The organism is Paracidobacterium acidisoli, from assembly GCF_003428625.2.
In the GTDB taxonomy this organism is placed as follows: domain Bacteria; phylum Acidobacteriota; class Terriglobia; order Terriglobales; family Acidobacteriaceae; genus Paracidobacterium; species Paracidobacterium acidisoli.
Genome location: NZ_QVQT02000003.1, coordinates 1 through 54907, shown reverse-complemented (window position 1 = coordinate 54907; position 54907 = coordinate 1). Strand labels below are relative to the sequence as shown.

The 54907-nt window shown below is 59.7% G+C and carries 63 protein-coding genes; 15 read left to right on the top strand and 48 right to left on the bottom strand.

Translation table 11 applies throughout. From position 1 onward, the window contains the following. Both D0Y96_RS07705 and gyrB read right to left on the bottom strand, forming a co-directional pair. Window positions 1-3654 (bottom strand): TonB-dependent receptor, encoded by a 3654-nt coding sequence (locus D0Y96_RS07705; RefSeq protein ID WP_117298811.1) that lies wholly within the window; start codon window positions 3652-3654, stop codon window positions 1-3. Window positions 3655-4036: 382 nt separating this feature from the next. Then, entirely contained in the window at window positions 4037-6646 is a 2610-nt protein-coding gene (gene gyrB, locus D0Y96_RS07700; RefSeq protein WP_117298810.1) for a DNA topoisomerase (ATP-hydrolyzing) subunit B, read from the bottom strand. A 523-nt stretch (window positions 6647-7169) separates the two neighbouring features. Here gyrB and D0Y96_RS07695 point away from each other — a divergent pair. Next, window positions 7170-8027, top strand: coding sequence for a hypothetical protein (locus D0Y96_RS07695; RefSeq protein ID WP_117298808.1), 858 nt, complete (start codon window positions 7170-7172; stop codon window positions 8025-8027). Between the two features lie 179 nt (window positions 8028-8206). Here the strand turns inward: D0Y96_RS07695 and rpmA are convergent, their stop codons facing one another. The 3 genes from rpmA to D0Y96_RS07680 all read right to left on the bottom strand — a co-directional run bounded on the left by rpmA (window position 8207) and on the right by D0Y96_RS07680 (window position 10721). Next, on the bottom strand, window positions 8207-8470 hold the full coding sequence (gene rpmA, locus D0Y96_RS07690) for a 50S ribosomal protein L27 (RefSeq protein ID WP_117298807.1): 264 nt from the start codon (window positions 8468-8470) through the stop codon (window positions 8207-8209). A 70-nt stretch (window positions 8471-8540) separates the two neighbouring features. Continuing rightward, the gene (rplU, locus tag D0Y96_RS07685) at window positions 8541-8867 is read right to left on the bottom strand and encodes a 50S ribosomal protein L21 (RefSeq protein ID WP_117298806.1); all 327 of its coding nucleotides are present in this window, start codon (window positions 8865-8867) and stop codon (window positions 8541-8543) included. A 201-nt stretch (window positions 8868-9068) separates the two neighbouring features. After that, window positions 9069-10721, bottom strand: coding sequence for a 30S ribosomal protein S1 (locus tag D0Y96_RS07680; RefSeq protein WP_350449004.1), 1653 nt, complete (start codon window positions 10719-10721; stop codon window positions 9069-9071). 281 nt (window positions 10722-11002) lie between these two features. Between D0Y96_RS07680 and D0Y96_RS07675 the strand changes: the two genes are divergently transcribed. From D0Y96_RS07675 to D0Y96_RS07665, 3 genes are read left to right on the top strand one after another with little or no spacing between them, the layout of a single operon-like run. Beyond that, entirely contained in the window at window positions 11003-11557 is a 555-nt protein-coding gene (locus D0Y96_RS07675) for an RNA polymerase sigma factor (RefSeq protein ID WP_252263604.1), read from the top strand. Continuing rightward, window positions 11554-12012, top strand: coding sequence for a hypothetical protein (locus D0Y96_RS07670; RefSeq protein ID WP_158562303.1), 459 nt, complete (start codon window positions 11554-11556; stop codon window positions 12010-12012). The genes D0Y96_RS07675 and D0Y96_RS07670 overlap by 4 nt, the downstream gene beginning before the upstream one ends. Then, on the top strand, window positions 11996-12601 hold the full coding sequence (locus D0Y96_RS07665; protein WP_158562301.1) for a Spy/CpxP family protein refolding chaperone: 606 nt from the start codon (window positions 11996-11998) through the stop codon (window positions 12599-12601). The genes D0Y96_RS07670 and D0Y96_RS07665 overlap by 17 nt, the downstream gene beginning before the upstream one ends. Window positions 12602-12699: 98 nt before the next feature. Here the strand turns inward: D0Y96_RS07665 and D0Y96_RS07660 are convergent, their stop codons facing one another. Further along, window positions 12700-13035: a hypothetical protein gene (locus D0Y96_RS07660; protein ID WP_117298802.1), complete on the bottom strand. Its 336-nt coding sequence runs from the start codon at window positions 13033-13035 to the stop codon at window positions 12700-12702. Window positions 13036-13557: 522 nt separating this feature from the next. On the opposite strand from D0Y96_RS07660, the gene D0Y96_RS07655 reads away from it, so the two are divergent. From D0Y96_RS07655 to D0Y96_RS07640, 4 genes are all read left to right on the top strand, one after another. Beyond that, a complete protein-coding gene (locus tag D0Y96_RS07655; protein ID WP_117299660.1) occupies window positions 13558-13803 on the top strand; it encodes an acyl carrier protein in 246 nt (81 codons plus the stop codon). Window positions 13804-13805: 2 nt separating this feature from the next. Next, window positions 13806-15050 (top strand): beta-ketoacyl-ACP synthase II, encoded by a 1245-nt coding sequence (gene fabF / locus D0Y96_RS07650; protein ID WP_117298801.1) that lies wholly within the window; start codon window positions 13806-13808, stop codon window positions 15048-15050. Window positions 15051-15289: 239 nt separating this feature from the next. Continuing rightward, the gene (locus tag D0Y96_RS07645) at window positions 15290-16900 is read left to right on the top strand and encodes a DHA2 family efflux MFS transporter permease subunit (RefSeq protein ID WP_117298800.1); all 1611 of its coding nucleotides are present in this window, start codon (window positions 15290-15292) and stop codon (window positions 16898-16900) included. Between the two features lie 142 nt (window positions 16901-17042). Further along, the gene (locus tag D0Y96_RS07640) at window positions 17043-19082 is read left to right on the top strand and encodes an EAL domain-containing protein (protein ID WP_117298799.1); all 2040 of its coding nucleotides are present in this window, start codon (window positions 17043-17045) and stop codon (window positions 19080-19082) included. 72 nt (window positions 19083-19154) lie between these two features. Here the strand turns inward: D0Y96_RS07640 and D0Y96_RS07635 are convergent, their stop codons facing one another. Next, on the bottom strand, window positions 19155-20294 hold the full coding sequence (locus D0Y96_RS07635) for a mechanosensitive ion channel family protein (protein ID WP_117298798.1): 1140 nt from the start codon (window positions 20292-20294) through the stop codon (window positions 19155-19157). 431 nt (window positions 20295-20725) lie between these two features. On the opposite strand from D0Y96_RS07635, the gene D0Y96_RS07630 reads away from it, so the two are divergent. The 3 genes from D0Y96_RS07630 to D0Y96_RS07620 all read left to right on the top strand — a co-directional run bounded on the left by D0Y96_RS07630 (window position 20726) and on the right by D0Y96_RS07620 (window position 23705). Continuing rightward, complete coding sequence (locus tag D0Y96_RS07630; protein WP_158562299.1) at window positions 20726-21679, top strand: protoglobin domain-containing protein; 954 nt, start codon at window positions 20726-20728, stop codon at window positions 21677-21679. After that, entirely contained in the window at window positions 21666-22139 is a 474-nt protein-coding gene (locus tag D0Y96_RS07625) for a GGDEF domain-containing protein (RefSeq protein ID WP_350449003.1), read from the top strand. The genes D0Y96_RS07630 and D0Y96_RS07625 overlap by 14 nt, the downstream gene beginning before the upstream one ends. 72 nt (window positions 22140-22211) lie before the next feature. Then, on the top strand, window positions 22212-23705 hold the full coding sequence (locus tag D0Y96_RS07620) for a DNA recombination protein RmuC (RefSeq protein WP_117298795.1): 1494 nt from the start codon (window positions 22212-22214) through the stop codon (window positions 23703-23705). A 15-nt stretch (window positions 23706-23720) separates the two neighbouring features. Here the strand turns inward: D0Y96_RS07620 and D0Y96_RS07615 are convergent, their stop codons facing one another. From D0Y96_RS07615 to rimP, 5 genes are all read right to left on the bottom strand, one after another. Beyond that, entirely contained in the window at window positions 23721-23924 is a 204-nt protein-coding gene (locus tag D0Y96_RS07615) for a hypothetical protein (RefSeq protein WP_117298794.1), read from the bottom strand. A 225-nt stretch (window positions 23925-24149) separates the two neighbouring features. Next, the gene (locus D0Y96_RS07610; RefSeq protein WP_117298793.1) at window positions 24150-24719 is read right to left on the bottom strand and encodes an HIT family protein; all 570 of its coding nucleotides are present in this window, start codon (window positions 24717-24719) and stop codon (window positions 24150-24152) included. Between the two features lie 75 nt (window positions 24720-24794). Beyond that, window positions 24795-28190 carry a translation initiation factor IF-2 gene (infB, locus tag D0Y96_RS07605; RefSeq protein ID WP_117298792.1) on the bottom strand — a complete coding sequence of 1132 codons (3396 nt, stop codon included), beginning with the start codon at window positions 28188-28190 and terminating at the stop codon, window positions 24795-24797. A gap of 145 nt (window positions 28191-28335) precedes the next feature. Then, window positions 28336-30000 carry a transcription termination factor NusA gene (nusA, locus tag D0Y96_RS07600; protein ID WP_117298791.1) on the bottom strand — a complete coding sequence of 555 codons (1665 nt, stop codon included), beginning with the start codon at window positions 29998-30000 and terminating at the stop codon, window positions 28336-28338. A gap of 96 nt (window positions 30001-30096) precedes the next feature. Continuing rightward, window positions 30097-30732 (bottom strand): ribosome maturation factor RimP, encoded by a 636-nt coding sequence (gene rimP, locus D0Y96_RS07595; RefSeq protein WP_117298790.1) that lies wholly within the window; start codon window positions 30730-30732, stop codon window positions 30097-30099. A gap of 200 nt (window positions 30733-30932) precedes the next feature. Here rimP and D0Y96_RS07590 point away from each other — a divergent pair, with 200 nt between their 5' ends. Then, window positions 30933-31424, top strand: coding sequence for a DinB family protein (locus D0Y96_RS07590; RefSeq protein ID WP_117298789.1), 492 nt, complete (start codon window positions 30933-30935; stop codon window positions 31422-31424). Between the two features lie 43 nt (window positions 31425-31467). Here D0Y96_RS07590 and D0Y96_RS07585 read toward each other — a convergent pair whose 3' ends face one another. Both D0Y96_RS07585 and guaB read right to left on the bottom strand, forming a co-directional pair. Beyond that, window positions 31468-32193, bottom strand: a complete 726-nt coding sequence (locus D0Y96_RS07585) for a GNAT family N-acetyltransferase (protein WP_117298788.1) — start codon at window positions 32191-32193, stop codon at window positions 31468-31470. 219 nt (window positions 32194-32412) lie between these two features. Further along, window positions 32413-33936 carry an IMP dehydrogenase gene (gene guaB / locus D0Y96_RS07580; protein ID WP_117298787.1) on the bottom strand — a complete coding sequence of 508 codons (1524 nt, stop codon included), beginning with the start codon at window positions 33934-33936 and terminating at the stop codon, window positions 32413-32415. Window positions 33937-34465: 529 nt separating this feature from the next. Between guaB and D0Y96_RS07575 the strand changes: the two genes are divergently transcribed. Further along, complete coding sequence (locus D0Y96_RS07575) at window positions 34466-34930, top strand: hypothetical protein (RefSeq protein ID WP_117298786.1); 465 nt, start codon at window positions 34466-34468, stop codon at window positions 34928-34930. A gap of 4 nt (window positions 34931-34934) precedes the next feature. On the opposite strand, the gene D0Y96_RS07570 is transcribed toward D0Y96_RS07575, so the two are convergent. Both D0Y96_RS07570 and D0Y96_RS07565 read right to left on the bottom strand, forming a co-directional pair. Beyond that, the gene (locus D0Y96_RS07570; RefSeq protein ID WP_117299658.1) at window positions 34935-35126 is read right to left on the bottom strand and encodes a hypothetical protein; all 192 of its coding nucleotides are present in this window, start codon (window positions 35124-35126) and stop codon (window positions 34935-34937) included. Window positions 35127-35216: 90 nt separating this feature from the next. Beyond that, window positions 35217-35387, bottom strand: a complete 171-nt coding sequence (locus tag D0Y96_RS07565; RefSeq protein ID WP_158562297.1) for a hypothetical protein — start codon at window positions 35385-35387, stop codon at window positions 35217-35219. A 185-nt stretch (window positions 35388-35572) separates the two neighbouring features. Here D0Y96_RS07565 and D0Y96_RS07560 point away from each other — a divergent pair, with 185 nt between their 5' ends. Both D0Y96_RS07560 and D0Y96_RS07555 read left to right on the top strand, forming a co-directional pair. Further along, window positions 35573-36454, top strand: a complete 882-nt coding sequence (locus D0Y96_RS07560; RefSeq protein WP_117298784.1) for a helix-turn-helix domain-containing protein — start codon at window positions 35573-35575, stop codon at window positions 36452-36454. A gap of 253 nt (window positions 36455-36707) precedes the next feature. Further along, window positions 36708-36869 (top strand): hypothetical protein, encoded by a 162-nt coding sequence (locus D0Y96_RS07555; protein WP_158562295.1) that lies wholly within the window; start codon window positions 36708-36710, stop codon window positions 36867-36869. A 114-nt stretch (window positions 36870-36983) separates the two neighbouring features. Here D0Y96_RS07555 and rplQ read toward each other — a convergent pair whose 3' ends face one another. The 32 genes from rplQ to D0Y96_RS07395 form a co-directional block, all read right to left on the bottom strand. Continuing rightward, a complete protein-coding gene (rplQ, locus tag D0Y96_RS07550) occupies window positions 36984-37460 on the bottom strand; it encodes a 50S ribosomal protein L17 (RefSeq protein ID WP_117298783.1) in 477 nt (158 codons plus the stop codon). Window positions 37461-37570: 110 nt separating this feature from the next. After that, window positions 37571-38665 (bottom strand): DNA-directed RNA polymerase subunit alpha, encoded by a 1095-nt coding sequence (locus D0Y96_RS07545; protein WP_117299656.1) that lies wholly within the window; start codon window positions 38663-38665, stop codon window positions 37571-37573. 198 nt (window positions 38666-38863) lie between these two features. Next, window positions 38864-39493 (bottom strand): 30S ribosomal protein S4, encoded by a 630-nt coding sequence (rpsD, locus tag D0Y96_RS07540; RefSeq protein WP_117298782.1) that lies wholly within the window; start codon window positions 39491-39493, stop codon window positions 38864-38866. Between the two features lie 167 nt (window positions 39494-39660). Then, window positions 39661-40089, bottom strand: a complete 429-nt coding sequence (rpsK, locus tag D0Y96_RS07535) for a 30S ribosomal protein S11 (RefSeq protein ID WP_117298781.1) — start codon at window positions 40087-40089, stop codon at window positions 39661-39663. Continuing rightward, window positions 40089-40475: a 30S ribosomal protein S13 gene (rpsM, locus tag D0Y96_RS07530; protein ID WP_117298780.1), complete on the bottom strand. Its 387-nt coding sequence runs from the start codon at window positions 40473-40475 to the stop codon at window positions 40089-40091. Before rpsM ends, rpsK begins: the two co-directional genes overlap by 1 nt. Before the next feature lie 165 nt (window positions 40476-40640). Continuing rightward, window positions 40641-40754 carry a 50S ribosomal protein L36 gene (gene rpmJ / locus D0Y96_RS07525; protein WP_015896560.1) on the bottom strand — a complete coding sequence of 38 codons (114 nt, stop codon included), beginning with the start codon at window positions 40752-40754 and terminating at the stop codon, window positions 40641-40643. Window positions 40755-40792: 38 nt separating this feature from the next. Beyond that, a complete protein-coding gene (gene infA / locus D0Y96_RS07520; RefSeq protein ID WP_026442745.1) occupies window positions 40793-41011 on the bottom strand; it encodes a translation initiation factor IF-1 in 219 nt (72 codons plus the stop codon). 45 nt (window positions 41012-41056) lie between these two features. Further along, a complete protein-coding gene (map, locus tag D0Y96_RS07515) occupies window positions 41057-41806 on the bottom strand; it encodes a type I methionyl aminopeptidase (protein WP_117298779.1) in 750 nt (249 codons plus the stop codon). 22 nt (window positions 41807-41828) lie between these two features. Continuing rightward, window positions 41829-42512, bottom strand: coding sequence for an adenylate kinase (locus D0Y96_RS07510; protein ID WP_117298778.1), 684 nt, complete (start codon window positions 42510-42512; stop codon window positions 41829-41831). Between the two features lie 83 nt (window positions 42513-42595). Next, window positions 42596-43990 (bottom strand): preprotein translocase subunit SecY, encoded by a 1395-nt coding sequence (gene secY, locus D0Y96_RS07505; RefSeq protein WP_117298777.1) that lies wholly within the window; start codon window positions 43988-43990, stop codon window positions 42596-42598. Window positions 43991-44039: 49 nt separating this feature from the next. Further along, a complete protein-coding gene (gene rplO / locus D0Y96_RS07500) occupies window positions 44040-44480 on the bottom strand; it encodes a 50S ribosomal protein L15 (protein WP_117298776.1) in 441 nt (146 codons plus the stop codon). Between the two features lie 111 nt (window positions 44481-44591). Then, window positions 44592-44780, bottom strand: coding sequence for a 50S ribosomal protein L30 (rpmD, locus tag D0Y96_RS07495; RefSeq protein ID WP_117298775.1), 189 nt, complete (start codon window positions 44778-44780; stop codon window positions 44592-44594). A gap of 2 nt (window positions 44781-44782) precedes the next feature. Next, window positions 44783-45292 (bottom strand): 30S ribosomal protein S5, encoded by a 510-nt coding sequence (gene rpsE, locus D0Y96_RS07490; RefSeq protein ID WP_117298774.1) that lies wholly within the window; start codon window positions 45290-45292, stop codon window positions 44783-44785. Window positions 45293-45379: 87 nt separating this feature from the next. After that, a complete protein-coding gene (gene rplR / locus D0Y96_RS07485) occupies window positions 45380-45736 on the bottom strand; it encodes a 50S ribosomal protein L18 (RefSeq protein ID WP_117298773.1) in 357 nt (118 codons plus the stop codon). Window positions 45737-45837: 101 nt separating this feature from the next. After that, window positions 45838-46377, bottom strand: a complete 540-nt coding sequence (rplF, locus tag D0Y96_RS07480) for a 50S ribosomal protein L6 (protein ID WP_117298772.1) — start codon at window positions 46375-46377, stop codon at window positions 45838-45840. Window positions 46378-46557: 180 nt separating this feature from the next. Continuing rightward, complete coding sequence (gene rpsH, locus D0Y96_RS07475; protein WP_117298771.1) at window positions 46558-46956, bottom strand: 30S ribosomal protein S8; 399 nt, start codon at window positions 46954-46956, stop codon at window positions 46558-46560. 135 nt (window positions 46957-47091) lie between these two features. Further along, window positions 47092-47277, bottom strand: a complete 186-nt coding sequence (locus tag D0Y96_RS07470) for a type Z 30S ribosomal protein S14 (RefSeq protein ID WP_117298770.1) — start codon at window positions 47275-47277, stop codon at window positions 47092-47094. A gap of 41 nt (window positions 47278-47318) precedes the next feature. Beyond that, window positions 47319-47867 carry a 50S ribosomal protein L5 gene (gene rplE, locus D0Y96_RS07465; RefSeq protein WP_117299654.1) on the bottom strand — a complete coding sequence of 183 codons (549 nt, stop codon included), beginning with the start codon at window positions 47865-47867 and terminating at the stop codon, window positions 47319-47321. A 137-nt stretch (window positions 47868-48004) separates the two neighbouring features. Continuing rightward, entirely contained in the window at window positions 48005-48331 is a 327-nt protein-coding gene (gene rplX, locus D0Y96_RS07460) for a 50S ribosomal protein L24 (protein WP_117298769.1), read from the bottom strand. A gap of 26 nt (window positions 48332-48357) precedes the next feature. Then, window positions 48358-48729, bottom strand: coding sequence for a 50S ribosomal protein L14 (gene rplN, locus D0Y96_RS07455; protein WP_117298768.1), 372 nt, complete (start codon window positions 48727-48729; stop codon window positions 48358-48360). 105 nt (window positions 48730-48834) lie between these two features. Next, on the bottom strand, window positions 48835-49149 hold the full coding sequence (gene rpsQ, locus D0Y96_RS07450; RefSeq protein ID WP_117298767.1) for a 30S ribosomal protein S17: 315 nt from the start codon (window positions 49147-49149) through the stop codon (window positions 48835-48837). A 3-nt stretch (window positions 49150-49152) separates the two neighbouring features. Continuing rightward, window positions 49153-49473: a 50S ribosomal protein L29 gene (gene rpmC, locus D0Y96_RS20845; protein WP_117298766.1), complete on the bottom strand. Its 321-nt coding sequence runs from the start codon at window positions 49471-49473 to the stop codon at window positions 49153-49155. Window positions 49474-49549: 76 nt separating this feature from the next. Then, complete coding sequence (rplP, locus tag D0Y96_RS07440; RefSeq protein ID WP_117298765.1) at window positions 49550-49984, bottom strand: 50S ribosomal protein L16; 435 nt, start codon at window positions 49982-49984, stop codon at window positions 49550-49552. A 96-nt stretch (window positions 49985-50080) separates the two neighbouring features. Next, on the bottom strand, window positions 50081-50752 hold the full coding sequence (rpsC, locus tag D0Y96_RS07435) for a 30S ribosomal protein S3 (protein ID WP_117298764.1): 672 nt from the start codon (window positions 50750-50752) through the stop codon (window positions 50081-50083). Between the two features lie 24 nt (window positions 50753-50776). Next, complete coding sequence (rplV, locus tag D0Y96_RS07430; RefSeq protein WP_117298763.1) at window positions 50777-51301, bottom strand: 50S ribosomal protein L22; 525 nt, start codon at window positions 51299-51301, stop codon at window positions 50777-50779. 54 nt (window positions 51302-51355) lie between these two features. After that, window positions 51356-51640, bottom strand: a complete 285-nt coding sequence (gene rpsS, locus D0Y96_RS07425; RefSeq protein WP_117298762.1) for a 30S ribosomal protein S19 — start codon at window positions 51638-51640, stop codon at window positions 51356-51358. Window positions 51641-51667: 27 nt separating this feature from the next. Next, window positions 51668-52492: a 50S ribosomal protein L2 gene (rplB, locus tag D0Y96_RS07420; RefSeq protein ID WP_117298761.1), complete on the bottom strand. Its 825-nt coding sequence runs from the start codon at window positions 52490-52492 to the stop codon at window positions 51668-51670. Between the two features lie 43 nt (window positions 52493-52535). Next, a complete protein-coding gene (locus tag D0Y96_RS07415) occupies window positions 52536-52829 on the bottom strand; it encodes a 50S ribosomal protein L23 (protein WP_117298760.1) in 294 nt (97 codons plus the stop codon). Then, window positions 52829-53491 carry a 50S ribosomal protein L4 gene (rplD, locus tag D0Y96_RS07410; protein ID WP_117298759.1) on the bottom strand — a complete coding sequence of 221 codons (663 nt, stop codon included), beginning with the start codon at window positions 53489-53491 and terminating at the stop codon, window positions 52829-52831. The genes D0Y96_RS07415 and rplD overlap by 1 nt, the downstream gene beginning before the upstream one ends. A gap of 96 nt (window positions 53492-53587) precedes the next feature. Further along, the gene (rplC, locus tag D0Y96_RS07405; protein ID WP_117298758.1) at window positions 53588-54343 is read right to left on the bottom strand and encodes a 50S ribosomal protein L3; all 756 of its coding nucleotides are present in this window, start codon (window positions 54341-54343) and stop codon (window positions 53588-53590) included. An 86-nt stretch (window positions 54344-54429) separates the two neighbouring features. After that, window positions 54430-54747 (bottom strand): 30S ribosomal protein S10, encoded by a 318-nt coding sequence (rpsJ, locus tag D0Y96_RS07400; protein WP_050059838.1) that lies wholly within the window; start codon window positions 54745-54747, stop codon window positions 54430-54432. Window positions 54748-54828: 81 nt separating this feature from the next. Then, window positions 54829-54907 (bottom strand): EF-Tu C-terminal domain-related protein (locus tag D0Y96_RS07395; RefSeq protein WP_147325027.1); only part of this gene is annotated, 79 nt, incomplete at its 5' end.

The window sequence follows — 54907 nt, the reverse complement described above, 5'->3', positions numbered from 1 at the left end:
TCAGAAGTTGAATTTCAACTGGAACTCCGCACTGCGCGGTCCGCCTTCATTGAAGGTACCCGAGCCGCGCGACGTCCGCAGCTGCTGCAGATTCAAGAAGCTGTTCGGGCTGTTCGGATAGAGTCCGGCTGCTCCCACATCGGAGGTGTTCAGCAGCGTCGCGCTTCCACCCGAGTTGAGCGGACCATAATTGCCGAAGTTTGCGACGTTATAGAAGGCCACTGTCGGCTCAATACTTGCACCCTCCGAAATGAACCGCAGCTTGATCGGATACGCAAAGCTCGCATCCATCTCCTTGAAGTCTCCATTCGGAACCGCACTGTTCGACGCTGGCGCCATCGGCTGCATCACGCCACCCAGCTGCTGCATCTGCTGTGCCGTAATCAGACCGCTGTTAACAACCGTCTGACCTGCCGGCGTCAGCTGATTCGCATACCTCGCATTGAACTGGTTGATGACTTTGTTCAGGCTGCCCGGCTTCGTGGCTCGCATATATGTACCAGGATCGGTCTCAGGAACAATGTCGCCGGTCTGCCCATCACCCGTCCAGTCGGTCTGGAAGATCTGTGCGCTGTCGCCTGACGTTGCATCCAGTACCAGGCTCGACGGCGGCGCAGAGTAGAAGTGCGCAATGATGCCGATCGTCGGTCCCGTGCTGAACTTCCGCATGAAGGACGGCTGCACCGGTGTAATAAAGCCGCCGAACGAAATCTGCTGCGGGCGGTCGAGCGATCCGCGTCCGATATAGCGTGTCGGATTGTTGTAATCCCACACGCCCGGCGTGAAGTACTGATCCGACGTAGGTGCATTTACGTTCGCTCCCGCTGCCCCCACGTTGGTTACAAACCGCGAGTAGTTATAGGAGACTTCCAGGTTGCCGAGCGTAAAGCCAGGGAAGGGATTGGTCTTCTGCCCGCGGAACTGAATCTGCAGAGCGTCGTAAGCCGACTTACCGCTCGGGAACTGGAACTGTCCCTGCCCGACATTCGGATTTTTACCTGGAAACGCAATGTTTCCTGCGTTCGGATATCCACCCGTCAGTGCGACTCCCGAATCCATTGCTGGTCCGGAATAGCCGTTAGGATACAGATTTCCGGGGTTTGCGAAGTCGAAGATGGTCGCATGACCGGACGCATCCGCCGGGCAGGAATCGATCGCCTGCTGCACGTTCGAGGCATTGCACGCGCTCAGTACCGCATTAATCGCGCCCTGCGCCGCCGTCGGATCGAAGTACTGTGCGGCTCCCACGCGGTTTACGTCCACAGCCTCTTCAAACTTCCAGTCCACCTGGTGCAGGAAGTCCACCGTCAGCACGCCACCGTTGAACAGCTTCTGCTGAATGCCGAAGTTTACGTGAAGCGAACGCGGCGTGGTGAACTGATGCGGCGCGTATGCGTCGTAATCCGCTCCCGCCGGAATCGCCAGAGTCGTTCCTACAAAATTTGGATTCGCCTGAGCTCCGGCAGTGACTGCTGACTTCTGATATTCCGCCTGCAACCCGGCAAAAGCATCAGCCGCCTGTCCGACAGGCTCCGAGCAAAGCTGAGAGATCGGTACACCGTTATAGCTGTCTACCGTTTCACCCGTTGGCATGGTGAACGAGTTCGTCCCGCCGCAGATCAGTTCCTGCGCCGAGAACAAACCCTGCTGCAGCTTGAAGGGCCTGTCAAACAACACATTGTTGAAGACAAAATTCTCATAGTACATGCCAATGCCCGCGCGGAAGACCGTATTGCCATTCAAGGCTGACGGAGCATAGGCAAGGCCGAGCTGTGGACCAAAGTCACCATTCGGCTGATTGATCCGGTCTCCAAGGCCAGCACCGAACTGATCGAGAATCGACTGATTACCCGAGCACGGAGCAGGCGAAACCGTAATCTCAGAGCATGGCAGGGGGGCTAGATCTGAATCCGAGCGGCCCGTGTCACGCTGATACAGCACGCCGTAATTCAGCGTAAAGGTCGGCGTCACCTTCCATGAGTCGGCGATATACATATCCAGACGCCAGTCACCCTGGCCGCCCGCCGGTGCCCCAAACTCCGGTGTTTCGGTGTAGTAACCCTGGCCATTGCCCAGCGTAACCTGCGCCGCCGAATAATCCAGAGGATTGCTCGGGTCGCCGCCAGCAATCGGGGAAGTACCCGTCACCACCTCTGGCGCAATGCCGAAGAAGGATGCAAATCCTCCGCCCAGAATGCGGTTAAAGCCGGCTCCATAACGGAGAATATGCGCGCCCTTCGTCCAGCTTCCGTCATACCGGAACTGCTTCTCCGATTGGTAGGTCTGCTGCGGTGCCAGAAGATTTGGACCCGTATACAAGCCCGAGGAGGGAATATGCAGTTCGATGTTCGGGAAGGGATTGTAAAGTCCGGAATCTGCACCCGTCAGGTCGCTGATGAGGTTATGGAACTTCTCATAACCGCCGCGGAAGCTGTGGGTAAAGTGGCCGGTGACAAAATCAGCACCGTAAGCAATACCTGGCGTGTTGTCACGGTTCGCATAAAGCGAATATCCATATCCGAAGGTAGACGCCACGCTGTTCACTTCATAGTTGCCGCGTGCGAAGTAGTGCACGCCCCAGGGACCGTTGTAATCCAGCCGTATTGTCGAATAGGTATCGCGAAAAGGAGACGGATAGGTCGGGAACTGCGAATTCAATGCAGAAAAGGTCGAAGCCAGCGACACCACCTGTGCCGACTCCTGCTTGATGCGCTCCGAGTCGCCGAAGATAAACAGTTTGTCTTTCAGGATAGGGCCGCCGATATTGCCCCCGAACTGATTGCGTTGAAACGGCGCATCGAGGCCGTTCGGTGCGTTTGCAAAGCCGGCCACGTTGTCCTGAAAGTTATAAAAGAGCTGCCCGTGATAGCTGTTTGTTCCTGATGGGGTGCTGACGTTCACCGATCCCGAAGACGTGATCGCCGACGAAGCATCGCCCGTGGACCGTGTCAGCTGAAACTCACCCACAGCGCCCGATGGCACGTTAAAAATCGTCGTGCCCACAGTCTCATCGGTAATGTCAGAACCATCCAGAAGAATACGCGTCGTGCGCCCGGAGACACCGCCGATCGACAGGGCCGAGTAACCGGCCTTCGTCGGGTCGAACGTCTCGCCGCTCTGTAACTGAACGCCCGGCTCCAACTGCGCCAGATCGAGGAAGTTCCGCCCCTGCACCGGCAGGTTTTTGATCTGCTCCGGCGTAATAACGGACGAGACCGTCGTCTGGCTCTGATCCACCTGGATCGCGCTCGCACTCACCTCAACCACCTGCGACGAGCCACCGACCTTCAGCTTGTAGCTGCCGTTCGTCACCAGACCAATCTGCACCACCATCGTGGCTTTGATCTGGGCAAACCCAGCCGCCTCAATCGTTACCTGATAGTTTCCGGAAATAAGCGGACCGGATGCATAGCTGCCGGCGCCGTCCGTCGTAACCGCCTTGGAGACGTTTGTATCGAGGTTCGTGATCGTCACCGTCGCATTCGGCACCAGTGCGCCGCCCGGATCGGTAATCGTGCCCTGAATGGCTCCGGTAAGGTTAGTGGCCTGTCCCCAGGCAAAGGATGCGGGAAGGGAGCCGAACAGAAAAACCGCCGCAACCGCGAGAAAAAGATGACGCAGCGACTGAGCTCTGAAAAGGCAAAGCTGATTCATGACACCCGGGATATGCAATTCTGTGTCCGGACTGAAGGGGTCTCATAACCACAATTCCGTCTCTCACGCAAGTTCTGGATTATGAATCAGATATGAAAATCACTTATTTACTTTTCGGTAATACGGTTTGCTTCAGAAATCTTCTGCGATTCACAAAACAGAAGTGAAAACCAGGATAAATATTAAATTTTGTAGGAATATTAACGTGCATAACTAGTACACATATAAGGCAGGCTAAAGGTGCAAAAGAGGTAAATCCATAGGCGGTGAGATAGCAGTAACGAAAGATATAAAGAGAACTTATCGGCCCCAAAAATAAAGCCCGTATAGAGGACTAACACTCTATACGGGCCTGTTCCTGACTTCCAACAGCCGATTCTGCTCAGATGTCGAGGTTCTTCACATCCAGCGCGTTATCTTCAATGAATTTGCGGCGCGATTCGACATCCTCGCCCATCAGTGTCGTGAAGATCGTCTCGGTCTCCGCGATATCTTCGAGCTTCACCGAAAGCAGTGTTCTGCGCTCCGGGTCCATTGTCGTCTCCCATAACTGGGATGAAGTCATCTCGCCGAGGCCCTTGTACCGCTGTACCTGGTACTCGCGCCGTCCCTGTTCGATTACATACTCGAACAGCTCCTGCGGTGTCTGTTTCTCCACCGGCTCGTGCGAAGCCCTGCCCGAACGCTTCGGAGCCGGCCGGCCGGCCTCTGCTTCACCGATCGTCTCGCCTTCGCTCTCTTCCGGATCGGCTGTTGCAGCGGCTCCCTTCGCCGCATACTCAATCAGGAAGGGTGGCTGCAGTGCCTCCCTGATCAGCGCATACTTCGCCGTCATCTGCCGGTACTCCGGCGACGATGCCAGTGTCCAGTCGATCTTTCTTGGAGCACCCTGAGCATCCGCAAAGCTCAGAGACCACGTCTGGTGCTCTTCGTCATATACCGGCCTGGCCAGCGCCTTGAACTGATATTTCTTCTGGATCTTCTCCAGCTCAGCATAGAGTTCCGTCAGCTTTGACGGAACAGCGTCCGCACCGCCTTCAAAGTCGACGCGGCGCGCCAGCTCCAGCCGTGCCAGCAGAGCTGTTACCTCTTCATTACGCAACCGCTTGTTTACCTTATCGAAGAAGCCCAGATAGTCGTTCAGCGATCCCATGAATTTCGTGAGCGCCGCGCCTTCCAGCCTGCTGGCACCCTCTCCGTAACGGATCACCATTCCTTCGGACGCGCGCTTCACCATCACTTTTACGAAATCGCGGTCATCCTTGATGTACTGCTCGAAACGGCCCTTCTTGATCTTGTAAAGCGGCGGCTGGGCGATATACACGTTCCCGCGCCGGATCAGCTCGTTCATATGCCGGAAGAAGAAGGTCAGCAGCAGTGTACGGATATGCGATCCGTCCACGTCGGCATCAGTCATAAGAATGATCTTGCCGTAGCGCAGCTTTGCCGGATCGAAGTCCTCTTTGCCAATGCCCGTGCCCAGCGCCGTAATCATGGCGCGGATTTCCTCATGGCCCAGCATCTTGTCGTAGCGAGCCTTCTCGACATTCAGAATCTTGCCTTTCAGCGGCAGAATCGCCTGGAACTTCCGGTCGCGTCCCTGCTTCGCTGTTCCACCGGCCGACTCGCCCTCCACAAGGTACAGCTCGCACCGGTCCGGCTGGCGCTCGCTGCAGTCGGCCAGCTTGCCCGGCAGCCCGCCGCCGTCGAGCGCGCCCTTGCGGCGCGTCAGGTCGCGCGCCTTGCGAGCCGCCTCGCGGGCCCGCGCCGCTTCAATCGCTTTATTGATGATCCGCTTCGCTACCGGCGGATTCTGCTCGAGGAACATGCCGAGCTTCTCATTCACCAGCGCCTGTACCGTTCCGGCAATGTCCGAGTTCAGCTTGCCCTTCGTCTGTCCTTCGAACTGCGGCTGCGACAGCTTGACGCTGATGACAGCGACCAGTCCCTCACGCACATCGTCTCCGGACAGGTTCTCCTTCACGTCTTTGAAGAGCCCCATCTGCTGTCCGGCAGCATTCACCGTTCTGGTGAGCGCCGTACGAAAACCCGAGAGGTGCGTGCCGCCATCCACCGTATTGATGTTGTTGGCGAAGCAGAAGACCGCCTCCGAGTAGCTGTCGTTGTACTGCAGCGCGATCTCCATATCCACGCCATCGCGCAGCCCTTCCATCACAATCGGCTTGTCGTGCAGTACCTGCTTGCCCTTGTTCAGGTGCCTGATGAACTCCGCAATCCCGCCCGCATATTTAAAGTCCGCGCGCTTCGCCTCGCCCGTCTTGGCATCGGTCGTGCGCTCGTCGGTCAGCGTGATTTCGAGGCCCTTGTTCAGAAATGCGAGCTCCCGAAGCCGCTGCGCCAGCGTGTCGTAGTTGTACTCGGTCACGGTAAAGATCGACTTGTCCGGCAGAAAGTGAACCTTCGTACCGCGCTTTTTCGAGGTCCCCGCCTGCCGTAGCTTCGAGACAGGAATACCACGCGAATAATCCTGCTCCCAGGTATGTCCGTCGCGCCAAATCTCCACATCGAAGACCTCGCTCAGCGCATTCACGCACGAAACGCCCACGCCGTGCAGTCCGCCCGAAACCTTGTAGGTTGAGGAGTCGAACTTGCCCCCGGCATGCAGCTTCGTCAGCACCACCTGCACCGCCGGCATCCGCTCACCGTTGTCCAGCAGCTTCTCGTCAACGGGTATACCGCGGCCATCATCGGTCACCGTGATCGAGTTGTCGCTCTCAATCACCACTTCGATTCTCTTCGCATAGCCGGCCAGCGCTTCGTCGACGGAGTTATCGACCACCTCATACACCAGATGGTGCAGCCCCATCTCGCCCGTCGAGCCGATATACATCGCAGGCCGCAGGCGCACCGCCTCCAGGCCTTCCAGCACCTTGATGTTTTCGCTCGTGTATCCGCCGCCGGATTTTCCGTTGCTGCCAGCAATTTCGGGCAGAACTGCGTTGGTGGTGGGAGATATCTCTTTTGTGGCCATGAAACTCCGGAGGGCGAAAATCCGGAACGCCTGTCAGGGAGCACTCTCTTACGGTCTAACCCTTTGAAAGCGAACCGGTTTCGTGCTTTGATCTGTTGTTATTGTAGCATGTAAGGAGCTGCGCCGCCGAGCGTAATCCAGCCCGGAACCGCCCCTGCCGCTACATGCCTCGATCCTCTCCGCATCACTATTATCCACTTGAAAATAAATAGCTTATCGCCAATATGGACACCGCGGCATCCACTCTCTCTCAGGATCTCCACTCGGCCTTTATATCTCCTGCTGGAAATCGCCTCCTCTGCTCCTCGGCCATCTGCATTCTGAGCACGTACTTTCCTCCGGCCGGTATCCGGACGCTGGCAGGAATTTTTTTTGGACAACCCCTGGCCAGCATCGTGCATCACCCCGACCAGCATTCCCCTTCCCCCGGTTTTTCTGACACATAGGTTGTAGAACAATGACCTGTTCGTAGTTTGTGGACAGCCTGGTTTCGAGCTATTCTTAAAAGTCTCAAGGGGTAGCTATGGCGCTGTTGGAACACGTGCTGATCATTGCCGAGCCGGTACTCCTGGTGTCGCTGCTGGCTCTGCTCCTCCGTTCAGGAGGCATGCGCCGTTTCCCTGCTCTCGCGACCTACTTCGGCATTCGCCTTCTGTCGCTCGCTTTCTTTGAGGCTGTCACCCTGCTGCATCTCTCGCATCAGGTCTATACCATCGGCTTCTATGCCGCCTCCATCGTCAAAACGGTGGCCGTCTACTTCGTCGTGCAGGAAGTCTTCGCGCACCTCATGGAGCCGGTGCCGGGCCTTCGCCGCCTCGCGCTCATCGCCTTCCGCTGGATCACCATCGTCTCGATCGTCATCTCCGGCGTGGTAGCGTCTCTGCTCCTCTATACGCGCGGCTTTCAGGCGCATCTCGCCATGGCACCGCTCACGCTGGGCATCAGCATTCTCGAGATATCCCTGCTGCTCTTCCTGGCCCTCGTCATTCACAGCCTCGGCCGCTCGTTTCACAGCCGTCTCTTCGGTATTGCACTCGGCTTTGGCGTCCAGGCGACCATTGAACTGGTCAGTTCCACCCTCGACAGCTCTCGTCCCGGTCTTCACGCCATGACCGATGGGATCGCGCAGGCTGTCCTCTTTGCAGTCCTGCTGATCTGGACGGCATACTTCCTTATCCCCGAACCCGCCGGAGAGCGCATGAAGGTCATCCTCCCTTCAGAATCCCCTATCCTGCGCTGGAATGAGATCGCCCGGGCACTTGGCCACAGCACACCTCAGGTCGCCGTCGGTACCGCCTCCAGCGGCTTCTTCCTGCAGGACGTTGAAAAGGTCGTCGACAAGGTGCTCGCCCGCAACGCCCTCGGCACCACTCGTCAGTAGCACCGCGGCACGCGCTCTTTCAATCTCCCCGCCGTCTCACCGGGAATGAAACTGCGATGCTTCTGTGTCTCTGGTGAAGCCTTCCCGGCCTGCTTTCATTACACTCCCTGCCTAAGTCCGCAAAAACGCAAAAGGCCGAACCCGAAGGTCCGGCCCCTGTCAGAAAAACCCTGGAGAAGCTACTCTGCCGCAACCGGCTCGATGGCGACAAATCTGCCTGTCCTGCCGCGGTCGATAAACTTCACCCGTCCGTCGATCTTCGCAAAAAGCGTATCGTCGCTACCCCGGCCTACATTCAGACCCGGCTTCAGCTTCGTGCCGCGCTGCCGCACAATGATCGAGCCGCCCGTGACCACCTGACCTCCGAACGCCTTCACGCCCAGCCGCTGTGCGTTTGAGTCGCGGCCGTTTTTCGAACTACCAAGACCTTTTTTGTGTGCCATGATTCACCCTCTGCCACCTGCCGTGGCCGCGATTCCTGTCCGGCCTCTGGAGCCGGTAAAAACTCTGCGCTTACTGCGCCGTATAGCTGTTGCCGCCCACCACGATCTCGTTGATACGGATCTGCGTAAACGACTGGCGATGCCCCTGCAGCTTCTTGTACTGCTTCTTCCGCTTGTAGTGGAAGACCAGAATCTTGTCGCCGCGTCCGTCGCCAACCACGGAGGCGACAACCTTCGCGCCCGCCGGATCGGCGAACGAGCCGGCCTCGCTCGAGGCCGCAACCACATCGCTGAATTCGACCGTGCCGTTGTCATCGGCCACGACCTTCTCCACCTTCAACACGTCGCCCGGAGCGACACGATACTGCTTCCCACCTGTGCGGATCACCGCGTACATAAAACCTCCGGCGCCCGTTCTTCGGGCGCGATACTGAATCCCTGGCTGGGCGGATACATGCTTCTCAGGGGGCCGCGCTTCCGTTCCCGGAAGCCTCCGGCCATTCCCGCTGCTCCGGTTCATCACAGAGCCGTAGGCAGAATCGCCAAACTATAGTAGTGTACCGGCGACTTCTCCTCCGGTCAATCCTGCTTTGCCAACTCACGCCTGCTCGACTTCGAGCATCCGCGCCTCGCGGTCCAGTTTCACAATACGAAAACTCCGTACCTGCCCTGCCCGCAGAGCCTCCGGCCGCACAGCAACCGGTGCCGGGCCGCTCTTCCACCGCGCCTGCAACATCGAAGTCAGCGAAGAGAGGTCGGCCTTCCCTTCGGCCTTCTTCTCCTCCACGACGGGTCTGCCTGCCGCAGGACGGCAGAACGCCTGCACTCCTTCACCCAGTTCCACCGTCGCACGATCGCCGTCTTCTTTCACCACCCGGCCTGAGACGATGTCGCCCTCATTATGTTCCGCCAGATACTCATCGAGGCTGCTCGGAACCAGCTGCTTCATGCTCAGGCGGATCTGCCGCTTCTCCCGATCCACCGCCAGCACCAGCGCTTTCACTGTCTCGCCCGCCTTCAGCACGTCCTGAGGATGGTTGATCCGCTTCTCCGCGCTGATCTCGCTGACGTGCACAAGGCCCTCCACGCCTTCTGCAAGCTGCACAAATGCGCCGAACTTCGTCAGCCGCGTTATCCTGCCTTCCATCGTGGTTCCGGCGGGAAACTTCTGCTCCGCATCGGTCCACGGGTCGCCCAGCGCCTGCTTCAGTCCCAGTGACAACCGCCGCTCCGCCGGACTGATCGACAGAATTACCGTATCTACCGTGTCGCCCTGTTTCAGTACATCGCTCGGCCTGCGTACCCGCTTGATCCACGACATCTCCGACACGTGAATCAGCCCTTCAATCCCCGGCTCAACCTCTACAAAGGCTCCAAAATCGGTCAGCCGCGAAATCGTGCCCGTCACCCGCTGACCAGCCGCATACCGCTCCGTCGCCGAATCCCACGGCTCCGGCAAAAGCTGTTTCAGCCCGAGCGAGATGCGCCTGTTTTCCGAATCGATCTTCAGCACCTTCACCCTGAGCTGCTGGCCTACGGAAAGCACTTCCTCAGGACTGTTCACCCGGCTCCACGAGAGATCGCTCACATGCAGCAGTCCGTCGATCCCGCCCACATCGACAAATGCGCCGTAGCTGGCCAGACTGCGCACCTGACCATCGAGAACATCTCCCTCTCTCACCGCAGACCATCTGCCCGCCTCCAGCGAGCGCGCCTCTTCTTCAGCGATCACACGCCGGTCGACGACAACATCCTCCTCAGCCGCGTCAAGCTTGATGATCTGGCAGGTAATTTCCTGCCCCACCAGCTTTTCCATCTCTCCGGCCTCACGGGTGCCGCTGCGCGAAGCGGGCATAAAGGCGCGCACGCCCACATCGACGCTCAAACCGCCTTTCACCACGCCTGTCACCGTCCCCACGATGGGAGCTTTTTGTACAAAGGCCGCCTCAAGCGATGCCCAGTCCGTTACCGGAGCCAGCTTCAGACGCGAGAGCTCGTAATAGCCCTCCGCATTGCGCCCCTTCACCGAAACTGGAAACCGGTCTCCCGGCGCCACCCCCTCGGCATGATTGTCGAAGGCCGTGCGCGGCAGCACTCCTTCGGTCTTATAGCCGATATCCAGGAACACCCCATCGGCGGAGACAGAAACAACCGTGCCCTCCAGTTGCTTCGTGCCCTCGCCGGTTCTGTGAACATGGCTGCGCTCGAACTGCGAAAGCAGAGCGCCAAATGACTCGGCGGGTTCGCTCACGGCCACGGCTGCACCCGAAGCTTCGGGGCCTGCCAGGCTGGTGGAAATGGGCTCAGAGGGGTCTGCTGCCCGTGACGGGGCTTCCGAAATACTCTCGTTGGTCATAAGTCTCGGTCTGTCTTTCCATTGTGGCACCATTCCGCCGCCAGTGTCTCCGCTCCGCTGCTCAACACCGGCCAGCCGGAGCCTCCACCCTGGCCCGGCGATTCCGCAATTCGGAGTAAACTCCACGGGGAAACCCCCGTCTATTCCTGTGCATGGAACAGACAGCACCTACAGAGATGGCGGCGGTTACCCACGATCAGGCCATGCTTGAGCTCGCCGATTTCGACGAGGTGGTTCGCCTCTATCGTCCACGTATCTTCCGCTTCCTGGTCTCCTCGCTCGGCGACCGCGATGCCGCCGAATCGCTGACCCAGGACTGCTTCTTCAAGGCCTGGAATGCCCGCCAGCAGTTTCGCGGGGAATCCAGCCTCGGCACCTGGCTCACCCGCATTGCCGTCAATCTCATGCGCGATCATCTCCGCAGCCGACGTCTTCGTTTCTGGCATCGGACCCGCGCAAATGCCGTGGATCTGCTCGAGATCAGCGACTGGGTGCCCGACAATCGCAGTACCCCGGAGCAGACGCTTCTCGCCCGCGACCGCGTCCGCCATCTCTGGACCGCCGTCGACAAGCTCTCGCCGCAGCAGCGCACCGTCTTCGTGCTCCGCTTCGTCGAGGAGATGGAGCTGGACGAGATCTCCACCACCACAGGCATTAATCTCAGCACCGTAAAATCTCATCTCTATCGCGCTCTGCACATCGTTCGGGAGCGCATGGGAGGATCGCAATGAATTCCCGCAAATCCGAATCGATCGACGTCACCCGGGAAGAAGTTCGCGAGATCGCCGAGTCTCTTGCCCTTTTTCGCTCAGCCATGCATCATGTCGCGGACCACGAGGCCTCGCGCCTCGCGCCGGCGACCCGGCCGGCGCATCTTCGCTCGCCGCGGCTCTTTCTGCATCCGGCCATTGTGGGCCCTGTGCTGGCCACCGCCATCTTTCTTGCCTCGCTGCCGCTCTGGCTTCACCCCCGGCACGAGCCGCATGCTGCGGTGGAGACCGCCGTTTCCGTTCATACTTCGCAGCCGCACCGCATCCCCGACGCCGAACTGCTCAGCCAGATCGATGCTGAAGTCTCCGAAGAGGTGCCCGACGCCCTGCAGCCCATGGCAGACCTGGGTTCCGCCGCTTCCGCCACGTCAACCTCATCGTCTGCAAGGGAGAACCAAAATGCTACTCAGGAATAACCGCCTCCTGCTCACCGCTTCTCTGCTTTGGATTGCCTCCGTCCCGCTCGCCTTCGCCCAGATGGGCCCTCCCGGCGGTGACTTTCACCGGCCGCCCATGGAGCGCGCCTTTCACGACGGCCATATGGGCCGCTGGTGGGACAATGCGCACTTCGTTCAGCAGATCGGCCTCAGCGATGCCCAGAAGCATCAGATGGATGACATCTTCCAGCAGCACCGGCTGAAGCTCATCGACCTCAACGCCAGCCTGCAGAAGCAGGAAGCCATCATGCAGCCGCTCGTCGAAGCCGACAATCCCGACGAGACGAAGATTCTCGCGCAGATCGACGCTGTCGCTCAGGCCCGCGCCGAGCTCGAAAAAGCCAACGCCCGCATGCTCTTTGATCTCCGCAAGGTTCTCACCCCCGATCAGTGGAAGAAGGTGCAGACTCTGCGCCAGGAGCACCGCAGCGAGATGTCGGATCATCGTGGCCCTGAGGGGCCCGATGCCCGCTGGCGCCGCTTCGGTCCCGACCACCGTGACGGCGGTCCGACGACGCCTTCCGCTCCCCCGGCCGGTTCACCACCACCCTCCGGTGATGCCCGGTAACAAAAGACCTCAGTGTTGGTCCTTCCAAACCCAGTGGTTAAGGGAGCGTTCTTCGCTCCCTTTTCTTTTTCCGCTTCTCGACGGCACTGCACTCCTCATCAGTACAGAACCTGCACCCGGGCTGTCGCGGGATCGGACCGGAGAAAAGATTCACAGGCGGCGAGAAGTATCGTCGGATCGATCAGCCCTTCGCGCAGCAGCAGAATGCGCAGGTGCGGATGGGTTTCGTGCAGCCGCTCGACAAAAAGTCTCTGCTCCTCGGCGGAAAAGGTATGACCGACAAGGATCACTGCCGGCTCCTGCTCCACGGCAAGAGCCAGAGCGCTCTGCAGATTCGTCGCAGAGACAGTTACATAACCGGCGCGCTGAAAGATCTGCTCACGCGTATAGAGCAGATCTTTGTCGCGGGAGAGAAGCAGAATCCGGTCCGGCACGAATTCATCTCCTTTCCGCTCTGCGCAGGAGGTCGAGGCAGGCTAATCCTGTAATGGGTCTCGCAGGTCTCGGAGGAAAGAATAAAAGCATCGGTTCCTGCTGAAACGGAAAGTTTATTTCTGTTTTGTCCGCGAGAGAAGACCCTGTGAAACCACGGCGGAAAAATAAATTTTTACCCGGCGGCCGGCAAGTCCGAAGGCTCCCGGCCGGGCATCTGGAAAGGAGAAATATGGCCGGCATATCAGGCAGGCTTTTGCCGAACGGTGCTCAGGGAAGGGATCTCCGAAAGAATCGCGAAAGCGTGGGTATGAATCTGTTCTTTGTCATGAAAACCCCGTGGAAGAACTTTACAGGCTGCCGCCACAGCAGCTGGCTTTACACGCTTCGGGGGGCTCAGTAGACTTGAAATTTCGGAGTAAGGGCGAAGTGTGCCCGCCGGCGAGTTCGCCAGGCAGGCGGGCTTCGTGCGCCGAAAGCAGTTGAAAATCGGTATACGCGAACGCAGTCGACAGGAGACAGGCATGGCAGCAGTGGAAGAGAAAGTAAAACAGATTATTGTCGAGCAGCTTCAGGTGGATGAGGCCGAGGTTACGCCGGGCGCCTCCTTCCAGGAAGACCTGGGAGCGGATTCGCTCGATGTCGTGGAGCTGGTAATGCAGTTCGAAGAGGCCTTCGATCTGGAGATTCCGGACGAAGACGCCGAAAAGATCAAGACGGTAAAAGACGCGATCGAGTACATCGAGAAGAACGCGAAAGGCGGCAAATAACTTTGCAGCGGCGCGTGGTCGTTACGGGGCTTGGGCTGGTGAGTGCGATCGGCAACACCGCGCCCGAAGTGTGGAAGAATCTGCTGGCAGGGCGGAGCGGAATGGCTCCGATCACCGGCTTTGACACGACGGGCTTCTCCGTGACGTTCGCGGCCGAGGTGAAGAACTTCGATCCGCTGCAGTTCGTGGACAAGAAGGAAGCGCGCAAAATGGCGCGCTTCATTCATCTGGCAATGGCTGCGACCCATGAGGCCATGGAGTCGTCAGGTCTGAAAATAACCGCCGAGAACGGACCGCGGGTCGGGGTACACATCGGGTCAGGAATCGGCGGGTTTGACATCATCGAGCGCGAGCACAGCGCTATGCTCGCCGGAGGCCCCCGCAAGATCTCGCCCTTCTTCATTCCTGCGGCCATCATCAATCTGGCCGCAGGCCAGGTCAGTATTCGCTACGGCGCAAAAGGACCGAATGAGGCCACGGCAACGGCCTGCACCACCAGCGCGCACTCCATCGGCGACGCCTACCGCATCATCGAGCGCGGCGATGCCGACGCTATGATCGCAGGCGGCTCTGAAGCAGCCATTACTCCCATGGGCATCGGCGGTTTTGCCGCCATGCGTGCCCTCTCCACCCGTAATGACGATCCGGAGCATGCCTGCCGGCCCTTCGACAAAGATCGTGACGGCTTTGTCGTGGGTGAAGGCGCAGGCATTCTCATCCTTGAAGAACTCGAGCACGCGAAGGCGCGTGGAGCAAAGATTCTGGCTGAGATCATCGGCTACGGCATGAGCGCTGACGCCTATCACATGACCGGTATGCCGGAAGACGGCGACGGCTGCTTCCGTGCCATGCAGAACGCTCTGAACAGCGCGAAAGTCACCCCCCAGGACGTGCAGTACGTCAACGCGCACGCAACCTCAACGGAGCTGGGCGACGTAACCGAGTCGCGGGCGATGCAGCGGCTCTTTGGCGAGCACGCCACCAGCCACCGGCTGAGGATCAGCTCCACCAAATCCATGACCGGGCATCTGCTCGGAGGTGCAGGCGGACTTGAGGCGGGTATTACCGTGATGGCGCTCATTCACCAGATCGCTCCGCCCACGACCAATCTTGAGAACATCGACCCAGGATGCGTGCTGAACTACGTGCCCAATACGCCGCAGGAAGCGAAAATCGATGTGGCGCTCTCGAATTCCTTCGGATTCGGCGGAACAAACGGCTCGCTCGTCTTCCGGCGCTGGGAGTAACCCGCCGCACGAAACGGCATCTTCCGGAACGCATGGCATCTTTTCGCCGGACGGAATTCCTGAATCTCTTTTACCGTTTCCGTCATTGAATAGAAGTACACTCTGAGAATGGCCGGGATGGCTTAACGGTAAAGCAGGCTATTCCCGCCGCTGTTCGTTCGCCGCACACATTCGGGCGGAACGGCGTTGGTTGCCGTTTATCGCTGCTTCGAGAGTCCAGGAGACAGGAGAGCGCACCGGTGGCTGCAACGACTGCGGAAGCTCCGACAGAAGCGTCGCTCCACGAGCACTGGAAGCCGAGGGTCAATCCCTGGCTGATCGCGATGACCGTGGCCCTCGCGGCGTTTATGGAAGTGCTCGACACGTCTATTGCAAACGTCGCCCTGCCGCATATCGCCGGCAATCTGGGCGCCAGCACCGATCAGGGAACCTGGGTACTGACCAGCTACCTTGTGGCCAACGCCATTGTGCTGCCGCTCGGGGGCTGGGCATCGAGCGTCTTCGGCCGCAAAAACTTCTTTCTCCTCTGTATCACCATCTTCACCGTCGCCAGCTTCCTTTGCGGCATTGCCCCCACACTTCCCATCCTGCTGCTCTGCCGCGTCCTGCAGGGCGCCGGCGGCGGCGGTCTGCAGCCCATGGCGCAGGCCATCATGGCAGATTCCTTTGACGAGCGGCAGCGCGGGCTGGCCTTCGCACTCTATGGCCTGGTCGCGGTCCTCGCTCCCTCCATTGGTCCCACTCTTGGCGGCTGGATTACCGACAGTTATTCGTGGCGATGGATCTTCTACATCAATATCCCGGTCGGCATGCTGACCTTCCTGCTGGTCACACGTCTGGTCGACGATCCGCCGTGGATCAAGGCGGACCGGAAGAATCTCCTGAATATCGATTACGTCGGCCTCGGCTTTCTCACGCTGGCTATGGGCGGCCTGCAGATCATGCTCGACAAGGGCGAGGAAAATGACTGGTTCGCTTCGAACTTTATCCGCATCTTCGCAGTGTTCTTCGTCGTGGGCATCATTGGCCTGATCGTGTGGGAGTGGCGCCAGAAGAAGCCGCTGATCAATCTCCGGCTCTTTCGTTACAAAAACTTCGCCGTCTGCTGCTTTCTCATGATGCTGGTCGGCGGTGTGCTCAATGCCAGTACCGTGCTGCAGCCCCTGTTCCTCCAGCAGCTTCTCGGTTACACGGCGACCAAAGCCGGAGAGGCCCTCACCGCCGGCGGCATCGCTCTGGTGATCGTCATGCCGATGGCCGGCTATATGACCAACAAGTTTTCTGCACGGAACCTCGCCGCCGCGGGCTTCAGCATCTTTGCTTTTTCATACTATTTTTCGGCTACGCATATCGATCTGCAGATGAGCTTCAGCTATGCCTCGTGGCTGCGTATTCTGCAGGTATTTCCCATCCCGTTTGCGTTCATCTCCATCACCAATGCAGCCTATGTCGGCATGCCGCGGTCTGAGAGCAATCAGGTGGCCGGCCTGATCAACTTCGTCCGCAATATCGGAGGCAGCATCTTCATCGCCGTCACAAACGCAGTGGTAACCAATCGCACCCTCTGGCACGAGGCCCGGCTCCAGAACCATATGCAGGACGGCAATATTTTCTTTCATCAGCAGGTGCAGGCCCTGAGCAGCTTCTTCAGCGGGCACGCCGGCGCGGCAAACGGCTCCTCGATGGCGCTTTCCAGCATCTACAATCAGCTCAACCAGCAGGCCGCCATGCAGGGTTACCAGGATGTCTACATGCTGCTCTGCTGGATGTCGCTGGCCATGATCGCCACTGCATTTCTGCTCAGCAAAAACCGTCCCGGTCAGGGCGGCGGCAGCGTGGCTATGCACTGAGGCCGCAGCCGAGAACCGGCACAGGTGCAGTTTCCTTTGTGAAAACGAGTACAGCATTTCCCGTTATGGATGGATCAGAACGGTACGATAGTGACTTTGCGATGGGTCTCGGGATCGTTCCGGCGTAGTATTTCTGTGTCGCATGTCTCCCCTGAACGAAAATGACCTGCGCAAGGCCCTCGAACGGGATGAGATTGTTCCCTGGTTTCAGTCCATTGTTGAACTGAGAACCGGACGGCTATCCGGCTTCGAGGTACTGGCGCGCTGGCAGCACCCGGAAAACGGGCTGATCCCGCCTGTCGATTTTATCCCCCTCGCCGAGCGGACAGAGCTGATCGGATCGCTCACCGAAAGGCTGCTGACACAGGCCTTCGCCGTCGGAGCCGGACTTCCGGAGCATCTGACACTTTCAGTCAACATCTCTCCCATCCAGCTTCGCAATCGCATCTTCGCCTCGCGCCTGCATGCTGTAGCCGAGCGCGCGCACTTCCCCTTTCGCCGCCTGATCGTCGAGATCACCGAAAGCGCTCTCGTGCTGAATCTGGAGCTCGCCTCAGTCATTGCCGAGGAGCTTAAGGAGATGGGAGCCCAGCTTGCGCTCGACGACTTTGGAACCGGTTACTCCAGCCTGCGCCACCTGCAGGCTTTACCTCTCGATCGAATCAAAATCGATTCGAGCTTCGTGCGCTCGATGAATTATCAGCGAGGCAGCCGGAAGATCGCAGCCGCTGTTGTGGGCCTGGGGCATAGCCTTGGGATGGAAACCGTGGCGGAAGGCATCGAAGAGCAGGAACAGGCGGAAATGCTCTTCCGGATGGGCTGCGAGCTCGGGCAGGGCTGGCTCTTCAGCCGCGCTGTTCCCGCCGCGGAGCTGCCGGCCATTCTGGCGGCGAAGACACTCGGGACCGTGGCGAATGTCTCCGCGCCGAAGCCGCCTGGTGAAGAGGTGGCCCTTCAGCTGGAAGCCCTTCCCGCGCAGCGTCTGGCACAGCTGCAGGCGATTTATGACGGCGCCCCGGTCGGCCTCTGCTTTCTCGACCGCAATCTGCGCTATCGCAGCCTTAACCGCTGCCTCGCCGAAATCACAGGCAAGCCGCTTTCCCAGCATCTGGGACGCACCGTGGCCGAAATACTGCCCGAGGCCTTTGCCGAAGTGGAGCCTTGGCTGCACCGGGCTCTCATGGGCGAATCGATCTCCGACCTCGAGATAGAAAGGCCCCATGCGCAGGAGCCCGGCGGAAAAAAATATCTGCTCATGTCCTATGAACCGGTCCGTGACGAGGCCGGCGAGATCATGGGCGTCTCCTGCGCGGTTGTGGACATCACCCTGCGCAAAAAGGCGCAGGAGGCTCTCATCGAGAGCGAGGATCACTATCGCAATGCCGTGGAGCTGAACGCCGAGGTGCCATGGACCGCCGACGCCGAGGGAGCCATTCTCGATTCCGGTCCTAAATGGGAGAGCCTCACCGGGCAGACGAAAGAGCAGACGCGGGGCGATGGCTGGAAACAGGCGGTGCACCCGGACGATCTTGAGCGTGTGCAGAATATCTGGAACGTGTGCCTCCGTACCGGCAGACCGCTCGATATCGAATACCGGGTCGGCCGGGGCGATGGCAAATGGCGATGGGTGCGTGCGCGCGCAGCCGCGCGTCGCGGGTCAGGCGGAAAGATTGTGCGCTGGTACGGAACGGTCGAGGATATCGATGACCGCAAGCGGGCAGAAGAGGCGCTGAGGCAAAGCGAAGCCCGGCTGCAGGCCGTTTTTCAGGCCGTCCCGGTGGGTATCGTCATCGCCGAGGCCCCCGGAGGTCGCATTGTCATGGGTAATCCTCAGGCTGAAGCCATCCTGGGCCGTCCGCTCTTCCGGGGAGTCGATCTGGCCGAACAGCAGCAGGGAGTCGTCTTTTATCCCGATGGAGAACCGGTTCATGCAAGGGATCTGCCTCTGGAGCGCGCCATCTTCTTCGGCAAAACAACCGACGCAGAAGAATTCCGCTATCGGCGGGGCGACGGGCAGATGATCTGGATCTGTGTGACCGCTGCTCCCATCCAGTCCGCAGACGGCACGATCACCGGCTGCGTTGCCGCCATTACCAACGCAAACGACGGCGCGGGAGAGCGCGAGCGGCTGCGTCATATCGTGGAAGATCTGCAGGCAAGGCTTGCCGCCAGCACTTCCTGACTCGCCATCGCGGGGAACAAACTGAACAGATTCTGACCTTCGCGCCGGCGCATCATTCCACTCGCCGCAGCGTTATGTCTTCTCTGCAAACGGAGGCTGCATCAGACGCTCCTGCTTCTCTCCGCCGGATGAGACAGCGCTGAAGCGCGTACGCGGAAACGCGTCCGGATAATTCTTCTGAATGTAAGTCACCATCTTCTCGCGAACCTCGCAGCAGATATTGAACTGCCTGCTCGAGTCGGCGGCGCTCAGCAGGCAGCGAATCTCCATCGTATGCTCGGAGAGATTGGTGACCTGCAGCACGCAAACCCGTTTATCCCAGTCGGGCGAGGCCTCCAGAATCCGTCGGAATTCCTGACGAAGCGGCTCCACCGGCACCGAATAATCGACGTAAAGATAGGGATACCCCAGGAGATCGGCGGTATTCCGTGTCCAGTTCTGAAATGGATTCTCGATGAAATAGCTCAGTGGCACGATCAGGCGCCGTTGATCCCAGATCGCGACAACAACATAAGTCGTCGTGATCTCTTCGATGCGCCCCCATTCGCCCTGCACAATCACCACATCGTCCAGACGAATCGGTTCGGTGAAGGCGATCTGCAGACCAGCCAGAAGATTCGAAGCCGAAGACTTGGCTGCCGTGGCCAGCACCAGACTGGCCAGCCCGGCCGAAGCGAGCAGCCCCGCACCATAGTGCCAGATCTGCGAATCGCGAAAGACAGAGAGCGCGAGGCCGACATCGATCACGATCAGCAGCGTGATCAGCATGCGTCGCATCAGCTGGAGCTGCGTGCGTGCCCGGCGCGCGCGCAGATTATCGGCGACGGAAATGTCGAAGCGCAGAATCAGCAGATCCTCAAGACAATAGACCGCGGAGATCATCAGCCAGCCAAGAGCGATAAACCACAGCACCGCCAGAGCCTTCTGCATCGGCCCCAGATACACTGCAGGCATATCCAGCAGCGGCAGAATGAAGCCAACCCCGGTAAACAGAACCAGCGCCTGAACCGGACGTCGAACCCGATGCACGATGCGTGCCAGCGGCGAGTTGTCGCCGAAGTGAAAACCGCGGATACGCGCCAGCAGCCGCGTAAGGATACTGCGCACAAAAGAGCTGAGGACTACCGCGGCAACCAGAATGGCCAGACCGATCAGCCAGTGAATCCAGTGAGCGCGAAGAATATGCAGTGTCGACTGAGGGAGGGCAGACATAGATCTCCGGGCGTTGATATCTGGTTTTTGGTTTCAGCTTTCGGTTTCAGACTGTTCGCGGAATCTGCCATGCCGGCTCTTGTGCGGAACTCGCACAGCATTGAGGGGAAACCGCAGCTTCGGCCGTTCGCTTATCGCCTGCGGTGCATGATTCTCCCGCAGGCGCTACGAAAAGAGGATGCGAAAAGCCTGCCGCAGGTTTGCGGGATTATCGGTCGCTTTACCGGTCCGGCGCGTCATTCCACTCACCGCAGCGTTACGTCTTCTCTCCAAACGGAGGCTGTATCCGGCGCTCCCGCTTCTCTCTACCGGGCGAATGGCCCGCAATAACTTCCAGCCCGGCCGGACAGGAAGAAAGAAGCATCTTCGCGCGTGATAAAAAATTTTACCTGTAAAATAAAATGGCGAACTTTCAAAGGAGAAACATACATTTGCCAACGCTCGAAGCTGAGGCCCTGCGCGAAACTGCTGCCGAGTGGCAGGCTTACGTCTCTTCTGTGGATACGCGGTGCCGGGAAATTCTGCACCGGATTCTGACCGATCACATTCAGGATTTATGCGATCGATATGTAGCCTTTCTCACAAAAGACCGCGAGATCGCCAGTGTGATTCCAACCGATGCGGGACGTCAGGAGATCACCGAATTATTCCTGAAATGGATCGAGCATCTGTTGATGCTCGATCCAGATGCGGTCGACGAGTATTGTGAACGCCAGAAGGAAGTTGGACGAATGATGGCGCGCATTGGGCTGCCCCCTTACGCTTTATCGCGGTCCATGCGCAAACTGAAACTCTGGTTTATATCGCATCTCGGGACTCTTCCCCTTTCATCCGAACAGCTTCTGGAAACCGTTAAATGTTTGGTATTCATCATCGATATTTCCGTAGAAATTCGGGCGGCCAGCTTTTATTCTAGGCAGGCCAAACATGCGCGGCTGGAAGAGACATACCGGCTGCAGGCGCTCTGTCAGAATCTCGCCATGGAGAAAGAGCGGCAGCGCGCTGCGCTCATGGAGTGGGTCCAGCATATTTTGACTTCCTTCTGCCAGTCTGGCGATATTCAGTGTCTTCCTCTCCTGGGAAAATCAGACTTCGGCCTCTGGCTTGACCATAAGGCACGCCTTCTTTTCGAAGGTGCGATGGAAGTCGGCGTGATCGTGGATGCCGTTACCAGAATCGACACTGACCTTGTGCCGGCGCTCGAGTCCGCCGTCTATGCTGAACGAAACGTGGTCGGTTCACTGATCGCGTATTCAGCAGGAGATAGCCTCCGTCAAATTCAGCCTGAACAATCTTTTCGAAGCCCGTCTGGAAATCGAAAATGGCCGCGATCCACTAACTTACCTGCTCAATCGGCGCTTCCTGCCGACGGTGTTGATGCGTGAAATCGCACTCCAGAAGATTCGAAAAGACCGGGGCTTTTGTATCCTCATGTTCGACATCGACCGCTTTAAAGAGGTCAACGATACCTTTGGCCATCTGGCTGGAGATGCCGTGCTGCAGCAGGTTTCTGCCGCCATTACGCAATGTTGTCGCCCTTCTGACTTCATCTTCCGCTATGGGGGAGAAGAAGTATTAATCGTGCTCGTGGATTGCGATCCCTCTCTCGCCGGCAACATCGCTGAACGCATACGGCAATGTATTCAGGACCTCATTCTCCGGCTTCCGGACGGGAACGTCCTCTCTGTAACTGCCAGCCTGGGGATAGCCGCATTCGCCGGGGAGCTGGACTACGAGAAACTGTTAGCTCGCGCCGATCAGTCGCTTTACACAGCAAAAGCTGCGGGACGAAATCAGGTCGTAATGGACATGGCTCCTTCACCGGACGGAACAATCTCACAATGAGGGATCTTCTCGTGCCCCCCGGCGCACATCTTTATCCGGGCGAAGAAAATACGTAAGGCGTAAGATGCAGATATGCTTTTTTCTCTGGCTGCAGCGCTCATTCTTGGACTCGCCGCCGGCGGCCTGCTCGTCTTCCTTCTTCTCGCCAGCCGGCGCAGTGTGGAGCTGCAGCCGCTGCAGGCGCGGGCCGAAGCGCTCGCCTCTGAGCTCGCTGCAAAGAACACCGCGCTCGACATAGTCCGTGAGCGTGAAACGGCCGGCCTCGCCCGTGTTGCCTCCCTTGAAGCCACCAGTACGCAGATCGCCGCACAAATGGCTGATCTGCGCAGCGCTCTGGAAAAATCCAGAACCGAAGCCGAACAGTGGCGCACACAGGCGGGCACGCTCGAAACAGAGAATGCGAGACTGCGCACCGCTCTCGACAAAGAGCGTGTGAATGCCGAAGAGAAGCTTGCCATGCTCACTGCGGCGCGTCAGGAGCTATCCAATCAGTTCAAAGCGCTGGCAAACGAAATTCTCGAGCAAAAATCAAAAGCCTTCACCGAACAGAATCAGACGAATCTCACGAACCTGCTTCATCCGCTTAAAGAGAAATTTGGAGAGTTTCAGACAAAAGTCGAGAGCCTTCAGAAAGACGGCATCGCCGGCCGCTCCGAGCTGAAGACGCAGATCGATCAGCTTCGTACGCTGAACGAGCGCCTCTCGCAGGATGCCACCAATCTGGTCAGCGCGCTCAAAGGCTCCTCCAAAATACAGGGCGACTGGGGTGAATTCGTCCTCGAAAGCCTGCTCGAATCCTCCGGTCTTCGCAAAGGCCACGAATATCGCGTGCAGGAGAACTTCCAGCGCGAAGATCGCAGCCGCGTCAAACCCGATGTCATCCTCAATCTGCCCGAGGGACGGCACATCATCATCGACGCCAAGGTCTCGCTGGTGGATTACAACAACTATTGCAGCAGCGATGATGAGGCCTTCCGCAGCGATGCACTCAGCCGTCATCTCGCCTCCGTGCGCGGCCACATCAAAGAGCTCTCCCAGCGCAACTATCAGTCGATCTACGGCCTCAGATCACTCGACTTCGTTGTGATGTTCATCCCCATTGAGCCTGCTTTTATGCTGGCCCTCGCGCAGGATAGCCGGCTCTGGGAAGAGGCCTGGAACCGGAATATCCTTCTCGTCAGCCGTACTACACTCCTCTTTGTGCTGCGTACCGTCTCTCACCTCTGGCGGCAGGAACAGCAAACGAGAAACGTTCAGGAGATCGTCCGCCGCGGTGGTGAGCTTTACGATAAGCTCGCGGCCTTTGCAAAAGATCTGACCGATGTTGGACGTAGTCTCGAAGCAGCTCGCCAGAGCTACGATGAGGCATATAAAAAGCTGGCTCAGGGAAAAGGCAACGCTATCCGTCAGGCAGAAATGCTGAAAGGTCTCGGAATCAAACCCACAAAGAGCTTTCCGCTTGTCGTAGTCGAACAGGCCATCGAGGAACCGTCACCCGAGCTTTTCGAGCTTGCCGCGGCAGCTCAGGACAACGTGATGTCCATGACGGAGACCGAAAAGCCCTGACCGCGGCAGCGCCCATCAGCCGGCCTTGCGCCTGTTATGCTCTTCGCCGGCCGTTTCCTGCCCCGCATCGTCCGTAAACGATCCTGTCGCATGCTGCCCCGCCGGAGTCTCGGGATGCCGCTGCGTCTGCCCTTCCGCAACGTTGCGCTTCAAATGCTCGCGCTGCTCGGCATGCCGGTCGCCTGAGCGGGCCGCGTTGTCAGGAGGGACTGGCTGCACCTGCGCCGGCGCTGCTGTGCGATCCTGCTCCTGCTCTTCGTGTGTTGTTTTCCGTGCGTGTGGGTCATAGCAATTCCTCCTGCGTTCTTCCTGGGTTGGATGTTGTTTTCGCATACTGCGGAGGCTCACAAACGGATTGACTGTACGGAAAACGCAAAGGGATACGCTTGCATTCCAGGAATGCGTCTCGAAAGATCAACGGAATAACAGGGAAAACACCTGCACTTATTCCACCGAGGCAAATGCTTCGCGCAGCCTCTTCCACGTCACACGCAGCTCCTCTGGAAGCACGCGCGTCTCGCTCACCACGGTCATAAAGTTTGTATCGCCCACCCAGCGCGGCATCGCATGCAGGTGCAGATGGCCGGTCACTCCCGCTCCCGCAGCCCGCCCCAGGTTCAGCCCGAAGTTATATCCATCCGGTGCATACACCTGCGCCAGCGCGCACTCCGACTTCTGTGCCAGATCCATCAGCTCATGCGCCGTCGCGGTGTTCAGCGCCGCCAGCGATGCCTGATGCTCATAGGGCAGCACCATAATGTGTCCGGCGGTGTAGGGATACCGGTTCAGGCAGATAAAACAATGCTTCGCACGCAGTACAATCCCTGCTGCGGCTTCGGCTTCTTCCCGATCCATGCCGTTCGCAATCGCGTAATCGACCGACGCAATCACATTGCAGAAGACACAGCCTGTATCGCCCGGCCACGCCTGCAGCTCGTCAGGAATTCCCTGCCGCCGCTTCCGGTCGGCCTCCGTCACATACGCATACCGCCACGGTGTCCACAGATGATCCACGCAGGCAAGTATAAAGGGCAGGCTCGAAAGCCTGCCCCTGTGCCAAACTCTATGATCTGAGTCTGTTTTTTTTGCTTAGCTTACGGCTTCCCCTACCTGCCGCCGGTCTGATGGCTTCGCTGAGGTCAGCTCTGCCGCAACCTTCTCCGTAGTGAAGGCCTCGATCGTATCGCCGACCTGCACGTCGCTGTAACCGGAAAGGCTTACACCGCACTCCATGCCGTTGGTCACTTCGCGAGCATCGTCCTTGAAGCGCTTGAGCGAGGTGAGCTTGCCCTTGAAGACCTGCTCTCCGCCGCGCATCAGGCGAATATCCGCGTCGCGCCGCAGGATGCCGTCGGTGACGCGGCAACCGGCGATGGTGCCCACCTTTGGAATTTTGAAGACGTTGAGCACTTCGGCACGGCCAAGGTAGTTCTCCTTGAAGACCGGCTCCAGCAGGCCCAGCATTGCCTTGTGAATCTCGTCCTGCAGCTCGTAAATAATCGAGTGCAGCCGGATCTCCACATCCTCCTGCTCCGCCAGATCGGAAGCCTTGCGCTCCGGCCGTACGTTGAACCCGATGATGATCGCGTTCGACGCCGAAGCCAGCAGCACATCGCTCTCCGTGATTGCGCCCACGCCCGAGCGAATGACCTTGATCCGCACCTTTTCGGTCGACATCTTCTGCAGCGAATCTGCCAGCACTTCGACCGATCCGGTTACGTCGCCCTTCAGAATCAGCGGCAGCTCCTTCACGCCGGCCTGACGAATCTGCTCTGCCAGTCCTTCCAGAGACACGCGTGACGACTTGGCCAGCTGCGCCTCGCGCTCCCGCATCTTGCGATACTGCGCAATGCTCTTGGCCTTGTCGCGGTCCGCCGTCACCAGGAACGTATCGCCCGCATCCGGCATGCCCTCCAGACCCAGAATCTCCACCGGAGTCGAAGGTCCGGCTACTTCGATCGCCCGTCCGCGGTCATCGAACATCGCGCGGATCTTACCGAAGGTGTTGCCGACGATAAAGCTGTCCTGGTTGCGCAGTGTGCCGTTCTGTACGAGCACCGACGCTACAGCGCCGCGGCCGCGATCCAGTCTCGCTTCGATCACCGTGCCTACCGCCGTGCGGCCCGGAGTCGCCTTCAGATTCCCCAGATCGGCGACCAGGCAGATCATCTCCAGCAGCAGGTCGAGGTTCTGCTTCTTCTTCGCCGAAACGTCCACGAAGACTGTGCTTCCGCCCCAGTCCTCCGGAACCAGCCCGCGGTCCGCAAGCTGCTTCTTCACCCGCTCCGGCTGCGCATCCGGCTTATCGATCTTGTTCACCGCCACGATCATCGGCACATTCGCCGCTTTCGCGTGGTCGACCGCCTCCAGCGTCTGCGGCATCACGCCGTCATCGGCTGCCACCACAATCACAACAATATCCGTGACCTTAGCGCCACGCGCACGCATACGCGTAAACGCCTCGTGACCCGGTGTATCCAGGAAGACGATCTCGCGTCCGAATGCCGGTGAATCCGACTTGCCGATCTTCACCTTGTAGGCGCCGATATGCTGCGTGATGCCGCCCGCCTCGCCGCCCGCTACGTCCGTCTCGCGGATCGCGTCCAGCAGCGACGTTTTGCCATGATCGACGTGGCCCATCACCGTCACCACCGGAGGCCGCGGCACTTCCAGTTCGTCCGGATTCTCCTGCGACAGCATGTTCTCGAACGCTTCGTTGGCCATCTGGTCTTCGAAGGTGATCACCTGCACGTCCGCGCCGAACTGCCGAGCCACATCCTTCACCAGCTCGCCATCCAGCGACTGATTGACGGTTACAAATACTCCGCGCATCAGCAGCGTCGCGATCAGATCCTTGGCGCGAAGCTCCAGCTTCTCCGCCAGGTCCTTCACGCTGATGCCTTCCGTCACCGTGATGGTGCGCGTAACCGGCACCGGCTCCATCGGAACCTGCGCTCCGCCAAAACGCGGCGGCGGCGCAAATCCCTTCATCGGGCCTTCTTTACTCTTCGGATACTGCTGACGGCCACGCCCTCTCGGTGCGCCCGGCCGCTGCGGACGCGGCGCTTCTCCCGGAGGCGGCACCAGTCCCGGCGCTCCACCCATTCCGGGCCTTGGCCCGCCAAATCCTGGCCTCGCGCCAAATCCTGGCCGTGCGCCCATCCCTGGCCGCGGGCCTCCAGGAGGTCCACCACCTGGCTGGCTGCGCGTCGGATGCATCGGACGCCGTCCGCCCGGGAACTGTCCCTGACCGCCGCCTGGTCCACCCGGACCACCCTGCGGACGCGACCCTCCCATCGGGCCACCCGTCGGTCTGCGATCGAAAATCGGCTTGCCCCGCTGAATTCCTGAACCTGCTGCCTGCCCACCTGCAGGCGGAGGCGCCACCGGAGCCGGTGGAGGTGCCGTATATACAGGGCGCGGTCCCGTCTGCGGCATAATGACACGCCTTGCCGGAGGTGCCGGAGCTCCTGTCGCCGTTGCTGAAGGAGCAGCAGCAACCGGCGCAGCCGAAGCCGAAGCCGGGGTTGCCGTGCCTGGGGCTGCTGCAACCGATCCAGTCGCCGCCGCCGGAGGTGCCGAAACCGGAGCCGGAGCCGAACTTACCGGAGCACCGGCTGGAGCCGAAACCGCAGCCTGTTGTGGGGCTTCCTGAGCTGTCTTTGGAGCCGCCGGCGCCACTGCCGGAGCACTCACTGCCACGGGAGCAGCCGCCGTCACCGGAGCCGTCACGGCAGGGGCCGCCTGCGCAGTCGCGGTTGAAACTGGCTGCGCTGCCACGGCTGGTGGACGTACCGTCACCGGAGCCGCTGCCGGAACATTGGTCGCTGGAGAAACCGTTGCACCTGAGGGTGCCGCCGTTACCGGAGGCTTCGCCACAACCGGTCCAGCCGGGGGCCGAGCAGCAATCGCCGGAGTCTGAGCCGGAGGCGCCATGACCACATTCGGTGCAGGCCGGGGCTGCGGAACGATTCTTCTTGGAGCAGGCGCTGCCGCAGCCGGCGTCGTCGCAGGAGAGGCAGGCCGGAATGTTCCAGGAGCCGACGAAACCGCGGCACCAGATCCAGGTATATTCACAGCGGGTCGCGCCGTAACCGGCGAACCTGTCGCTGGCGCCGCGCCTGGTGTCTGTCCGCTGACCGGTCCAGGAGTCACAGCGGGAGCCGGTCTGGGAGCCGCTGCAGACCGTGCCGCCGCAGCTTCCTGCTCTTTCTTCTGCTGGATCGCCTTCAGCACATCGCCCGGCTTCGAAACCTGCGACCAGTCGATCTTCGGCTTCGGCTCGGCTTCCGTCCGTGCCCCGCCGCCGGAGTGTCCCTTACCGCTCTTTTGCAAATAGGTACGCACACGCTCGGCCTCATCGGCTTCGAGCGAACTGGAGTGCGTTTTTTTCTCGGTCACCCCGACTTCGGTGAGTGCCTCGAGGATGGCTCTGCTTTTCACTTCCAGTTCCCGTGCTAAATCGTTGATCCGAACTTTACTCATCCGCCCCTTTGATTCACTTCCCCCGGCCATTAGTCCGTCATGAAAAACTCCTGGCTGCAGGCTAAGCTCTGTTTTGTATTATCCCCTGAAAACCAGCGCACCGCGCCCCGCTTCTGCGCTCGATTCAACTCTGTGCGGCGCATAACTACGCGCCGCTCCCTTCATCAACCTTCCGTTCACCCACGGCTTCGTCCTTTACCTCTTCCACATTACCTTCCAACACAGTTTCTGCCCGCGCAATGTCGAAGTCCGGATTGTGCTCCGCCAGCCTCTCGCTTGTGTCCTCGAGACCCGGTGCCACCGCTTCCGCTCCCTCTGTCTCCAGATCAGGACCGGTTTCGGTAAGTTCTGACAGCTGCTCTTCGGCGACATCATCTCGGATCACACCCGAGCCTTCGTCGCTCGCAGCCTCTTCACCTTCCTGCGTCAGATCCAGCCGCAGTGCATCTTCTTCTTCCGCCAGACTCGCCTCCTCGGCGCGTCTCGCTGCCTCTTCGGCTGGCGCAGGCTCTCCGGCCGGACGCTCCTCGCCCTCTTCATACTGGCCGAAGTAGTGCCGTACCGCCACGCTGATCTTCTCCAGCGTCTTCTCGCCGATGCCCGGAATCTCCTCCAGCTGCTCCGGCGTCATATCCGCCAGCGATTCCACCGTCGTGATGCCCGCCGTAATCAGCTTCTGGATGATGTTCTCGCCCAGCTCCGCCACCTGCTCGATCGGTGTCGTCTGTCCGCTGCCGAAGCCCTGCATCTGCTGCTCAACTTCCTGCCGCTTCTCTTCCTCGCTCTTGATATCGATCTTCCAGCCCAGCAGCTTCGCTGCCAGCCGCACGTTCTGACCTTTTTTGCCGATCGCCAGCGACAGCTGCGTATCGTCCACAATTACTTCCAGCTGTTTCTCACCCAGATCGGCAATGCTCACACGGCTTACCTTCGCCGGCTGCAGGGCCTTCTCTGCAAATGTGGTGACTTCTTCGCTGAACTCGATAATGTCGATCTTTTCGCCGCGCAGCTCACGAATGATCGACTGCACGCGCATGCCCTTCATGCCCACGCACGCGCCCACCGGGTCCACGTCCTTGTCCCGCGACATCACGGCAATCTTCGTCCGCTCGCCTGCCTCGCGGGCAATGGCGCGAATCACCACCGTGCTGTCATAAATCTCCGGCACTTCGCTCTGGAACAGGTTCTGCACCAGCTCCGGAGCTGCGCGTGACACAATCACCTGCGGGCCCTTCGCCGCGCGGTCCACACGCAGCAGCACCACCCGCACCCGCTCTCCGACGGCAAACTGCTCCAGCCGCGACTGCTCCCGCTTCGGCATGCGCGCTTCGGCCTTGCCCAGATCGAAGATTACGTCCTGCATCTCCACCCGCTTCACCGTCGCCGTCAGTACTTCGCTCACTCGATGCGCATACTCGTTGAAGACCGTGTCCCGCTCCGCCTCGCGCACCTTCTGGAAGATCACCTGCTTGGCCATCTGCGCGGCAATCCGTCCCAGTACATCCGTCGGCTTGTAGTAGCGGATCTCTCCGCCGGCCTCGACCTCCGGCGCCAGCTCCCGCGCCGCTTCCAGCGCAATCTGGTTTACCGGGTCTTCAATCTGCTCCGGAGTCTCCACGACCGTCTTGTAGACATAGGCGCGAATCTCGCCGGTTTCCTTGTCCAGCTCGGCGCGCATGTTTTCCTGCGTCTTGTAGTACTTGCGCGTCGCCAGCGCGATCGCATCCTCGACCGCCGACACGACGATCCCCGGGTCGATCCCCTTATCCCGGCTCAACACTTCAATGCTCTGATAAAGCACACTTGCCATCTGTTTCTCTCTGTGTCCCTGATTGGGTGCCCCGTCTTCACCACCACGTCACTTCAGCGGCTACGGCTGCAGGACAACACCCTTGTTCCCTGATTCTCAGATCTCCGGAATCAGGTTCGCCTTTTCTATATTGCTCAGCCCGATCTCGACCATTTCACTCGCCGCAACCGGCTTCTTTTCTCCGGTCTTTCCCTTCGGGCCCTTCTGTTTCTGCTTCAGCGCTGTTAAATCCAGACGAATCGAGCGCTCGCCTACCTCTGTGAGCCTCCCCTGCCAGTGCCGGTTGCCCGCCACCGCCTCAAACGTCTGCAGCTTCACCAGATTTCCACGAAACCGTTCAAAATCAGCCCGTCCGTGCAGCTTCCGGTCCAGGCCCGGCGACGAGACCTCCAGCGTATACTCACCGTCGCCCGGTATCAGTTCCTCGACATCGAGCACTGTCCCGAAATCCCGGCTGAACGCCTCACAATCCTCATGCGTCACCCCGGCCAGCTGATCCATATTCGCAGCCGCGTCGCTGTCAAACGCCTCTTCTCCGGTCTCATCGCTGACCGGCTCGTCAGGGGTGGTTCTGGCCGCATGCTTCTCCCGCTCTTCGGCGTTCTTCTCGATAAACACCCGCAGCGACCGATGCTTCGCCCCCCCGAAAAACTCCAGATCGGCAACGTCCAGCCCGTGCGATGCAGCGACCCGTTGCGCAGTGGCGCGAATTTTCTCCAGCTCGACCGCCATCGTTTCCCGCGAAACACCACAAATTTTGCCGCAAATAAAAAGTGGGCCTAAAGCCCACTCATTCCTCCGCGCCTTCAACGCTTATCGCCGGAAACTCACGGCCCGGGCGGGACAAACTCGTATGCAACTTTAAGAATACGCCCAATCCCCACCCAAATTCAAATACTCTCTCAGCCCTCATCCTGACGCACAATGTCTGCATGAGCATCGCGAACCCCTACGACTCCTTCCTCGCCGGACAGGACCCGCTTCCCATCCTCGCCGCCACGCCCGCAAAGCTCGCCTCGCTCGCAGAAGCTATCGGTTCCGGCCTCATAACCGTCTCACCCGTGCCCGGTAAATGGAGCCCCCGCGACATCCTCTGCCATCTCGCAGACTGCGAGATCGCTTTCTCGTTCCGTCTCCGCCAGACCCTCGCCGAAGATGCCCATATCATCCAGCCCTTCGATCAGGACCACTGGGCTCGGCCCTACTCTGCGCTGGGCGCCACGGAAGCTCTTGCCACCTTCATTGCGCTGCGCACCTGGAACCTGCGCCTTTTCCAGGCCAGCCTGCCAGCCTCTGCGGCAAAGCCCGTCAGTCACCCGGAGCGCGGCTCCATGACCTTTCTCACCATCGTAGAAACTATGGCCGGACACGACCTCAACCACCTCGCCCAGCTCGAACGTCTTGCCGTTTCCCGCTCCGCGTGAGAAGAATACCGGCGCATCCGCTCAGAACCGTGCCCCGAATGCACTAACGCCGCACGACCGCCAGATGCAGCTGCCTCCGCACGCCGAAGCCCAGCCGCTCATAGACCCGCACCGCCGCGTTCTCTGTCTTCACATGCAGAAACGGCATCTCTCCCCGGCGTTGAATCCCATCCGCCACAGCCGCGACCAGCGCATTTCCATATCCCCGCCCCCGGTGATCGGGATGCGTGCACACCGCGCTCACTTCGGTGAATCCCGTCAGATGCAGCCGCTCTCCTGCCATCGCCACCAGCAACTCACCGTCAAATATCCCCAGATATCGTCCCAGCCCGATCGTCCGCTCCCGAAACGGCCCCGGCTCGGTCAGCTTCGTCAGCGCCAGCATGGCCGGAACATCCGCCTGCATCAGATCGCGGATCGGAGCACCCATGCCCACACGCACCGGAGCCTCGCAGACCATCTGGTACATCTCTCCGCGATGAACTATCTCCCAGCCCTCCGGCACAGCCGGCTCCACATCCAGAAACAGCGCCACCGCGTCATGCGACGCAAGATCCTCCAGCGCTGCGTACGACTCCGCCGACTGTTCCCTCAGCGCGCCGAGCGGCGCTATATCTATGGGGAAACGCTTCGCCAGTTCGTTGCCTGCGGCCAGTTTTTGCTGTTCTGTCGACAGAGCATGCCAGATCGGGTTATCGAGTGCTTCATTTCCCGTCAGCGACGTACGTGGCAGCGGCTCTGCCCGTAATAAAACCTGAGATTCTTCCATAACGCGGCTCAATAACTGTCAGATGACAGACCGCCGCATTGGATTCGCAGCTTCGCCTGAAGATCAGAGCGCTGTCGCGAATGAGATTTCCGGCACTGAGGATATGCGCGGAAGAATCTTCATCCATCAGCGCAGGTCAGTACACAGTCGAAGAATGCCTTCGCCTGCCGCCATGCCGGCAAGACAATAAAAGCCGGGCACGCAGGCGTATGCTACGCCCTACTCCACGTGATAATTCGGCGCTTCCCGCGTGATGATCACATCATGCACATGGCTTTCGCGCAGGCCCGCGTTTGAGATCCTCACAAACCGCGAGTTCGTCTGCAGCTCTTCGATCGACCCGCAGCCCAGATAGCCCATTCCCGACCGCAGCCCGCCGACCAGCTGATACACCATCGCTTCCAGTGGACCGCGATGCGGCACTCGTCCTTCGATACCTTCCGGAACAAACTTCGCCAGCCGGTTCTGTCCGCTGCGCTCGCGTGCCACTACGCCTTCGCTGCTCGTTTCCCGCTCTTCCATGTCGCGGCTGCTCTGGAAATACCGCTCGCCCGAGCCCTGCGCCATTGCCGACAGCGATCCCATACCGCGGTATGCTTTGAACGAGCGTCCCTGATACAGAATCGTCTCGCCCGGACTCTCATCCACGCCCGCAAACAGCGATCCGATCATTACCACGCTTGCGCCCGCTGCAATCGCCTTCGCCACATCGCCTGAGTACTTGATACCGCCGTCCGCGATGATCGGAATGTCGTGTTTCCGCCCCGCGCGAAATGCCTCGCTGATTGCCGTAATCTGCGGCATACCCGCGCCCGTCACCATGCGCGTCGTGCAGATCGAACCCGGCCCGATGCCCACCTTCACCGCGTCCGCGCCGGCGTCGATCAGCGCTTCGGCGCCTTCGTATGTCGCAATGTTGCCCGCCAGCAGGTCCACCTCAGGAAAACGCTGCTTTACCGCCCGCACTGCCTCCAGTACACGCGATGAATGTCCATGCGCTGAATCCACCGCCAGCACGTCCACGCGGTTCTTCACCAGCTCCGCAGCGCGTTCCAGAAAATCGCCTGTCGCGCCGATCGCGCCGCCCACACGCAGCCGCCCCTGCTCATCCTTCGAGGCATTTGGATACTTCAGCTTCTTCTGAATATCCTTGACGGTGATCAGGCCCTTCAGCTCGTAACCGCCATTCACCACCAGCAGCTTTTCCACCCGGTGCTGATGCAGAATGCGTTCCGCTTCTTCGAGCGTCGTGCCTACCGGAACCGTGATCAGATTCGTCTTCGTCATCACATCGCTGATAGGAACATCCGTCCGTGTCTCAAAGCGCAGATCGCGGTTCGTCAGGATGCCGACCAGTTTTTTGTTCCGCGTCACCGGCACGCCCGAGATCTTGTACCGCCGCATCACCTCGAGCGCATCCGAGATCAGCTGCTCCGGCTCCATCGTCACCGGATCGACGATCATCCCGCTCTCCGACCGCTTGACCTTGTCGATCTCGCTTGCCTGCTGCTCAATCGACAGATTCCGGTGCACAATCCCCAGTCCGCCCTGCTGCGCCATCGCAATCGCCAGCCGCGACTCCGTCACCGTATCCATCGCCGCGCTCAGCAGCGGAGTATTCAGCACAATCCGCCGCGTCAGCCGCGTCTGCGTGCTCACCTGCGCCGGAACCACGTCGCTGTAGGCAGGCACAAGTAAAACGTCATCAAATGTCAGGGCTTCGGGGACGGGATGTTCAATCATAAAAAGTGTTTGATCGTTTCGATCCGGATTTGGATTCCGGAATCGGATGCACGAATGCCCTGCATCTGAAAAACACGCGTGGGCAAAAGGCTTTTGAGTATTGTAGTCGAAGAATACCGTGCCCGACGGGGCCGCAGACCGCCCACACTTCGTCCCGCTTCCTTCACACGCCCGTATCCCTTTGCAGCAAAAAGAGTACCACCGGCGTTCATGCTACGTTGAAACTGGTCTTTACTTGGTCATGGCGCGTCGTCAGTCACCACTTCCGCACTTTCTTGTCTTCCTTCTCCTTCTCCTGATCGTTTATTTCGTCTTCCGTAACAACCGTTCCCTTCAGCCTCCGCGCAGCATACGCGAGCACCATCGCCGTTCGGAGCGTTTCTCCGGGCGCTCCCACCCGTCTGCATCCCCGTTCGCACAGAATGAGCCCTCCACCCGGCAGCCGGTAAACTGCTCTGCCCTCGGCGTCTCCTGTACTTCGCAATACTTTGCAGCGTGGACAACGCCCCATGGCCGGGTTCCCTGTCACATGGTCATTAAAAATGGCTACCCCGAACCCGATTCCGGCTGCACCCCCGGCGGCGCCAATCCCTATGTGACGCTCGATACCCTCCGCAGCCCCTCATGGCGTACCGGCTGCGTCCGCAACTGCGAATCCAGTGAGTCGCAGAAGCACCTGGTGTACAGGTGGTATGGAATCCCTGTGCCACGCAACAACACCGGCGCAACCCAGGTCTGCGAGCTCGATCATCTGGTTCCTCTGGAGCTCGGCGGAGCCGACGGCCTCGGCAATATCTGGCCCGAATGCGGTCCCGGTCAGACATCACTCGACAATCGCTACTTCAAAGTGAAGGACCGCGTCGAAAACTATCTTGCGGAAGAAGTGCGCGCAGGACGCATGCCGCTCGATGAGGCTCGCAGAGGGATCGCCTCGGACTGGACACAGTATCTCGACGCGGCGAATGAGTACTGCCGCCAGAGCAGAAAATGCTGACGCGCTAAATGGCTCGCAGCAGGCGCGCCGGCAGAAAGATCAGCGCAGCCACCAGTTCCAGTGCTCCGCCCACCGCGATCCCGACAATGCGGAATGGCAGCAATACCAGCCACACCAGCGGATACAGAACCAGCGCCAGAAGCGCCAGCGGCCAGCACATCAGAAAAAGAATGCACCACAGAAGGAATCGAACCATCGCCTCCACTCCGTTCTGCCATACGCGGATCGGCACGCGAAAGTTCCATGGAGTCGGCTTGTGAGCCCTGAATCGCTCCCCGCCAACCCTCTACACAAAAATATGCCGAAGAATCAGAACCGCCAGCCCCAGAACCAGAAGGATGGTCCCGAAGAGCAGAGCGGAGATAAAAACAGTCGCCGTTCTCTCCTGCTCCGGCCGCGGCGGAGTAATGCCGAAGGTAAAGATAAAGCTGTTCGTGAGCTGCCGAAACGGATTCATCGCAGACACCTCCATATCCTGTGTACGGTGGCGTGCAGCGGGCAGTGTGCATTTCCTGCGCAAACTATGCCAAACCTGCCGAAATCATCTCGGCAGCCCGGCCATGATTGGTGGTCGGCCGCGCCTTCCTGTGTCTGCTGCGTCCAGCCTGAAAAAAGGCGCATGATAGAAATCAGAGACCTTCCATGAGCCGGATTTCTGTCATTCGCGATGACCAGGTCGTACCGCTTCTCCCCGGTAAGCCGGCATCGGGCACCATCTTTTCTCCATGGAATGGCCTCATCGTCGAGAAACACTCCATCCCGGGTATTGAAATTCCCGAACACGAGCACTCCTCCCTCTGCCTGCACATGCAGACCAGCGACCCCGTTCAGATGGAGTGGTGGAGTGAAGGAAAAAACGGAAAGGAATCTCCCGGTCCCGGCTCACTGATCCTTCTCGCTCCCGGAACCCGCGACCGCCTGCGCTGGAACGCTCCTTCCCGCCGGCTCATTGTCTCCATCGATGATTCGTATCTCTCCCGCGCCGCTCGCGAGCTTGATCTGAAATCCCGTTCCGGCTTCGCCAGCCTCTGGCACTTCAGGGACAGCCAGCTCAGCCTTCTGCTCACGGAAATCCAGCGCGAAATGGAAGAAGGATGGTCCACCGGCGCGCTTTACGGCGACCTTCTCGGCATGTCTCTCTCCGTCGCCCTGCTCCGGAAGCACGCAAAGGAAGATCCGGAGGCCATCTTCGCCAAAGGCGGCATCTCAAAGGCGCGCCTCCGCCGTGTTCTCGACTTCATCCACGAAAACAGCCACTCCGATCTCCGCCTGGAAGATCTCGCTCAGGTCGCGGAGATGAGCGTCTTCCACTTCGCGAGGCTCTTCCGCACCGCCATGGGAATCTCCCCGCACCGCTATCTGCTTCGGCAGCGGCTCCGCCAGGCTCAGTCCCTGCTGCGCCTGGGCAGCCGGACCGTTGCCGAGATCGCTGTCGAAGCCGGCTTCTCCAGCCCTGGCCATCTCTCCCGCGCATTCCGCAGAGAAGTCGGTATCAGCCCCACCGAATGGCTGCGGCGGCAATAAAGCAGTTCTCCTGAAGGCGTGGAGGGGAATGAAGGCTCTGGAGTGGCCGTTCCGCCGAAGAACAGCCACACGGCACGGCTCTGCCACTCTATGGCATCAGGAGAACTGCTTTCAATCCTCTTCGCAGCAGGAAATCGCTCCTTATCGCAGGAAAAGACCATCCACTCCACACATCCGCTGCACTCTGAAAAGTGGAGACTGCTCCCGGCAGAAGAACCCCGGAAGTCAGACTTCAGAACCGGAGGAATGAAACATGGCTATGGAAATTATCGGTCTCATCATCGTCGTATCGCACCTGATGGTCATGGGCGCGCTCATTCTCTGGTTCGGCCTGGGTAAGCCCACCACGGCGGCAAAGTTCCGGCAGCGCTTCCGCGCTCAGTTTTTCGGCAGAAGCCCTCGCTCCGGCTTCTGACCTTCAGGACCAGGCTACCCTGCGTGGCCTCCATTGCCATAATCGGCGAGCCCACATAAAAAGGCGCACCCCTCTGGGAGGGGTGCGCCTTCGGACATATAGTCCTGAAACCGCTTAAGCTGTTTCGCCGCCTTCGCCGCTCTGAGCCTGCTGCTCTTCCATCTGCTTCTGCAGCTCCTCGCGCTTCTTTGCGCGGCCTTCCGCGCGCTTCTGGCGCTTCTCGTCGAGCAGTGCCTCGGCGCCAAGCAGCTCGATGAAGGCTGTCTCAGCTCCATCGCCCTTCTGGAAGCCCTTGCGCACAATGCGAAGATAGCCGCCGTTGCGGTCGCCGTACCGAGGCGCGACCGTATCGAAGAGGCGTGTGACTGCCTCGCGTGTCTGGAGGAAAGACAGCGCCTGCCGGCGAGAATGGACATCACCCTTCTTGCCGAGGGTGATCATCTTTTCCACATGCGGCCTCGCCGCCTTGGCCTTCGTCACCGTCGTGACGACGCGGTCCTCAAGAAGAATGGACGTCACCAGGTTGCGCAGCAGCGCGCGCCGATGGCTGGTGTTCCGTCCGAGTTTAAATCCTGCATTGCGATGACGCATGGCGAATCTCTCTTTACAAAGTTCTCAGTTTACAGCGGCCAGTCTCCAGTTAAGTCAGTCCTCAGCGCCAAAACAACTGACAACTGAGGACTGTTCACTGACAACTGCTCTTAAAAGTTTTCCGTTTCGGCCGGCAACGGAATCTCGTCGCCCAGTCCGTCATCATCGTCGTCGTCGTAACGGCCATATCCTGCCGCCAGGGTTGCCGACGGCAGCACGCTCGTCGGTCCAGGCACCGGGTTACCGTTCTCGTCGATCTTCATGCCGAGCGAAAGCCCCATCTGCGCGAGAATTTCCTTGATCTCGTTCAGGGACTTCCGTCCGAAGTTCTTCGTTTTCAGCATCTCGGCTTCGGTCTTCTGCACCAGTTCACCGATCGTCTGAATATTCGCGTTCTTCAGGCAGTTGTAGCTGCGAACGCTCAGCTCCAGCTCTTCGACCGACCGGTTCAGATTCTCGTTCCGAAGCTGCATCCGGCCTTCTTCTGCATGAGCTTCGGTCTCGATCTCTTCCTCGAAGTTGATGAAGATGCTCATGTGGTCCTTCAGCAGCTTCGCCGCCAGACCTACAGCGTCCGCCGGAAGCACCGAACCATTCGTCCACACTTCGAGCGTCAGCTTGTCATAGTCGGTAATCTGACCCAGACGCGCTGCTTCCACCGTGTAATTCACCTTGCGGACCGGAGAGTGCACCGAATCCACCGGAATAAATCCGATTCCCAGATCCGAGTCGAAGTTCTTGTCCGCCGAGACATAGCCGCGGCCACGCTTCAGCCGCATCTCCATATCCAGCTTTCCGCCTTCGCTCACGGTAGCGATATAAACGTCCTTGTCGAGGATCTCCACATCCCCATCGGCCTCGATCATGCCCGAGGTCACCACACCCGGCTGGTCCGCGCGCACGTACAGCGCCTTCGGGCCGTCGCCGTTCAGCTTGAACGGAACCTGCTTCAGGTTGAGGATGATATCCGTCGCATCCTCGACCACGCCGGTAATCGACTGGAACTCGTGCAGCACGCCTTCGATCTTCACCGCGGTCACCGCCGCGCCTTCAATCGATGAAAGCAGCGTCCGCCGCAGTCCGTTGCCGATGGTGGTGCCAAATCCGCGCTCAAACGGCTGCGCGCTGAACTTGCCGTACTTATCGGTGAGCGTCTCGCTCTCAACTGCCAGACGCTTGGGTTTTTGAAATCCTCGCCAAAGCATATCGATATCGCCTTTCCATGCGCAGCGAACGCCGCGAAGCATTTTGCAGCGGCTGCGCCGGTTTACCTCATCGTTAAATTTCACCGCTTTCGCGGTGTTACTTCCTCCGGATCAAAGATCCGGAAACCTTTGAAGTTGTCAGTCTCCGGTTGTCAGTAAAAGCCGAACGACTGAAAACTGGAAACCGACAACTAAGAACTATTTCGAATACAGTTCGACGATCAGCTGCTCGTTCACCGGCAGGTTCACATCGTCGCGCTTCGGCAGGGAAAGCACCTTACCCGTCAGGCTGTTGTGATCCACGCTCAGCCATGCCGGAGCCGGCTGGTGGCTCGCAAACTCCCGCGCCGTCTCCACCACCGTCAGCTTCGCCGAATTCGGACGAATCCTGATCTCATCGCCCACGCCCACCTGGTACGAAGGAATATTCACCTTTCTGCCGTTCACTTCCACGTGTCCGTGGCGGACAATCTGTCTCGCCTGGCGGCGTGAGCTCGCAAAGCCGAGCCGGAACGCGACGTTATCCAGCCTGCGCTCCAGTTGCTGCAGCAGCAGCTCGCCGGTCACACCCTGTGCGCGCGACGCCTTCTCGTAGTACTCACGGAACTGGCCTTCCAGCGCGAAGTAGATACGCTTTGCCTTCTGCTTTTCGCGAAGCTGCAGACCGTAACCGACGATCTTCGCCTTGCGGTCGCGGCCATGCTGGCCGGGGGCGAAATTGCGCTTCTCGATCGGGCATTTATCGCTGAAACACTTCGCGCCCTTCAGAAAAAGCTTGGTGCCTTCGCGACGGCAAAGGCGGCAGACTGCTCCGGTATAACGTGCCAACGTCTTCTCCTCGTCCGAGCCTCAGCCCGGATCGCTTCTTTCAGGGGCCAACCGGTTTACGCGCGGCACGCGCTTCCTCCCGGTCCATAATCAGTTTACCGTTGCCAGTCTCCAGTTGCCAGTCTGGTTTTCACCGGGAACTGGCAACTGATCCCTGACAACTCGTCTTACACTCTGCGGCGCTTTGGCGGACGGCAACCATTGTGCGGTATCGGCGTAACGTCGCGGATGGACCGCACTTCGAGGCCGGCTGCGGCCAGAGCACGCACCGCCGACTCGCGGCCTGAGCCCGGCCCGCTCACCCGCACATCCACCGAGCGCAATCCGTGATCCCGCGCCTGATTGGCGGCATTGATCGCCGCCTGCTGGGCGGCAAACGGAGTGCCCTTGCGCGATCCGCGGAAGCCCAGTGAACCCGAGCTCTTCCACGACAGCGTGTTGCCCTGTCCGTCGGTGATCGTCACGATCGTGTTGTTGAACGACGCCTGAATGTACACCAGACCGAACGGGACATTCTTGCGCTCGCGCTTCTTGAACTTCTTGTTCCTGGCAGCCTTTCCGGCACTGCCCTGCTGTTGCTGCTGTGCTTTTGCCATTAGGTCTTCGACGTCGCTTTCTTCTTGTTCGCTACCGTGCCCTTACGCGGTCCCTTGCGGGTGCGTGCATTGGTATGCGTGCGCTGTCCGCGCGTGGGAAGGCTGCGGCGGTGCCGCAGTCCGCGATACGACTGGATATCGATCAGCCGCTTGATGTGCATCGAGACGTCTTTGCGCAGGTCTCCTTCGACCCCGCCTTCCTCCTCGATCACCTGGCGAATGCGGTTGACCTCATCCTCGCCCAGATCCTGGATCTTCTTGAACGGATCGACATTCGCCGCCGTCAGAATCCGCAGTGCACGCGGATTTCCGATCCCGTAAATGTAAGTAAGCCCGATCCGCGCCTGTTTGTTCCTGGGCAGATCGACGCCGGCAATACGTGCCATGCTTCTTCCTTCATATGCTCCGTGCAGCTTCGCCGCCGGAAGCGGTTAAACCAGTCCCCGTATGGGAAACCGGCAGTTGTGGAGTCGAGGTTCTTCGCAAGCCTTTCTTCAGCTAACTCGCCCCTGCCCGCATTGGGGCCTGACTCCCGATTTCAGCTCCAGCCTTCAGCCCTGGCGCTGCTTGTGCTTCGAGTTCTCACAGATCACCCGCACCACCCCGCGGCGGTGAATGACCTTGCACTTGTCACAAATCTTCTTTACCGATGCACGAACCTTCATTCCACTCCTCAATCCTGCGCCCTGAGCCCTGCGCTCTGTTATTTGTAGCGATATACAATCCGCCCGCGCGTCAGATCGTACGGGCTTAACTCTACCGCCACCCGATCGCCGGGAAGAATGCGGATGAAGTTCTTCCGCATGCGCCCGGAAACATGCGCCAGCACCTGGTGCTTGTTTTCGAGCTCCACCTTGAACATCGCATTGGGCAACGTCTCCAGCACCGTTGCCATGACTTCAATCGCGTCTTCCTTCGACAATCCGTATCCTGTTTCCGCCGGTCACCGCCGGCCTTCCGCCGTTTCCTACGTAAGAACCAGAGCACCTTCGGCCGTTACCGCTACCGTGTGCTCAAAATGGGCGCTCAGACTCCCGTCTTCTGTTACCGCCGTCCAGCCGTCCTCAAGAACCTGTACACCCGGCCGTCCCACATTCACCATCGGCTCAATCGCCAGCACCATGCCTTCGCGCAGCTTCTGGCCCTGTCCGCGGCGGCCATAATTCGGAACCTGCGGATCTTCATGCAGCCGCGTCCCGATTCCGTGCCCCACAAACTCCCGTACCACGCTGAAGCCTTCCGCCTCGACCACTTCCTGCACCGCCGCGCCCACATCGCCCAGGGTTGCTCCGGCCTTCACCTCGCCGATCGCCCGCTCGAGCGATGCCTGGGTCACTTCCAGCAGCTTCTTCGTCCGCGGCGCAATCTTCTCGCCCACTGCAATCGTCGTCGCCGAGTCCCCGTAATACCCATCGATCACCACACCGGTGTCGATCGAAACGATATCGCCCTCGCGCAGCACCCGGTTTGCCGAAGGAATCCCGTGTACCACCTCGCTGTTGATCGAGGTGCACAGCACGCAGGGATATCCGCGGTACCCCTTGAATGCCGGCCTCGCGCCCAGCTCCCGCATCTTCTCCGCGGCCGCGTTCTCCAGATCCTGCGTCGTCGTACCCGGCTTCACCAGTGAACGCACGTGCTCCAGCACCTCGCGTACTACCTGGCCGCTGCGCCGCATCTTCTCAATCTCCTGCGGCGTCTTGATCATGATGGCCATATCCTGCCGTTCGCTCCCCGGTTCAACCCCTTAAACGCATTACGGCGGCCATCACACTGGCCGTCACAGCGCTCACCGGCTGCTCTCCGTCCACTTCCTCAAAACGCCCCAGAGCACGATAATGCTCCACAACCGGAGCCGTCAGCGAATCATACGTCCGCATCCGCTCTTCAAATACTTCTTCCGTGTCGTCTGAGCGCCGCACCAGAGGTGTGCCGTCCAGGTCACAAAGCTCATCGACCTTCGGCGGCTGCAGGTAGATGTTGTAAATGCTCCCGCAGACTGGGCAGTTGCGCCGGCCGGTAATACGGCGCAATAACTGAGTATACTCCACGCGGATGCTGACAGCAACGATCGGCAGCGCCTTCGGCTCGGTCGCGATATGCGCGTCCACCCAGTTCGCCTGCCCCAGCGTCCTCGGAAATCCGTCGAGGATATACCCCCTCACGGTGTCCGGAGCTTCCAGACGTACCGCTACCATCTGGTTCACCAGCTCATCCGGAACCAGCCTGCCCGCCTCCATCAGCTGTTTTGCCGCCAGCCCCAGCTCCGTCCCGCTCTGCTTATTCTCGCGCAGCAGATCTCCGGTCGAAATCTGAGGAATCCCCCAGGACGCCATCAGCTCCTTGGCCTGCGTTCCCTTACCGACCCCCGGCGCCCCCAGCAGCAGAATCGGCCCTGGTGCTCGTTTTGGCTCTTCCGGCACTGCCTTTGATGAAACCCTGGATACTGCTTCCGGCTCCGGATTCACTTTCCCCTCTGTACCGGAAACCGCCGTTGCTGCCGTCACTACCAAGCCCGCCTTCCGCGGGTGCGGCCACTCTTCGTCGTGAAGCCTTCGTAATGCCGCATAATCAGCTGCGATTCCACCTGGTTGACCGTATCCATCGCCACACCCACCACAATCAGCAGCGATGTGCCGCCGAAGTAGAAGTTGAAGCCCATGCCGTTGGTCACCCACAGAGGCAGCTTCTCGAAGAACGGTCCGATCAGCCACAGATGGTTCAGGTGAATACCGCTGATCAGAAGCTGCGGAATGATCGAAACCACAATCAGATAAATCGATCCGATCAGCGTGATCCTCGTCAGAATGTCGTTGACGAAATCCGACGTCCGCTTGCCTGGCCGGATTCCAGGAATGAATCCGCCATACTTCCGCATGTTATCCGCGATGTCATCCGGCCGGAAGACGATCGAGATATAGAAGTAAGCGAAGAAGACGATCGAGATGATGTACAGCAGCTCGTACCACGGCTCACCCGGACGCAGTGAGTCGAAGATACGTGTCAGCGCGGCGCTGTTGCGCACAAACGCCGCCTGCGCAAACAGCAGCGGAGCCGAAAGTACCGAGGCTGCAAAGATGATCGGCATCACGCCGCCGGAGTTCACACGGAGCGGCAGATGCGTCGACTGGCCGCCCATCAGGCGCCGTCCCACAATCCGTTTTGCGTACTGCACCGGAATGCGCCGCTCGCTCTTCTCCACGAAGACGATGAACGCCACCACCAGAATCATGCCGATCACCAGCAGAATCAGTGCCGGCACCGTCAGCGCGCCGAACTTCTGCGACTTCGCCGTGTCGACCAGCTCTCCGATGCCCTGCGGCAGACCCACCACGATGCCGGCAAAGATCAGCAGACTCATGCCGTTGCCGATGCCGCGGTCTGTGATCTGTTCCCCCAGCCACATGATGAACGTCGTGCCGGCGGTCAGCGTCAGAACCGTCATCAGAATGAAGCCCATGCCCGGATTGAGCACCATCTGCTGCCCGGTCGAGTGCGAGAGCGCCACGGCAATCGCCGCCGACTGCACCACGCCCAGACCCACCGTGACATAACGCGTCCACTGCGTGATCTTCCGCCGTCCCAGCTCGCCTTCCTTCTGCAGCTTGGCCAGCGGCTCATACACCACGGTCAGAAGCTGGAAGATAATCGACGCCGTGATATACGGCATGATGCCCAGCGCAAATACCGTCAGACGGCGCAGGTTGCCGCCGCTGAACATATCTACGAGGCCAAGGGAAGAGCCGCCCTGCGAATTGAAAAACTGCTCCAGCGCGGCGGTATTGACGCCTGGCGTCGGAATATGCGCGCCCAGACGATACACGGCAAGTACAGCCAGAGTGAACAGGACGCGCCTGCGCAGGTCCGGAATGCGGAAAATATTGGCCAGGTTCTCAAACATAGAAAGGTGCTCTCATCATACGCCCGCCCCAGCCGGGCCTATGTCCGCGTTATGCGACCAGAATCGCCTTGCCGCCCGCCTTCTCGATCTTTTCCTGCGCCGTCTTCGAGAACTTGTGCGCATGCACGGTCAGCGCCGTCGTCAGCTCGCCGTTGCCCAGCACCTTCAGCAGCTCGTTCCGCTTCTTCAGCAGGCCCTTCGCCGTCAGCGCTTCCAGCGTCAGCTCTGTCTCGCCAAGCTCGGCCAGACGATCAAGATTCACCACCGTGTATTCGGTGCGGAAGATATTCGTGAAGCCGCGCTTCGGCAGACGGCGGTGCAGCGGCATCTGGCCGCCTTCAAAACCGCGCATCAGACTGGAACCGGAGCGCGATCCCTGGCCCTTGTGCCCGCGGGTCGAGGTCTTACCGTGACCCGAGCCCATACCACGGCCCACACGCTTGCGGTTCCGATTTGCCTTCTTTGGCGCACGTAAATTCGAAAGATTCATCGTTTCCTCGCTTAACGCCGGAAGAGTCTTTGCTCTGCCGACTCGCATATTCAGGCTGCAATTGCAGCCGATGTTTGCGCCCTGAGGCGCAAATGCCTGGACGGCCAGTCCCTAGTCCACTATCCGCACGAGATGCGGAATTGTCTTCACCATACCGCGGATCGACGGTGTGTCTTCCCGCTCGACGATCTGGTTCAGCCGTGTAAAGCCAAGGCCCTTGACGACCTTCTTGTGCTTTACCGGTGCCTGAATCATCGACCGGAAGTACTGAATCCGGATTTTGCTCACTGTCTCTGCCATGATTAGAGCTCCTGCACCTGCTTGCCGCGCACCGCAGCGACTTCACTACGGTCGCGAAGCTGCACCAGCGCGTCGAACGTCGCCTTGATCACGTTATGCGGATTCGCCGTGCCCAGACTCTTGGTCAGCACGTTCTGCACACCCGCCGAGGTCATCACCGCGCGCACCGCGCCGCCGGCAATCACGCCTGTACCTTCCGGAGCAGGCTTCAGCAATACCTGGCCGGAACCGAATCGTCCCAGTACCTGGTGCGGAATCGTCGTCTCCGTCAGGTTCACGCGTACCAGATTCTTCTTTGCCGACTCGATCCCCTTGCGGATCGCCTGCGGCACTTCCTTCGCCTTGCCCGAGCCGTAACCGACCACGCCCGCGCCCGGATCACCCACCACCACCAGCGCGGCGAACGACATATTCTTGCCGCCCTTGACGACCTTGGTGACGCGGTTGATCGCCACAACCTGATCCTTCAGGTTGTACTGACCGGCATCCAGTTTTTTCTTCAGTGTTGCCATTCGCTTCCCGATTCCTTCCCAAATCCGTTTGTCATCCCGAGCGCAGTCCGCGCAGCGGACGGAGTCGAGGGACCTGCTTTTCGCCCTTTAAAATTCCAGCCCCGCCTCGCGCGCCGCATCCGCCAGCGCCTTGATGCGTCCGTGATACAGATAGCCGCCACGGTCGAACACAACCTTCCTGACGCCCTTTTCTTTCGCCCGCTCGGCGACCAGCCTGCCGATCTCCTTCGCCGCCGCGACGTTGCCGCCGGTCTTCAGCTTCGACGCGACCGTCGAAGCCGAGACGATCGTCTCACCCTTCGCATCGTCGATGACCTGCACATAAATATGGTTCAGCGACCGGTACACATTCAGCCGCGGACGCTCGGTCGTGCCGTGCACCTTCTCGCGGATACGCGTATGCACGCGCTGGCGAATCAGATTTCTGTCTCTCTGCGGAATCATCTTTTCTTTTCCTTCCTGACAGCGGAGCTGCCCTGCAGCTCCGGTTACCAGTCGTATGGCTTTCCATCTTTCACGAAAGGCGGAAAGCTCTTAGTCTGTCGTTACTTCGCGCCTGTCTTGCCGGCCTTCTTCTTCAGCTTCTCATCTGCATAGCGAACACCCTTGTTCTTGTACGGATCGGGCTTGCGCAGCGAGCGCATATCGGCCGCAACCTGGCCGACCTTTTGCCGGTCGATACCGCTGATGGTCAGCCGTGTCTGCTTCGGATCGACGGCCGCCGTAATACCAGTCGGCAGCGGAAATTCGATCGGATGCGAATACCCAAGCGTGAAGACCGCCATGTTCTTGCCCTTCAGCTCCACACGGTAACCGATGCCGACGATGTCCAGATCCTTCGACCAGCCCTTCGTCACACCCTCGATCGCATTCGCAACCAGAGCGCGCGTCAGCCCGTGAATCGCCGCCTGCGAGTCATTCTCGCGCACCGCATGCACGTGACCGTCTTTGGTCTCGAGCTTAATCCCGGACGGAATCGCCTGCTCAACCTTGCCCTTCGGGCCTTCGACAACAATGGTGTTGCCCTGCACCGCATACTTCACGCCATTCGGCAGCGGAATCGGCTTTCTTCCAATACGTGACATCTTCTGATCCTTATCGGCTTGCGAGTCCCGCAATCTTCATCGCGTTCCACTGCAGCCCGGCGGAATTTTTCACCGCCCCCTTACTTCTTCACTGTTCATCCGCGCCAGCGAGCGCGGCCACAACTTTTATCACCGCACGAACAGGCGCGCAAAGCGCGCGTCTGCCCCACGCGGTCAGCGTTACCAGACTTCGCAGAGAATCTCGCCGCCCACGCCTTCTTTGCGTGCCTGACGGCCGGTCATCACACCGCGCGGCGTGGTCAGGATGCTGATACCCAGTCCACCCTGCACGCGCTTGATCTCATCGCGGCCCACATAAACGCGGCAGCCCGGACGCGATATCCGCGACAGGTCGCGAATCGCCGCTTCGCTGTTCGTCCCGTACTTCAGATACACGCGCAGCACATTGCGGCCGTTCTCTTCCGTCGCCTTATAGTTGGCGATGTAACCCTCTTCCTTCAGAATGCGGGCAATCTCCGTCTTCAGCTTTGAAGCAGGGACATCCAGCTTCTGATGGCGCGCCCTGATCGCATTGCGAATCCGCGCCAGGAAATCTGCTACCGGATCGGTCAGACTCATCGTTTCTCCTTCATCCCCCGTTCGCTCCGCTTTCCGCGAAGAACCTGCGGGAATGTCTAAGACCACCGGGCTCTGAACCCTGCAGTCAAATCTGTTTTGGCGCGCAACGCACGCGTGTACCCGATGCAGCCAGTGCTACCACGAGCTCTTGATGACGCCGGGGATCTCGCCCTTCAGCGCCAGCTGCCGGAAGCACAGGCGGCACACACCGAACTTGCGCAGGAACGCCCGCGGCCGTCCGCACAGCTTGCAGCGATTGTGCTTGCGGCTGCTGAACTTCGGCTTGCCGGCATCCTTTACTCTCTTTGCAGTCGTTGACATAATCTTTATTCCTTAAAACCTTAAAACTTTCTGCCAAAATCTTATGCCGTCTGGCGGAAGGGCATTCCGAACTGCCGCAGCAGCGCCCGTGCTCCGTTATCGTCCTTCGCCGAGGTCACAATCGTGATGTTCATTCCCTTCAGCTTCTCCACCCGCGAGTAATCGATCTCGGGAAAGATCAGCTGATCGCGAACGCCGAGGGTATAGTTGCCGCGTCCGTCAAAGCTCTTCGTGGAAACACCGCGGAAATCGCGCACGCGCGGCAGAGCAACCGAAATCAGACGATCGAGAAACTCGTACATCGTATCGCCGCGCAGCGTCACCATCGCACCGATGGGCATACCCTCGCGCACCTTAAAGGCTGCGATTGACTTCTTCGCCCGCGTCGTTACCGGCTTTTGTCCGGCAATCGAGGCCAGATCCGCCACCAGTGGATCGAGCAGCTTCGAGTTCTGTGTCGCCTCGCCCAGACCCATGTTCAGCACGATCTTTTCAAGGCGGGGTACCGCCATCGTGTTATCGAGACCAAGCTCTTTCTGCAGGGCCTGCTTGATCTCTTTCAGATACTTCTCTTTCAGTCTCGCTGCCATCTCTTCTTCTGTCTTTCTCTCCGGTCCCGGAGTGGCTCCCTTAAAAATCAGGAACCGTATACCGTTGCGGAGGGTGCTCATCTGAACTGCTCATCAGGACTCTTGCGCCGTCGGCGCGTACGCCTGGACGGCCAGTCCTACTTCTTCTTCGCGGCGATCTCGTTGCCGCACTTTTTGCAGACGCGGAGTTTCCTGTCGCCTTCGATTCTGTGCCCCACCCGGGTCGGTCCGCAGTTCGGGCAAACCAGCATCACATTCGACACAGGAATCGGCGCCGCCTGTTCGGCAATACCACCCTGGATGTTCTGCTGCGGATTGGGGCGAACATTCTTCTTCACCATCCGCACATTCTCGACCAGAATCCGGTTCTCGCCCGGGAAGACCCGCAGTACGCGGCCCTTCTTGCCCCGGTCGCTGCCCGTAATGACTTCGACCTGATCGTTGCGCTGAATATTCAGACTCATATCTTCCTCTGTGCTCCGCCCGAAGACTAAAGAACCTCGGGAGCGAGCGAAACAATCTTCAAAAACTTCTTCTCGCGCAGCTCGCGGGCAACCGGCCCGAAGACGCGTGTGCCCACCGGCTCGCCGGCTTCGTTGATCAGCACTGCGGCGTTGGTATCGAAGCGGATGTAGGTTCCATCGCGGCGGCGCGTCTCCTTGCGCGTGCGCACCACTACGGCCTTCACCACCTTGCCCTTCTTTACCTGGCCATCGGGCGAAGCTTCCTTCACCGCCGCCGTAATTACGTCGCCCAGTCCCGCCTTCAGGCCGCTCGCGCCGCCCAGCGGCAGAATCATCTGCAGCTTGCGCGCGCCGGAGTTGTCGGCGACCTCGAGCATCGTTCTCATCTGCACTGCCATTGTCGTATCTCCTGGTCTCGCTCAGCAGCCGGCCCTGGGTCTTCACTGCGGACGGCCTGTCGTCCCGGCTTTTCTCTGCTCCGGGCTCTGCACCCGAGCCCGTCTTTACTTTGCCGCTTCTTCCACCTGCGCCAGCGTCGAGCGGCGGATGATCTCCTCGAGACTCCAGCGCTTCAGCTTGCTCAGCGGCCGGCTCTCGCGGATGCGCACCATATCGCCCACGCGCGCCGTATTCTGCTCGTCGTGCGCATAAAATTTCTTGCTCGAGCGCACAATCCGCTTGTACTTCGGATGCGCCTTGCGCATCTCCACTTCCACCACGATGGTCTTCTGCATCTTTGTCGAGACCACGTGTCCTACCTTCTCATTACGGCGCGACTGCGCCTCCGCACTCTGTGTCGTTTTCGTCTCTTCGCTCATCGCTTAACGAGACTCCTTCCCTGACGTCTCTGCTGACCTTGACGCCTTCGTCTTCTTCGATCCCGCAGCTGCTTTTTTGCCCTTTGCAGCCTTCGCCGGCGCAGCCGCGTCCGCCTTCGGAGCTTCGCCATGCAGACCAAGCTCGCGCTCTCGTCCAACCGTCTGTATGCGGGCGATATCCTTCTTCAGCCCGCGCAGCTTCTTCACGCCTTCGGTCTGCCCCAGCTTCATCTGAAAGCGCAGGCGGAAGATCTGCTCAGCCGCCTTCTGCTCCTCGACACGCAGCTCGTTGTCGCCCAGATTGCGAATCTTTTCCAGTTCCATCGTCTCTTCTTCTCTCCAGGACTACGGAATTCTCATTCCGCGTATCCCCAAAACTTCCGGCGCCCCGCGCTCACTGCTACTTCGCTGCTACCGTCACCTTTACATCGTGGCGCTGCACGAACTTCGTCTTCAGCGGCAGCTTGTGCGCGGCCAGACGCATGGCTTCCTGCGCCATCTCCGGCGTCACGCCCTCCATCTCGAAGAGCACCTTGCCCGGACGCACCACCGCCACCCAGTGATCAGGAGCGCCCTTGCCTTTACCCATACGGGTTTCAGCCGGCTTCTTCGTCACTGGCTTGTCCGGAAACAGGCGCAGCCAGATCTTGCCGCCGCGCTTGATAAAGCGCGTCATCGCCACACGGCTGGCTTCAATCTGCCGGTCCGTGATATAGCCGCACTCCATGACCTTAAGGCCGTAATCGCCGAACGACAGCTCGCTGCCCCGCCACGCCTTGCCGCACATACGGCCGCGCTGCTGCTTGCGGAACTTGACCTTCTTTGGCATCAACATAACGAAACCCTCGAAACAGTACTCAGTTGCCAGTACTCAGTTGCCAGTACTCAGTTGCCAGTAAATCCCGCTGGAGACTGACAACTGTTCACTGCCTTAAAATACCGTGGTGCCGACCGCCGCCTGCGGCTCACGCCGCTTCTGCTGATAAATATCGCCGCGGTAGATCCACGTCTTCACCCCGATCACGCCATACGTCGTGCGCGCCTCGGCAAAGCCGTAATCGATGTCCGCGCGCAGCGTGTGCAGCGGCAGACGTCCCTGCAGATACCACTCCGAGCGCGCGATCTCGTTGCCGTTCAAACGGCCCGACACGCGCACCTTGATTCCCTTGCAGCCGAAGCGCAGTGCCGAATCCACCGACTTGCGCATCGCGCGGCGGAAGCCGACGCGCTTTTCCAGCTGCAGCGCGATGTTCTCAGCCACCAGCTGCGCATCCAGCTCCGGCTTGTTCACCTCGAGAATGTCGATGAACACTTCGCGGTTGGTGCGCTTCTGCAGCTCGCCCTTGAGCTTCTCGATCTCGGCGCCCTTGCGCCCGATCACGATGCCCGGACGCGCCGTGCGGATGATCAGCCGCAGCTTGTTGCCCGGACGCTCGATCTCGACCGAGCTCACGCCCGCCGCCTTCAGCTTCTCCTTCAGCTCGCGCTTCAGGTGCACGTCCTCGACCAGCAGCTTGTCGTAATCACGCTCGACAAACCAGCGCGACCGCCACGGCTTGTTTACTCCGACCCGGAATCCGTAAGGATGGACTTTCTGTCCCATAATTGCCCTCTGAGCTCTTTCCGCTTACTTCGCGGACTTCTTCGCGGCTTTCTTTGCCGCCGTCTTCTTCGCAGCGCTCTTCTTTGCGGGAGCCTTCTTCGCCGCCGCCTTCTTTGCCAGCTTCTTCACCGGCTTCGCTGCTGCATCTTCATCCACACGCTCCACCAACCCGGCTGCCGCGCCCCGCTCCGCCAGTGCGATCGAGATATGCGACAGCCGCCGCTGGTAGCGGTAAGCCCGGCCCATTGGAGCCGGCCGGATGCGCTTCATGCGCGGACCTTCGTTGGCAATCGCCTTCCGCACATAGAGGTTGTCCACATCCACGTCGAGCCCCTGCTCCTGGCTCAGATAGTTCGCGTTCTGCAGCGCCGAGCGCAGCACCTTTTCGACCAGCGGAGCAACCGCCTTCTTCGCGAAGGCCACTATGTTCAGCGCCTCTTCGATGCTCCGTCCCCTGATAAGGTCCAGCACCAGACGCGCCTTCTGCGGCGATACCCGCTGAAACTTCGCCTCGGCCCGGAATTCCCGTGTTTCGAGTTGCGTTGCCATGCCTGTAATCCCTCTGCGTACCTGCCGGAAGCCGCTTCGGCCCGGCTTGAATTCTTAGCGCGGCTTGGCCGCAGTCTCCGCCTTCGCCGAGTGTCCCTTGAAGGTCCGCGTCGCCGCGAACTCACCCAGCTTGTGCCCCACCATGTTCTCCGTCACATACACCGGCACAAACTTCCGGCCGTTATGCACCGCAATCGTATGGCCTACCATCTCGGGGTGAATCGTCGAGCGGCGGGACCAGGTGCGAATCACCTTCCGGTCGTTCGCCTGGTTCATTGCCTCAATCTTCACCATCAGGTGCGTATCCGCGAAGGCGCCCTTTTTCGTTGACCGTGCCATCTTTTAATCCTGTTCCTGTTGCCTGTTCTACTTCGACCGCCGGCTCACGATGAACGCGTCCGTCCGCTTGTTGTTGCGCGTCTTATAGCCGCGCGTGGGCTGGCCCCATGGTGTCACCGGATGGCGTCCGCCCGAGGTCTTGCCCTCGCCGCCGCCATGCGGGTGATCGACCGGGTTCATCGACACGCCGCGGTTGGTCGGGCGAATGCCCTTCCACCGGTTGCGTCCCGCCTTGCCCACCGTCACATTTTCGTGATCCGTGTTGCCCACCTGTCCGATCGTCGCCATGCAGCCGATCAGAACCCTGCGCGTCTCGCCGGAAGGCAGCTTCAGCAGAGCGTAATCGCCTTCCTTGGCCACCAGCTGTGCCGACGAGCCCGCCGAACGCACCATCTGCGCGCCCTTGCCCGGCCGCAGCTCCACGTTATGCACCGTGGTGCCGGCGGGAATGTTTTTCAGCGGCAGCGCGTTGCCGATCAGAATATCGGCCTCCGGCCCGCTCATCACCGTCTGCCCCACCTTCAGCCCCACTGGCTGCAGGATGTATCGCTTCTCGCCGTCCGCGTAGCTGATCAGCGCAATCCGCGACGAGCGGTTCGGATCATATTCGATCGTTGCCACTTTGCCGGGCACGCCGTACTTGTCGCGCTTGAAGTCGATCAGGCGCAGCTTCTGCTTGTGTCCGCCGCCGTGGTGACGAATGGTCAGATCGCCCGAGTTGCGGCGGCCGCCGGTCCGCTGCTTGATTCCGAGCAGCGGCTTGTGCGGCTTGTCCGTCGTAATATCGTCATTCACCAGCGTTGTCTGGAACCGCAACGTCGGCGTGATCGGTCTGTATGTCTTGATCGGCATCTTTATCTCTCTGCGCTCCGAGCCATACGCTCTGAGCCCTGTCCTACAGGTTGTTCGCGTACTCCGGCATCTTCTCGCCCGCCTTCAGGCGCACATACGCCTTCTTCCAGTCGGGACGGTATCCGGAAAACTTGCCCCGGCGGCGCTCCTTGCCCGCAAAGTTCGCGGTGCGCACATCGAATACCCTCACCTTGAAGAGCAGCTCAACCGCCTGCTTCACTTCCGTCTTGGTCGCCTTCGCATCCACCTCGAAGACCAGCGTCTCCTGGGTCTCCTTAACGGTCAGTCCCTTTTCGGTAATCAGCGGACGACGAATCACGTTATAGGTTGTCGGCATCAGGCCACCTCCGCATGCTTACGCTTCGAAACCGTCTTCTTCAGCGACTCCTGCAGCTTCTCAATCGCTGCCCGCGAGAAGATCGCCCGCTCGTACCGCAGCAGATCGTACGGGTGCACTTCATTGTTCAGCATCAGCTCAACGCCCTGGAGGTTCCGGGCACCCAGAACCAGTGTCGGGCTCAAAGCTTCGCCGTTCTCAACCAGCAGCGTCGTCTTCTTCGCTTCAAGCCTGTTCAGCGCCTGACGGTACAGCTTTGTCTTCGCCTCTTTCAGATCGAGGCTCTCCACCACCGTCAGCTTTCCGTCGGCCAGCTTCACCGCCAGCGCCGAGCGCAGCGCACCCAGCAGCTTCTTCTTCGGAAACGCATAGTCGTAGGAGCGGGGCTGCGGTCCGTGCACCGTGCCGCCGTGACGCCACAGGGGCGAGCGCACCGAACCGATACGCGCGCGGCCCGTGCCCTTCTGCTTCCAGAGCTTTTTGCCCGAACCGGAGACCAGTTTGCGGTTCTTGGTTGCCGCTGTTCCCTGACGCAGTGCCGCACGATAGTGCTTCACCGCCTCCCACAGCAGCGCCTCGTTCTGCTGGCCAAACACCTCATCGGCCAGCTCGAGCGATCCCACTTTTTCTCCGCTCAGATTCAATACGTCAATGTTTGCCATCGTCTTCTCTTCTTGCAGCCGCGCATGACGTCAGGCTGCCTGCAAAACTTCTGGTTCTTCACGCCCCCAGGGCGCAGCTGTCCGACGCGGCCAGCGTCATTTCTTCTTGCCCGAAGCCTTCTTCGAAGCCTTCAGCGGATCGACCGTGCCGCCACCGGCAAAGCCACGGCGCTCGCGCGGCGGAGCCTTGGCCTTCGAGATCAGCACATAGCCTTCACGAGGCCCCGGAACTGCGCCTTCGACCATGATCAGGTTCTCGTCGAGATCGATTCCACGAATGCGGAGATTGCGGACCGTCACCTGATCGACGCCCATGTGTCCCGGCATACGCTGCCCCGGAAAAACGCGCGACGGAAACGACGAAGCGCCGATCGAGCCCTGCACCTGAAACATGTGTCCGTGCGACTTGGGGCCGCCGCCGAAACCGTGCCGGCGAACAACACCCGCAAATCCGCGGCCCTTGCTGGTGCCGATCACATCGACATACTTCTCATCGGTAAAGATATCGACCAGAACGCGGTCGCCCGCCTTCGCATGGCCGTTCGATTCCTGATCTCCGGCTGCGTCTTCGACTGCAGGCTTCGCAGCCTCAATGCCGACTTCCTTGATCAGCCTGACCGGCGCGACGTTGTTCTTCGCAAAGTGACCGGCCTGCGGCTTAGTCACCTTCGACGCCTTCACAAACTCCACGAGGCCGATCTGCGCGGCATCGTAGCCATCCTTCGCCGCCGTCTTGAGCTGCGTAATCACGCAGGGACCGGCCTGCAGGACAGTGATGGGGTGAACCTCACCCTTCTCATCAAACACCTGCGTCATCCCGATCTTCTTACCCAGAATTCCCGTTACCGCCATTACTTCCTCTCCTCATCATGCGTCGCAGCGATGCGCGCACTGCCGGGTTTTATGCGCCGAAGGCGCGATTGCCTGAACAGCCAGTCCTACTTCTCGAACGCCTTGATCTCGACGTCCACACCAGCGGGCAGATCAAGCTTCATCAGCGCGTCCACCGTCTGCTGCGTCGGCTCAAGAATATCGATCAGCCGCTTGTGCGTGCGGATCTCGAAGGCCTCGCGCGACTTCTTGTCCACGTGGGGCGAGCGCAGCACACAGTACTTGTTCTTCACCGTAGGCAGCGGAATCGGCCCCGCCACCTGTGCACCCGTGCGCTTCGCGGTATCCACAATCTCACCCGTCGAAGTATCGAGTACCCGGTAGTCGTAAGCCTTCAGCCGAATGCGTATTCTCTGTCCAACCATCGTTTTCAATCTTCCTGCGGGTCAGCGGTTAATACCGCCGGCCCGCTTCAAAAAAGCCAACTGTCTGTTGCCGTAAAACTTTTACTGAATAATTTCGGTGATGGTGCCGGCGCCTACGGTGCGTCCGCCTTCGCGGATCGCGAACCGAAGACCCTTCTCC

Excerpts from the sequence above, each read along its gene's own strand:
- rpmJ (WP_015896560.1), bottom strand. The coding sequence starts at position 40,754 with ATGAAGGTTCGTGCATCGGTAAAGAAGATTTGTGACAAGTGCAAGGTC.
- rpsK (WP_117298781.1), bottom strand. The coding sequence starts at position 40,089 with ATGGCAAAAGCACAGCAGCAACAGCAGGGCAGTGCCGGAAAGGCTGCC.
- rpsM (WP_117298780.1), bottom strand. The coding sequence starts at position 40,475 with ATGGCACGTATTGCCGGCGTCGATCTGCCCAGGAACAAACAGGCGCGG.
- rplU (WP_117298806.1), bottom strand. The coding sequence starts at position 8,867 with ATGTACGCGGTGATCCGCACAGGTGGGAAGCAGTATCGTGTCGCTCCG.
- rplE (WP_117299654.1), bottom strand. The coding sequence starts at position 47,867 with ATGGCAGCGAGACTGAAAGAGAAGTATCTGAAAGAGATCAAGCAGGCC.
- rplN (WP_117298768.1), bottom strand. The coding sequence starts at position 48,729 with ATGGCAGTGCAGATGAGAACGATGCTCGAGGTCGCCGACAACTCCGGC.
- rimP (WP_117298790.1), bottom strand. The coding sequence starts at position 30,732 with ATGGCGGTCGAGCTGGAGAAAATTCGCGCCACTGCGCAACGGGTCGCT.
- map (WP_117298779.1), bottom strand. The coding sequence starts at position 41,806 with ATGGCCATCATGATCAAGACGCCGCAGGAGATTGAGAAGATGCGGCGC.
- rpmC (WP_117298766.1), bottom strand. The coding sequence starts at position 49,473 with ATGGAACTGGAAAAGATTCGCAATCTGGGCGACAACGAGCTGCGTGTC.
- D0Y96_RS07590 (WP_117298789.1), top strand. The coding sequence starts at position 30,933 with ATGAGCATCGCGAACCCCTACGACTCCTTCCTCGCCGGACAGGACCCG.
- nusA (WP_117298791.1), bottom strand. The coding sequence starts at position 30,000 with ATGGCAAGTGTGCTTTATCAGAGCATTGAAGTGTTGAGCCGGGATAAG.
- rplF (WP_117298772.1), bottom strand. The coding sequence starts at position 46,377 with ATGTCACGTATTGGAAGAAAGCCGATTCCGCTGCCGAATGGCGTGAAG.
- rplQ (WP_117298783.1), bottom strand. The coding sequence starts at position 37,460 with ATGCGTCATCGCAATGCAGGATTTAAACTCGGACGGAACACCAGCCAT.
- rplX (WP_117298769.1), bottom strand. The coding sequence starts at position 48,331 with ATGAGTCTGAATATTCAGCGCAACGATCAGGTCGAAGTCATTACGGGC.
- D0Y96_RS07570 (WP_117299658.1), bottom strand. The coding sequence starts at position 35,126 with ATGGTTCGATTCCTTCTGTGGTGCATTCTTTTTCTGATGTGCTGGCCG.
- D0Y96_RS07555 (WP_158562295.1), top strand. The coding sequence starts at position 36,708 with ATGGCTATGGAAATTATCGGTCTCATCATCGTCGTATCGCACCTGATG.
- rpsE (WP_117298774.1), bottom strand. The coding sequence starts at position 45,292 with ATGGCAACACTGAAGAAAAAACTGGATGCCGGTCAGTACAACCTGAAG.
- D0Y96_RS07665 (WP_158562301.1), top strand. The coding sequence starts at position 11,996 with ATGCTACTCAGGAATAACCGCCTCCTGCTCACCGCTTCTCTGCTTTGG.
- D0Y96_RS07705 (WP_117298811.1), bottom strand. The coding sequence starts at position 3,654 with ATGAATCAGCTTTGCCTTTTCAGAGCTCAGTCGCTGCGTCATCTTTTT.
- rplR (WP_117298773.1), bottom strand. The coding sequence starts at position 45,736 with ATGATTCCGCAGAGAGACAGAAATCTGATTCGCCAGCGCGTGCATACG.
- D0Y96_RS07565 (WP_158562297.1), bottom strand. The coding sequence starts at position 35,387 with ATGAATCCGTTTCGGCAGCTCACGAACAGCTTTATCTTTACCTTCGGC.
- gyrB (WP_117298810.1), bottom strand. The coding sequence starts at position 6,646 with ATGGCCACAAAAGAGATATCTCCCACCACCAACGCAGTTCTGCCCGAA.
- rplB (WP_117298761.1), bottom strand. The coding sequence starts at position 52,492 with ATGCCGATCAAGACATACAGACCGATCACGCCGACGTTGCGGTTCCAG.
- rplP (WP_117298765.1), bottom strand. The coding sequence starts at position 49,984 with ATGTTGATGCCAAAGAAGGTCAAGTTCCGCAAGCAGCAGCGCGGCCGT.
- D0Y96_RS07545 (WP_117299656.1), bottom strand. The coding sequence starts at position 38,665 with ATGCTTTGGCGAGGATTTCAAAAACCCAAGCGTCTGGCAGTTGAGAGC.
- rplD (WP_117298759.1), bottom strand. The coding sequence starts at position 53,491 with ATGGCAAACATTGACGTATTGAATCTGAGCGGAGAAAAAGTGGGATCG.
- D0Y96_RS07575 (WP_117298786.1), top strand. The coding sequence starts at position 34,466 with ATGGTCATTAAAAATGGCTACCCCGAACCCGATTCCGGCTGCACCCCC.
- rpsS (WP_117298762.1), bottom strand. The coding sequence starts at position 51,640 with ATGGCACGGTCAACGAAAAAGGGCGCCTTCGCGGATACGCACCTGATG.
- rpmA (WP_117298807.1), bottom strand. The coding sequence starts at position 8,470 with ATGGCACACAAAAAAGGTCTTGGTAGTTCGAAAAACGGCCGCGACTCA.
- D0Y96_RS07620 (WP_117298795.1), top strand. The coding sequence starts at position 22,212 with ATGCTTTTTTCTCTGGCTGCAGCGCTCATTCTTGGACTCGCCGCCGGC.
- D0Y96_RS07695 (WP_117298808.1), top strand. The coding sequence starts at position 7,170 with ATGGCGCTGTTGGAACACGTGCTGATCATTGCCGAGCCGGTACTCCTG.
- D0Y96_RS07640 (WP_117298799.1), top strand. The coding sequence starts at position 17,043 with ATGTCTCCCCTGAACGAAAATGACCTGCGCAAGGCCCTCGAACGGGAT.
- D0Y96_RS07560 (WP_117298784.1), top strand. The coding sequence starts at position 35,573 with ATGAGCCGGATTTCTGTCATTCGCGATGACCAGGTCGTACCGCTTCTC.
- D0Y96_RS07675 (WP_252263604.1), top strand. The coding sequence starts at position 11,003 with ATGGCGGCGGTTACCCACGATCAGGCCATGCTTGAGCTCGCCGATTTC.
- D0Y96_RS07415 (WP_117298760.1), bottom strand. The coding sequence starts at position 52,829 with ATGCCGACAACCTATAACGTGATTCGTCGTCCGCTGATTACCGAAAAG.
- guaB (WP_117298787.1), bottom strand. The coding sequence starts at position 33,936 with ATGATTGAACATCCCGTCCCCGAAGCCCTGACATTTGATGACGTTTTA.
- rpsC (WP_117298764.1), bottom strand. The coding sequence starts at position 50,752 with ATGGGACAGAAAGTCCATCCTTACGGATTCCGGGTCGGAGTAAACAAG.
- rpmD (WP_117298775.1), bottom strand. The coding sequence starts at position 44,780 with ATGGCAGAGACAGTGAGCAAAATCCGGATTCAGTACTTCCGGTCGATG.
- rpsQ (WP_117298767.1), bottom strand. The coding sequence starts at position 49,149 with ATGAGCGAAGAGACGAAAACGACACAGAGTGCGGAGGCGCAGTCGCGC.
- rplV (WP_117298763.1), bottom strand. The coding sequence starts at position 51,301 with ATGGCAACGCAACTCGAAACACGGGAATTCCGGGCCGAGGCGAAGTTT.
- rplO (WP_117298776.1), bottom strand. The coding sequence starts at position 44,480 with ATGAATCTTTCGAATTTACGTGCGCCAAAGAAGGCAAATCGGAACCGC.
- D0Y96_RS07635 (WP_117298798.1), bottom strand. The coding sequence starts at position 20,294 with ATGTCTGCCCTCCCTCAGTCGACACTGCATATTCTTCGCGCTCACTGG.
- D0Y96_RS07585 (WP_117298788.1), bottom strand. The coding sequence starts at position 32,193 with ATGGAAGAATCTCAGGTTTTATTACGGGCAGAGCCGCTGCCACGTACG.
- rpsJ (WP_050059838.1), bottom strand. The coding sequence starts at position 54,747 with ATGGTTGGACAGAGAATACGCATTCGGCTGAAGGCTTACGACTACCGG.
- D0Y96_RS07655 (WP_117299660.1), top strand. The coding sequence starts at position 13,558 with ATGGCAGCAGTGGAAGAGAAAGTAAAACAGATTATTGTCGAGCAGCTT.
- rpsH (WP_117298771.1), bottom strand. The coding sequence starts at position 46,956 with ATGAGTCTGACCGATCCGGTAGCAGATTTCCTGGCGCGGATTCGCAAT.
- D0Y96_RS07470 (WP_117298770.1), bottom strand. The coding sequence starts at position 47,277 with ATGTCAACGACTGCAAAGAGAGTAAAGGATGCCGGCAAGCCGAAGTTC.
- secY (WP_117298777.1), bottom strand. The coding sequence starts at position 43,990 with ATGTTTGAGAACCTGGCCAATATTTTCCGCATTCCGGACCTGCGCAGG.
- D0Y96_RS07670 (WP_158562303.1), top strand. The coding sequence starts at position 11,554 with ATGAATTCCCGCAAATCCGAATCGATCGACGTCACCCGGGAAGAAGTT.
- infB (WP_117298792.1), bottom strand. The coding sequence starts at position 28,190 with ATGAGTAAAGTTCGGATCAACGATTTAGCACGGGAACTGGAAGTGAAA.
- rplC (WP_117298758.1), bottom strand. The coding sequence starts at position 54,343 with ATGGCGGTAACGGGAATTCTGGGTAAGAAGATCGGGATGACGCAGGTG.